The sequence below is a fragment of the Kosakonia sp. MH5 genome, assembly GCF_009935945.1.
In the GTDB taxonomy this organism is placed as follows: domain Bacteria; phylum Pseudomonadota; class Gammaproteobacteria; order Enterobacterales; family Enterobacteriaceae; genus Kosakonia; species Kosakonia radicincitans.
The window spans coordinates 426,942-484,612 of sequence record NZ_QODH01000003.1; the positions used below are offsets into that span (position 1 = coordinate 426,942).

Consider the following 57,671-nt stretch of genomic DNA (forward strand, 5'->3'; position numbering starts at 1 on the left):
GATAAAAGTAATTCCGGTGACAGGTCACTTCCGGTGGGGTTAAGCGGGTGACTTCCGCGCCGGTATCCGGATCGCGGCTGATTGCATAATTGAGTTTTACCCGCATGCCTTTCGCCATTATTTCGCTCCTTTTTCGGGTCTGCTGGGAAAGCGTGCGTCCCAATGATGACCACTGATTCTCATAAGTTTAAAAACAGGGTGTTAAATTATCAAAACATTGTTTCAGTATGTGTGATTGCTGACGCACTTTATAAGAAAATTCCAGCTATTACGCAGTATGTGGAGAGAAGAAGAAGCCGGGTAAAGGCGAACTTTGATTTTAAACAGGAAAAGTGCTGATCGGCTGCCGGAATTCAAAGATGAGCTTAACTTATTGTTTGATATTATTAATTTCAAGCTCAGGATGTAAAGAAACCCCTCCGCTGGCGCTGTCAACGCCAAACAATCGTGATCGCACTTACAGATTTCATAATAATCAGCAGAAAAATTGAAACGTTGTTTTATTCATAATTGAAAACATGTTTTAGCCGGGATAAGATGCGTCTAAAGAAGAAACGGAACGACGTTTCCAGTTCCGTTTTGCGCCGTTTCGATCAAATTTACGTCGGAGGTTATTGTGGAAGTCAGACAAAGCATCCACAGTGCGCACGCCAAAACGCTGGATACCCAGGGCCTGCGCAATGAGTTTTTAGTTGAAAAAGTGTTCGTTGATGACGAATACACCATGGTCTACAGCCACATCGACCGCATCATTGTCGGCGGCATTAAGCCGGTACAGAAAAACGTTTCTGTCGGCGGCGAAGTGGGTAAGCAACTTGGCGTGACCTATTTCCTCGAACGCCGTGAGCTGGGGGTCATCAACATTGGCGGTCCGGGTACCATTACCGTTGACGGCCAGTGCTATGAAATTGGTCACCGCGATGCGTTATACGTTGGCAAAGGCGCGAAAGAAGTGGTTTTCGCCAGCGTCGATAGCGCAAAACCGGCCAGGTTCTACTACAACTGCGCGCCGGCGCACATGACCTTCCCAACGAAAAAAGTGACCCCTGCGGATGTCGCGCCGGTCACCCTTGGCGATCCGCTCACCAGTAACCGCCGCACCATCAATAAATATTTCGTGCCGGATGTGCTGGAAACCTGCCAGTTAAGCATGGGGCTGACCGAGCTTGCGCCGGGCAACTTGTGGAACACCATGCCGTGCCATACCCATGAACGCCGCATGGAAGTCTATTTCTACTTCAACATGGAAGAGGATGCCTGCGTTTTCCACATGATGGGAGAACCGCAGCAAACGCGTCATATCGTGATGCACAACGAGCAAGCCGTCATTTCTCCAAGCTGGTCCATTCACTCGGGTGTCGGTACGCGTGCGTACACCTTCATCTGGGGAATGGTGGGTGAGAACCAGGTCTTTGATGACATGGATCACGTCGCTGTAAAAGATCTGCGCTAATTGCGGGCAGCATAAAACCATGCCTGTCCGGTACAGGCGCTGATAGATTAAGGAACTAACATGATTCTGAATGCATTTTCTCTTCAAGGTAAGGTTGCGGTGGTGAGCGGTTGCGATACCGGTCTCGGTCAGGGGATGGCGCTGGGTCTGGCGGAAGCAGGCTGCGACATCGTTGGCATCAACATCGTTGAACCAACAGAAACCATCGAGCGCGTGACCGCGCTGGGCCGTCGTTTTCTCAGCCTGACCGCCGATCTGCGTAAGATCGACGGCATTCCGGCACTGCTGGAACGTGCGGTCGCAGAGTTCGGTAAGATCGATATTCTGGTAAATAACGCCGGTTTGATCCGCCGTGAAGACGCGATCAACTTCAGCGAGCGGGACTGGGATGACGTCATGAACCTGAACATCAAGAGCGTATTCTTTATGTCTCAGGCGGCGGCGAAACACTTTATCGCTCAGGGTAACGGCGGCAAGATCATCAACATCGCTTCCATGCTCTCCTTCCAGGGCGGCATCCGCGTTCCGTCTTACACCGCGTCAAAAAGCGGCGTAATGGGCATCACCCGTCTGCTGGCTAACGAATGGGCGAAGCACAATATCAACGTCAATGCGATTGCGCCGGGCTACATGGCGACCAACAACACCCAGCAACTGCGCGCCGACGAACAGCGCAGCGCCGAGATCCTCGATCGTATCCCGGCTGCGCGTTGGGGTCTGCCGAGCGATCTGAAAGGGCCGGTGGTGTTCCTCGCGTCGAAAGCATCTGACTATATCAACGGTTACACCGTGGCCGTTGATGGCGGCTGGCTGGCACGCTAACTCGCCTGCCGGCGCCTGACAAAGCCTGCCTGCGGGCAGGCTTTTTTATATCTGCATAATGTTTGTCCATATGTGTTTAATTGAAAAATCCATATCTATTTCTCGTGAAATCACACTCTTCTTTATAAATTTTATAAAAATTAGATATTTAAAATTAGTTTAGTGCTTAAACTATATTTTCAAAATTGTAAACTCCATCACAAAACACTATGCCATAGCGAATTAATCCATATCTTCGCGAGTTCCTCACTGACGCTCCCTGCGGTTGCTGACTTACTTTCATAGAACACCTTACTTTGTGCAGGCAGGGAAAAAATGACTTCTATCAGTAATGACTCTGTAACACTTCCGCGCGCATTGCGTGACACCCGGCGGATGAACCTGTTTGTTTCTGTTTCGGCAGCGGTCGCCGGGCTGTTGTTTGGCCTTGATATCGGCGTGATCGCCGGTGCGCTGCCGTTTATTACCGATCATTTTGTGTTGAGCAGCCGCCTGCAGGAGTGGGTGGTAAGCAGCATGATGCTTGGCGCAGCGCTGGGCGCACTGTTTAACGGCTGGCTCTCGTTCCGCCTGGGGCGTAAATACAGCCTGATGGCCGGTGCGGTGCTGTTTGTTGCCGGTTCACTCGGTTCGGCGTTTGCCGGTAGCGTGGAAATGCTGCTCCTTTCTCGCGTGCTGTTGGGCATTGCGGTGGGGATTGCTTCATACACTGCACCGCTCTATCTCTCAGAAATGGCCAGCGAAAACGTACGCGGCAAGATGATCAGCATGTACCAGTTGATGGTAACGCTGGGGATTGTGCTGGCATTCCTCTCCGATACGGCGTTCAGCTACAGCGGTAACTGGCGGGCGATGCTCGGCGTGCTGGCGTTGCCGGCGGTGCTTTTGATTATTCTGGTGATTTTCCTCCCCAACAGCCCGCGCTGGCTGGCGCAAAAAGGGCGTCATATCGAAGCGGAAGAGGTGCTGCGGATGCTGCGCGATACCTCGGAAAAAGCCCGCGAGGAGCTGAACGAGATCCGCGAAAGCCTGAAACTGAAACAGGGCGGTTTTCAGTTGTTTAAAACCAACCGCAATGTGCGCCGCGCGGTGTTCCTTGGCATGTTGTTGCAGGCGATGCAGCAGTTTACCGGGATGAACATCATCATGTATTACGCGCCGCGCATCTTTAAAATGGCCGGTTTTACGACCACTGAGGAGCAGATGATCGCCACGCTGGTGGTCGGGCTGACCTTTATGTTCGCCACCTTTATCGCGGTATTTACGGTGGATAAAGCAGGGCGTAAACCGGCGCTGAAAATTGGTTTCAGCGTGATGGCGATTGGCACGCTGATCCTCGGTTACTGTCTGATGCAGTTTGATAACGGCACGGCGTCCAGCGGTTTGTCCTGGCTGTCGGTCGGCATGACCATGATGTGCATCGCCGGATATGCGATGAGCGCCGCGCCGGTCGTGTGGATCCTCTGCTCGGAGATCCAGCCGCTGAAATGCCGTGACTTTGGTATCACCTGTTCAACCACCACTAACTGGGTGTCGAACATGATTATTGGCGCGAGTTTCCTGACGTTGCTGGATGCGATTGGCGCGGCCGGGACGTTCTGGCTCTATACGGCGCTGAATCTGGTGTTTGTCGGCGTCACGTTCTGGCTGGTACCGGAAACCAAAAACGTCACGCTGGAGCATATCGAGCGTCGTCTGATGTCCGGCGAGAAGCTGCGGGATATTGGGGTTTAACGGTTTGACGTATGTGGAATTGTTCCGTTCACCACATGTTTAGCAGACGCGTAAACTCTGTGGCTCGTGAACGGGAGAAGGGATGCTGCCGCGCACCCCTTCTCAATCCCCGCGGGGGACACAACCCCGGCTGTGAGCCTGGTGTAACCAAAAATTGTCTCATCGCTGAAGGTGTTGCAGCGCGTAGGCCCGGTAAGCGCAGCGCCACCGGGCAATAACCATTACACCCGCGCCAGATAGAGCGCTGGCATTCCTTCGGCATCCGAGGTGTACAGCACCCATTGATTATCCGGCGTAAACGACGGATGCGGATGCGTCACCTGGCGGTCGCCGTCCAGCACTTTCCAGCTACTGTTATGCTGGCAAATCGCAGTCTGCTCGCCGCTGTTGATATTGAAAATCCAGATAAACGGATCGTTAAGATGAATAGCGCCGGTATGGTGCGGCGCGCCGTCGCCCACCACTAAACTGCCATCTTCGTTACTCATCAAATGCGAGCAGGGTGGGATCGCCATTAACTGACGGTTTTCCAGCGTCTGCGGATCGGCGCTGAACAGGTAGCGCCGCGGATCGTTCTCCTGATGTGCCACGTAATAGAGCGCGGAGCCGTCCGGTACCCAGAATTCATGGGTAAAGCTCTCTCCCGGCTGGTGCTGGCGGACTTTGCGCAGGTTGCTGCCATCTTCATTAATCAACCACATACGCGCATCAATCACATCACGCGGCCCTTCATGACAAAATGCCACGGTGGAATCATCAAACGGACGGTAAATCGGGTGCCCCAGCCAGCGTTTTTCCTGCAACAACGTGTCGCGTTCGCCGCTGTGTAAATCGATGCGGATCAACCGGCATTCCGGCTGCGTAAAGTAGAAGTCGCTGAATTTTTGCCAGTCGGTCAGCGGTTGCCAGTCGCTTTTCTTGATTTCGATACCCACCAGTTTTGTGCAGGCGGAATTCGCCACCCAGGTGCCGTAAGCCACCCAGTCGTCATCGACCTGATAAACGATATGCTCTTCCAGTGTGTGCAGATCAACACGCCGTAATTCGCGGGTGTTTTTCACATACCACAGTGAACGATCGTCCGCCGATAAAAAGCCGCCGAAAGTATTATCCCCGGCGCCTTCGGTTAACTGTGTTGCTTCGTGACGGGCGAGATCCAGTAAATAGTAATTCCAGTGGCCTTCAAATGCGCCGCCGAAAAGGAGTTTCCCGCCGTCGCGGGTAAAGCATTTTTGGTAGAAGTAATTACGGTGACAAATAATGTGCGGCGGCGTCAGACGAATAACCTCGTGCCCCGTTTTTTCATCGTGCTGGTGACGGAAGGTGAGTTGAACAATTTTCCCCTTTGCCATCTGCGGCTCCTTAGATAAAAAAATACCCTGCCGCGGGCAGGCAGGGTATGTCGTGACGGAAAAACGTTAGCGCATCGCGCGTTTCAGGATTCGTTCAGCCTGGCGCTGGAAATCAGCGGCCGTTTCTTCCACGGATTTCTGACCATAATCGATGTACTGAATCGCCGTGCCGAACTGGGCAACAATCTGTGGATCGTCAAAGTACGGCGACACAGAGAGTTTGGTCGGCAGAGACTGCGCCAGGCGCAGACCCGCCACCGAGGGATCGTTCTCTTTGATCGCACCGTTGGCGGTCAGCGTTTGCACTGCGGCTTTGCTCAGCGGCACGCCACGCTCCAGACCCAGCGTTTCCACACCCTCTTTGCTGTTGAGCAGGAAGTTAATCACTTCTGCCGCTTCTTTCGGATGTTTGGTGGATTTACCAATCGACAGCATCTGCGCCGGTTTGAAGAACAGACCCGCGTCCGTTGCACCCGGCAACATCGGGTAATCACCCAGCACCAGTTTGGCTGGCGGCTTCAGGTTGTCGGAGTATTTGGTGATGGTGGAGTTCCACATATAAGTACCGGCCCATTCACCTTCGATCCACGGCTTCATCTCATACATGTTGCTCTTACCGAACGACGCATAATATTTGGCATCCGGCATCACATGGCTATCGACCAGTTTTTTATACATCTGGAAGAATTCCACCCACTGCTCACTGCTGTAGCTGAATTTCTTCGCTTTTTCGTCAACGGCCGGAATGTTGTACTTCTGCACCATGTAAGAGTTCAGCAGCGCCAGCGTATCCTGATGCTCCAGCACCACCGGGTAATACTGTTTGCCGAGCTTGCTTTCGAAAGTTTTGCCTGCGGCTAACAGCTCATCCCAGGTTTTCGGGAAGGCGACACCCGCTTTTTTCCACTGCTCATCGTTAAAGTAGAAGACGCGCGCGGTAACGGAGATCGGAATGCCGTTCAGCTTGCCGTCAACGGTGGTGGATTGCAGCTCTTTGGCGTCGAACTGGCTCAAATCGATGATGTCTTTCACCTGGTTCAGGTCGTAGAAGCCTTCGCCATTTTTCGAGAAAATCGGCAGCCAGTTCCAGTTGGTTTGCATTACATCCGGTTCGGTACCGCCTGCGATTTGTGTGGTCAGACGGGAGAGGTGGCCGTCCCAGCCGGTATATTCGGATTTAACGTTAATGTTCGGATGCTGTTTGTGAAACTCTTCCAGCGCTTTTAATGTGACCTGATGACGACCGTTGCCCCCCCACCAGGACATACGCAGGTCAACATTATCAGCAGCAGTTGCGGGTACAGCGCACATGCCCAGAGTTGCGGAGATAACGGCGCCTATAAGCACTTTTTTCATTTTTATACTCCAGAGTTTGTTTAAACTTTATTCTTCAGGCTGCTGCGTTGTTGACTGCGCCTGCGCACCCCGGTCACTTACTGATATAAGCTCCCGGGGATGCACCGGCTTGCCGCCTCGACGCATCCCGAAGGATTTCGTTTTTTTATAGGGAAATGTTCTGTTCTGTTTTTGCGTCAAAAATATGACACTTATTCATATCAAACTTAAAATACACCTTACGATGAAGTCCCTTTGCAATCATTGGCTTAGCTTCATCGGAAGGAATTCGTGCCGTTAACTCGTAGTCAGCGACTTTCAGGTAAATAAAGAACTCGTGCCCCATGTTTTCGACACGCACCAGATCGCCGCTGCCGCAGTCTTCATCGAACGGCTCATCGGCAACGGAGACAAATTCCGGACGTACGCCGAAGAACACCTCTTTGTCGGCATAGCCCACCACTTTCTCCTGCTGACGCGCATTCAGCGCCAGCGTTTCGTGGCCGAGGGTGATATGCAGTTGCTCACCCTTTTTCACAATTTTCGCCGGTTTGATGTTCATTTCCGGCGCGCCGATAAAGCCCGCCACGAACATGTTTTTCGGGTAGTGATAGAGGTTGTCCGGGGTATCGACCTGCATGATATGACCGAGCTTCATCACGCAGATGCGATCGCCCATGGTCATCGCTTCGGTCTGATCGTGGGTGACATACACAGTGGTTGCCGGTTTACCGGATTTCTTCAACTGCTTGTGCAGGTCGGAAATACGGATGCGCATGGAAGCACGCAGTTTGGCATCGAGGTTCGACAGCGGTTCGTCGAACAGGAACACATCCGGCTTTTTCACAATCGCGCGGCCGACCGCTACACGCTGCGCCTGGCCGCCGGAAAGCTGACGCGGCAGCCGGTCCATCAGCTCTTCCAGTTCGAGGATTTTCGCCGCTTCATCCACCTGTTTGGTGATCTCATCTTTCGGCAGCTTGCTCAGCTTCAGGCCGAAGGCGAGGTTTTCCCGCACGGTCATATGCGGGTAGAGCGCGTAGTTCTGGAACACCATGGCAATACCGCGCGCCTTCGGTGCGAGGTTATTGACGATCTTCTCGCCGATGCGCACTTCGCCGCCGCTGATGGTTTCAAGGCCTGCCAGCATACGCAGGGTGGTGGATTTGGCGCAGCCGCTTGGTCCGACAATGACCATAAATTCACCGTCGGCAATTTTCAGGTCGATACCATGTACCGCTTTGAAGCCGTTGGAGTAGACCTTTTCCAGTTTGTTGAAAATCACTTCAGCCATGATACTTCCCTCTTAACCTTTAATTCCGCTGCTGGTTACGCCCTGTACGAAGTAGCGTTGTGCCAGGAAGAAGACAATGATGGACGGCAGAATGGAGATACTCGCCATTGCCAGAATTTCGTTCCACGGCGCACCTTCGGTCACGTCGATGGACATTTTCAGCGCCAGTGCGATCGGGTATTTATCCACGCTGTAGACGTAAATCAGCGGCCCGATAAAGTCGTTCATTGACCACATGAACTGGAACAGCGCGACAGAGATAATGGCCGGTTTCAGGATCGGCACCACCACGTACCACAGTACCTGCCAGGAGTTACACCCGTCGATCTGCGCCGCTTCTTCCATGTCGCGCGGCACGCCGCGTAAGAACTGAATCAACATAAAGACGAAGAAACCTTGTGTGGCGAAAGCCAGTGGCAGATAGAGCGGCATATAGCTGTTGAGCATGCCCATTTCACGGAACATCAGGTACTGCGGGATCAGCAGCACGGTGCTTGGCAGCAGCATGGTGGCGATCAGCGTACCGAACCAGAAGTTCTTCCACGGGATTTCAAAGCGGGCGAAACCGTAAGCCACCACCGTTGAAGAGATAATCGTCAGGATCACTTTCGGGATCACATACTTGAAGGTGTTCAGCATGTAATGGCCGAAGGTGTACTCCGTCCCGGTTTTCCAGCCGTTGATAAAACCGTCCCACGTTGCGTGCGTCGGCCACAGCCCCAGCGTGGTGAAGATTTCATGGTTCGGTTTGAACGACGCAGAGAACATCCACGCCAGCGGGTAAAGCATTAACAGGCCGACAAAGAGCAGGATCGTATAGCGGATCCAGGCGCTGATTTTCTCGCGGCGCAGGGTGCGCGCCACTTCACGTTCGGCTTCCTTCATGCCCGGCGTGAGATGTTGGATATCAGCCATTTTTGCCTCCCTTATCGGCAGAGTAGAACACCCAATATTTCGAGGATTTAAAGGCGATGGAGGCAAAGACCGCCACGACCAGGAACAGAACCCAGGCCAGCGCCGCACCGTAGCCCATATCGAAATATTTGAAGGCGGTATCGTAGATGTAGAGCGAGAACAGATAGGTGTAATAGGTCGGGCCGCCGCCGGTGATGACATACGGGCCGGTAAACTCCTGAAACGCCTGCGTGGTCTGCATAATAAAGTTGAAGAAAATCACCGGTGTAATCAGCGGTACGGTCACTTTCATGAACATCTGCCATTTGCTGGCACCGTCGATCATTGCCGCTTCGTACTGGGATTGCGGGACGTTTTGCAGTGCGGCAAGGAAGATCACCATTGCAGAGCCAAATTGCCACACGCGCAGCAGCGTCACCGACATCAGCGCCAGCGACGGTTCGCCCAGCCAGTTCACCGGATCCAGGCCGAACACGCCGATAAAGCTGTTCAGCAGGCCATCAATGGCGAACAGCGCGCGCCACAGTACGGCAATGGCGACAGAGCTGCCGAGAATGGACGGAATGTAGTAAGCCGTACGGAAAAAGCCGATGCCGCGAAGTTTAAAATTCAGCACAAAGGCAATACCCAGCGCAAAGGCCAGTTTCAGCGGGATGGTCAAAAAGACATAAGCAAAAGTCACGCCCATCGATTTCCAGAAGAGGGTATCTTCCGTAAACATGTAGCGATAGTTTTCGATGCCGTTAAATACCGGCGGGCTCATCAAATCGTACTCAGTAAAACTGAGAAAGAATGATGAAATGAATGGGAAGGCCGTAAAGACTATCAACCCAATAATGTAGGGCGATATCCAGGCCAATCCCAGTAGTCTGTTTTCATTCATACATACCTACCTGGCGAACAATGTGTAATACGGATTCGGAGAGTTACTTTCTCCCGCCGCCGTAGCCGCGGGGATAAAAACAGCGTCTGTATGTGCGCTCGCTCACAATATGTGCCGTAGCCAGCGCAATGTAGGTCTAACTACCAGAAATTATTAGTAAAACCCCTGGTTTTAATAACGTCTGAACATGCATTCTTGATTTGTAAAACATCGTTTTAAAATATTTTATTGGGTTTTAAATTCGCGTCATTCGATTAATTCGCGAAATGTGATCAAAGTCGAAACGATGTTTCAATAAAGTGAGGTGGTAGCGTTTTTCGCCCGAAAAACACGGGGTTTACAGAATCATCCAGGGGAAATAAACACCTAATGTTGCCGCGGATTAAGTATCGCAGAATGAAACCATTCAAAATGAAAACGATGATCTGGCGAATTATTTTACTGTCTGTGGGAAATAAAAAACGCCCCCAATAATGGGGGCGTTAATTAGGGTGCTTACTATCATTATTTTAAGAAATCTTCGCGCACCGGGGTGAAGGTATCAAGCAGGGTTCCCACCTTCAGGCAGACGCAGCCGTGCATAATGTGCGGTTGCTTATAAAGAGTATCGCCTGCGGTGACGATATGTTTCTCATCACCGATGGTAAATTCGAACTCACCGGATAAGACATACGTGAGCTGTTCGTGAGGATGGTTGTGCATCGGGCCGATGGCACCTTGTTCGAACATGACTTCGACCGCCATCATTTTGCCGCCATGGGCGAGGATACGACGCGTTACGCCGTTGCCCAGATCGTCAAGCTGAGTGTCTTTATGGAAGATAAACATCGGGCTGTCCTGTAGTGAAGAAAAGAGTTAGTGAAACGTTGTTTCAAAATAATTTATCTCAGCGTTCCGCAAAAATAAACGCGAGACCAGAGAAGTTGAAAGTCGATCACAACTTTGATTGACTGATTGCAAAACCTGACGGAGAAACGCTATGAAAACGATAGGGCTGCTGGGTGGGATGAGCTGGGAATCGACCATCCCTTACTATCGCCTGATTAACGAGGGTGTGAAGGCCCGGATGGGAGGTCTGCACTCCGCCAGTTTGTTGCTGCACAGCCTGGATTTTCACGAAATCGAAGCCTGCCAGGCAACGGCACAGTGGCATAAAGCGGGTGAGATCCTCGCGCAGGCCGCTGCGGGTCTGGAGCAGGCTGGCGCGCAAGCCATTGTGCTTTGTACCAACACCATGCACAAAGTGGCCGGGCAAATTGAAGAGCGTTGCCATATTCCGTTCCTGCATATTGCCGACGCCACCGGGCGCGCCATTGAAAGCGCGGGCATGCGCAACGTCGCGCTGCTGGGCACGCGTTACACCATGGAGCAGGATTTTTATCGCGGGCGGCTGGAAAAACAGTTTGGTATCGAAACCTGCGTACCCGGCCCGGAAGATCGCGAACGCGTGAATGAAATCATCTTTGAAGAGCTGTGCCTTGGCACATTCAGCGATGAGTCGCGTTACTATTTTATCAATCTGATCAAACAAATGGCGAGTGAAGGCGCCGAAGGGGTGATTTTCGGCTGTACCGAGATTGGCCTGCTGATACCGGAAAAGAGCAGCCCGATTAAGGTGTTTGACACCGCCGCGCTGCACGCGGCCGATGCAGTGAATTTTATGCTCTCTTAGGACTCGCCCAGCATGGCGGCCAGCGGCTGGGCGATCAGCGGCATGGCTGCCTGTAAATGGCGCGCGAAAGCATCCACCAGCGCCGACGCCGGACGATGCAGTGGGCGGATCAGACTGACGGTAAAGGGGACGTCGATACTAAAACGGCGCACGGCGATACCGCTGGCGGCGTAATCCAGCGCTGTCAGCGGGTTAACCACAGAAAGCCCAACGCCCGCGCGCACCATTGCACAAACCGAGGCGGCGCTGTGGGTTTCCAGCACCATTCGCCGTTTCACCTGATGTTCCGTAAACAGCGCATCCAGCAGTTGCCGGTAGCTATCGGTACGCGACAGGCTGATGTAATTCTCCCCCTGAAAATCGGCTGGCGTCAGCACCGTTTTGCTGGCCAGCGGGTGATCCTGCGGCATCACGCACACTTCATTACAGGTCAGCAACGGCGTACGTTCGGTGCCCGCCGGGGTGCTCAGCGTTTCGGTCAGGCCTAAATCATGGCGCTGTGCCGACAGCCACTCCTCCAGCAACGGCGACTCCTGCGGCACAATGTTCAGGCTGACATCCGGATAGCGGGCGAGAAAAGGTTGTAACAGCAGCGGTAAAAAAGATTGCGAGAAGACGGGCAAACAGGCGACGGAGAGTTCCCCCTGGCGAAACTCGCGCAGGCTTTCGGCGACGCTGACAATTCGGTCCAGCCCGTACCATGAGCGCTGCACCTCTTCAAACAGCCGCAGCCCTTGTACCGTAGGATGCAAACGCCCGCGCGAACGTTCAAACAGCTTCAGCCCCAGCACCTTTTCACAGCGCGCCAGCTCGCGGCTGACCGTCGGCTGCGAGGTATGCAGCAAGGCTGCGGCTTCAGTCAGATTGCCGGTGGTCATCACCGCGTGAAAAATTTCGATATGGCGCAAGTTAACAGCTGGCATCGCGGGATCTCGTTGCTGTGGGTTATCCATATCATTTTTGCATAGAGTCGCGATAAAACGATATTTTTTATTCCCTTCGCGCTGTGGCGTAATCAGTAAAAATTGCTGACGGAGTTCACCATGCCACGCTCACTACACCAGACCGATACCGACCTGAATGCCGAAAACCTGCTGCGGCTGCCTGCTGAATTTGGCTGCCCGGTATGGGTTTATGATGCGCAAATTATTCGCGCGCAAATCGCCAAACTCAGCGCGTTTGATGTGGTGCGTTTCGCGCAAAAGGCGTGCTCAAATATTCATATTCTGCGCCTGATGCGCGAGCAGGGCGTGAAAGTTGATTCGGTGTCGCTGGGCGAGATCGAGCGTGCGTTAGCAGCGGGTTACGATCCGCAAACGCATCCGGACGATATTGTTTTCACTGCCGATGTGATTGATGACGCCACGCTGGCGCGCGTCAGCGAGCTGGGCATTGCGGTGAACGCCGGTTCCGTCGATATGCTGGAACAGCTCGGCGCTGTGTCGCCGGGCCATCGCGTCTGGCTGCGCGTCAATCCGGGTTTTGGCCACGGCCACAGCCAGAAAACCAATACCGGCGGTGAAAATAGCAAACACGGTATCTGGTACAGCGATCTCAATGCGGCTCTGGCGGTGATGCAGCGCTATCAGCTAAAACTGGCGGGCATTCACATGCACATCGGTTCCGGCGTTGATTACGGCCATCTTGAGCAGGTGTGCGGCGCAATGGTGCGCCAGGTGGTGGATTTCGGCCAGGATCTGCCGGCTATCTCCGCCGGTGGCGGGCTTTCCATTCCCTACCATGAAGGGGAAGATCAGGTTGATACGGCTCACTATTTTGGTTTGTGGAATGCCGCTCGCGAGCAAATCGCCAAACATCTCGGCCATGCGGTGAAACTGGAGATCGAACCGGGACGCTTCCTGGTGGCGGAATCCGGCGTACTGGTATCGCAGGTGCGCAGCGTGAAGAATATGGGTAGCCGCCACTTTGTGCTGATTGACGCCGGTTTTAACGATCTGATGCGCCCGGCGATGTACGGCAGCTATCATCACATTACCGCGCTGGCTGGCGATGGCCGCGATCTGCATCAGGCTGAACTTATCGACACCGTGGTTGCGGGGCCGCTGTGTGAATCCGGCGATGTCTTTACCCAACAAGAGGGCGGGAAAGTGGAAACCCGCGCGCTGCCTGCGGTAAAAGCGGGGGATTATCTGGTGCTGCATGATACCGGCGCGTACGGCGCATCGATGTCGTCAAACTACAACAGCCGCCCGCTGCTGCCGGAAGTGCTGTTTGATCATGGCGTTGCGCGCCTGATCCGCCGCCGTCAGACCATCGACGAGCTGCTGGCGCTGGAGCAGTTCTAATCCTGATACGGTCCCGCCGCCACCGAATCGCGTAATACCAGCGTGCCGGTAAACGGGGGGATCGGTTCAATCTCGTCGGCATTCGCCAGTTTGATTGCCTGATCGATAGCCGTGGCGATCATGGTATCGATCGGCAGATAGACCGTTGACAGCCCAGGCTCCAGCCAGCGAGCGCTGGGCGCATCATCAAAACCAAACAGCGAAATATCCTGCGGAATGCGCAAACTGGCCTGGTAGAGCGCCTTCGATGCGCCGAGCGCCATATCATCGTTACAGGCGAACAAGGCACTGAAATGCGCCCCTTCCTGCAACATCTCACGGCACAACTCATAGCCGCGCGTCATGGTGGCGTCGCCGTATTTTACTCTTCCCGCATCCCAGCTAATTCCGTGTTTTTCCAGCGCCTTGCGATACCCCATTAGTCGCGCTTTGCCGGTGGGGGTATGAATCGGCACGGTGATGCAGGCGATCTCGCGGTGGCCAAGGCCCGCCAGATAATCCACCACCTGGAAGGCAGCGTCCTGCTGCTCGAAGAAGACACATTTGTCATGCGCCTGGGATAATTCGCGGTTGATCACGATCAGCGGCATCGGCGTTTCATCGATCAAACGCAGGATGCTGTTTTCACTCATAAAACGGGTATAGAGAATAATGGCGTCGCAGCGACGGTCCGCCAGCATCTGCACCGCCAGCGTTTCCCGCTCCGGCGTGTCGTGACCGTCGGTGACAATCAGTTGCTTACCGTGAAATTCCGTCCGGCGGGAAGCCTGCTGTAGCAGGCGGCCAAAATAGAAACCGTCAAAGCTGGAAACCACCAGGCCAATGCTATTACTGGTACGATTCGCCAGCGATTGCGCCAGAAAATTGGGGCGGTACCCCAGCTCTTCCATCGCTTTAAAAACCTGAGCGCGGGTGCTCTCTTTGACTTGCCCCGTTTTGTTGAGCACCCGGGAAACCGTCGCTTTCGACACGCCTGCGCGCAGTGAAACATCCAGCATTGTGACCATGACAAGCTCTCCGCATTAATGAGAGGCAGTTTAACACACTCATTTCGCGGGTTAAGGCGTAGCGGGTGGGTTTGGCTTAAGTACGGAAATATTCCTGAAAAAGCTAAGGTGGCATGCCAATGTGAGTAATCGCTTCGTTTTGGAATACCAGTAGAGGGCTTGCGAGCCGGGTCACAGAACTTTTCTAACGCTGTGGCTATTTTTGGTATGCCAAATGGAATCCGGCTGTATACCTGTACCGATAAAAAAAGCCCCCCTTAACTGAGGTGTGACCCTATGGCCCTACAAGAAAAGCTCATTGATTCTCTGGGTAGTTTCGCCACCAAGTTCAACAGCTATCGCTATATCATGGCGATCAAATCTTCGTTTATTACGCTGATGCCGGTCATTATTGTCGGCGCGTTCTCGGTATTAATTTCCAACATGGTACTGGACCCGAAAAACGGTCTCGCCAGCTTCCAGGCGCTGTCGTTTCTCGCTGCGCTCAAACCGATTACCAGCGCCATTAACTATGCCACGCTGAACTTCCTCAACATTGGCGCGGTGTTTTTAATTGGTATTGAACTGGGGCGTATTAACGGCATCAAGTCGCTGTTTCCCGGTCTGCTGGCGGTGATCTGCTTTATCTGCGTGACGCCCACTACTGTCGAGATGATGGTGGATGGCCAGATGCACGTGGTGAAAGATGTGCTGCTGCGCCAGTTCTCCGATACCCGCAGCCTGTTCCTCGGCATGTTTATCGCTATTTTGTCGGTGGAAGTCTACTGCTGGCTGGAAAACCGCGAGAGCCTGAAGATCAAAATGCCGGATACCGTACCGCCGAACGTTTCTGCCTCGTTCTCGGCGCTGATCCCGGCGATCATTACCACCACGCTGATCGCCACTTTCGGCTTCGTCTTCCATCAGGTGACCGGCATGTATCTGTATGACGCCGTGTATCAGGTGGTGCAGCAACCGCTGGAGCGCGTGGTACAAAGCCTGCCCGGCATTCTGCTGCTGATGTTTGTCGCGCAATTGTTCTGGGTGATCGGTATTCACGGCAACCAAATGATCAAACCGATCCGTGAACCGCTGCTGCTGGGGGCGATCACCGTCAATATGAGCGCCTTTGAGCAAGGGAAAGAGGTGCCGAACATCATCACCATGCCGTTCTGGGATGTGTACATGAGCATCGGCGGTTCCGGCCTGACCATCGGCCTGCTGATTGCGGTAATGATCGCCACGAAACGCAAAGAGATGAAAGAGATCGCCAAGCTGTCGATAGGTCCTGGGATCTTCAATATTAACGAGCCGGTGATCTTCGGTATGCCGATCATGCTGAACCCGATCCTCGCCATTCCGTTCATTATCACCCCGCTGGTGACCGGCTCGATCGGCTACTTCGCGACGGTAACCGGTTTTGCCGGGAAAGCCGTGGTGATGGTGCCCTGGACGACGCCGCCGTTGATCAATGCCTGGCTCTCTACCGCAGGCTCAATGGGGGCGGTGGTTACCCAGTTAATCTGCATTGTTACCGCCGTCGTTATCTATCTGCCGTTTGTGAAGATCGCCTCCCGCCGCGCGGAACAGGCGCAATTACAGGCGCAAGCCGCCAACAATGCCTGAGGATGTTATGAGTACAAAAACCATTGCCATTCCGCCGTCGTTTATTCTGGGCGCGGCGGCATCGGCCTGGCAAACCGAAGGCTGGGAAGGGAAAAAGGCGGGCCAGGATTCGTGGCCTGATCTCTGGTACAAAAACGATCGCCACGTCTGGCATGAGGGTTATGGCCCGGCGGTGGCCACGAATTTCTACCAGCGTTTTCGCGAAGATGTGCAACTGATGAAGCAGGCGGGGTTAACCCACTACCGCACCTCGATCAACTGGTCGCGCTTTCTTACCGATTACGAGCAGGGCGTGGTGGATGAGACTTACGCCAGCTATTACGACCAGCTTTTTGATGAGATGCAGCGCCATGGCATAACGCCGATGATCTGTCTGGAGCACTACGAGCTGCCCGGTTATCTGCTGGAAACCTACGGCGGCTGGGCCTCAAAGAGAGTGGTCGAACTCTATCTGCTGTACGTTGAGAAAGTGTTTGCGCGCTTCCACCATAAAGTGACACGCTGGTTTACCTTTAATGAGCCGATTGTGGTGCAAACCCGCGCCTATCTTGATGCGCTGCGCTGGCCGTATGAGCAGAACACCAGCACCTGGATGCAGTGGAACCACCACAAAAACCTGGCGACGGCAAAAGTGGTGAAGCTGTTTCGCGAGAAGGGGTACGCCGGAACTGTCGGTTGCATTCTCAACCCGGAAGTGACTTACCCACGTTCCAGCGCTCCGCACGATGTACTGGCGGCACAGCGTTACGATCTGTTCTATAACCGCGTGTTCCTCGATCCGCTGGTGAAAGGCCACTATCCGCAGGAGCTGGTGGATCTGCTGGAAAAACAGAACGTTAAATGGGATTACAGCGCAGAGGAACTGGCGATCATTCGCGACAACACCGTCGATGAACTGGGCATCAATCTTTACTATCCGCACCGTGTGAAAGCGCCATCGCGCGCCTGGCACCCGGAGACACCGTTCCACCCGGCGTATTACTATGAGCCGTTTGAGCTGCCGGGCAGAAAGATGAACAAATCGCGCGGCTGGGAGATCCTGCCGGAGATCATCTATGACATGGCGATGCGCATTAAAAACGAGTACGGCAACATTCCGTGGTTTGTTGCGGAAAGCGGCATGGGCGTGGAGAACGAAGGGCAGTTCCGCAATGCCGAAGGAACCATCGAGGATGATTACCGCATTGAGTTCATCGCCGCGCATCTGTATCAGACGCTGCGGGCGCGGGAAGAAGGCGCGAACTGCCACGGCTATATGCTGTGGGCGTTTACCGACAACGTTTCGCCGATGAACGCCTTTAAAAACCGCTATGGGCTGGTGGAGATCGATCTGCAGCACAACCGCGATCGGCGGGCGAAAAAGTCGCTGCACTGGTTCCGCGCGCTGAGCGATGAGCGCCGGTTGACCCTTACCCTCGATGATGAAGTAAGATAGCGCGCAATAACTAATAAGTGCAGGTGATATTGTGGAGAAGGCCGTCGTTCCGCCGGAAAAAAAACAGTACCAGGAGATTGGCGAGGATTTACGCGAGCAAATCATCCAGGGGCACTATCCCGTTGGCTCCCGCCTGCCGCCGGAGCGCAATATCGCCGAAAAATATGGCGTCAGCCGCACCATTGTGCGCGAAGCGCTGCTGATGCTGGAATTGCAGGGCACGGTTGATATTCGCCAGGGGTCGGGCGTCTATGTGATGCGTATTCCGCAGGCCCATGAAAACGAGGAAGAGCGCTTTCTCAGTAGCGATGTTGGCCCGTTCGAGATCCTGCAAGCGCGTCAGTTGCTGGAGAGCAATATTGCTGCCTTTGCGGCGACTATGGCGACGCGGGCGGATGTTGACAACCTGCGGCGTATTCTCGAACAAGAGCAGCGCGCCATCGCCCTGAATGACACCACCCAGGACAACAGCAAGATGTTTCATCTGGTGCTGGCCGGGGCTTCGCAAAACCAGATGCTGCTGGCAACGGTAGAGAGCATCTGGCACCAGATGGACAGTAGCCCGCTGTGGCAACAGTTTAATGTGCATATCGCCAGCCGTCCGTATCGCCTGAAATGGCTGGGCGACCGGCAAACGCTGCTGGCAGCGGTGCGTCGCCGCGATGTGATGGGCGCATGGCAGGCGATGTGGCAGCATCTGGAAAATGTCAAAAAAAGCCTGCTGGAGCTATCTGATGAAGATGCGCCGGATTTCGACGGCTATCTGTTTGAATCCGTCCCCATCTTCCAGGGAAAATTGATGTGAAAATCCTTCCTCTCTACGAAGCGCCGCGCTTTGCGCCGCAGGTTATCGAGTGGCTGTGGCATGAGTTTGGCGATTCCCTGCCGCGCGATTTCTTTGCCAGCATTATTGATCACAGCCAGACGCCGGGCGCGTTACCGTTGACGTTTGTGCTGGTTGACGGCGATGAACTGCTGGCGACTGTCGGGCTGTGGCGTTGCGATTTGATCAGCCGTCAGGATCTTTTCCCCTGGCTGGCCGCGTTGTATGTAAAAGAAAGCGCGCGCGGGCAGGGGCTGGCCGGGCAGCTACAGCATCATGTGATGGCGCAGGCAAAAGCAATGGGATTTAGCCAGTTACATCTCTATTCCGCCTGCCGCGATTTTTATGAGCGCTACGGCTGGGAGTATATTGGCGACGGGCTGGATTACCCGAACACGCATGTGCATTTGTATCGCATTGCGCTGTGAGTTTTTCGGCTAAACGCAGAAGAATATGCAGGCCGGATAAGCATTAACGCCTTCCGGCAAGCAATCAGGCTCAGGGCAACCCGCGTTAACTCTCCTGCGGGGCAATCACTGAATGGCGGCGCACCAGCGTCGGGTTAAACAGATGCGTTATCTCCGGCAGTGGACGGTTTTCCGCCAGCGCCAGCGCCAGCTCGGCGGCCTGTGTCGCCATGGTGACAATCGGGTAACGGACGGTGGTCAGCCGGGGACGCACATAGCGCGACACCAGCACATCATCGAAACCAATCAGTGAAATCTCGCCCGGCACATCAATGCCATTATCATTCAGTACGCCCATTGCGCCCGCCGCCATCGAATCGTTGTAACAGGCAACGGCGGTAAAGTTTCTGCCGCGACCTAGCAGTTCAGTCATCGCCTGTTCGCCGCCGCTTTCATCCGGCTCGGCGAAGGTCACCAGTCGGTCATTGCAGGGCAGGCCATTCTCTTTCAGCGCATCGTAATAACCCTGCAAACGATCTTCCGCGTCGGAAATGGCGTGGTTGGAGCAAAGGTAGCCAATGCGCGTATGGCCTTGCTGGATCAGGTGGCGGGTTGCCAGCCACGCGCCGTAGCGGTCGTCGAGCGCCACGCAGCGCTGTTCAAAACCCGGCAGAATACGGTTGATCAGTACCATGCCAGGAATTTGCTTCATCAGCGAAGCCAGCTCTTCATCGGGGATAGTTTTGGCGTGTACCACCAGCGCGCCGCAGCGATGGCGGATCAACTGCTCGATGGCTTTGCGCTCTTTCTCTTCGTTGTGGTAGCCGTTGCCAATCAGCAGAAAATTACCGGTGGCGGAAGCGACTTGCTCAACGGCTTTCACCATCGCGCCGAAAAAAGGATCTGAAACATCGCCGACCACCAGACCGACGGTTTCCGTCGATTGCTGCGCCAGCGCGCGGGCGTTGGCGTTCGGATGATAATTCAGCGCATCCATTGCACTTTGCACCGCCAGCCGTGAAGATTCGCTCGCTTTTGGCGAGTCGTTAATCACACGGGAAACCGTAGCAACGGAGACGCCTGCCAGCCGTGCTACATCTTTAATGGTCGCCATGGCGTACCTTCCTTAGGGGTAAGCGTTTACACACTGTGTAGTGTTACGGAAAAGGAATGGCTAATCAAGGCAGTTACCTGCTGGTAGTGTGCAAACGTGAAGTGACGCGTTGGAAAGCCGTGGAACCGTTACACAAAAAAGTTTTGCCGATTAATACAGGTAAAACCTTTAGTTACACTTTGCGCAAAGCTGTTTCGATTGTCTGCTGGTGGCGCGTTCTCCCCCATGACAGAGTGGTTATCCCAGAGGTATTGATAGGTGAGCGCAGCCCCCGGGTTGCATACTCGAATTACACCAACCTGCGCAGATGCGCAGGTTTTTTTTTGCCCGCGTTGTTACAAGCAAAGCGAATCGACACACCTCGTTTCACTTCGGCTCATTCCCTTGCTTTTTCCCGCTGGCGGTACGCCCGCGCCAACGCCACAATCAAGATCCCAGAGGTATTGATTGGTGATTTATTCGGTACGCTCTTCGTACTCATTTCTTGCACCAACCTGCGCGGACGCGCAGGTTTTTTTTTGCCCTGAATTTCTCCTCCAGCACTTCTCGTGTAATCTGCCACAATTTGCAAACTTACTTATTTCTCTGGCAAAAGGAGTTGAGATGCTACTGGGCTTTTTTCGCGAACTGTTTCGCGTTTTGTTCCGGGTGCAGTTGACCGGCAGCACTGAAGCACTACACGGCGAACGTGTGTTGATTACCCCTAACCATGTCTCCTTTATTGATGGCATTCTGCTGGCGCTGTTCCTGCCTGTACGCCCGGTTTTTGCGGTTTATTCCTCGATCAGCAGCCAGTGGTATATGCGCTGGATCCGCTCTATCGTTGACTTTGTCCCTCTCGACCCCACCAAACCGATGTCGATTAAATATCTGGTGCGCCTGATCGAGCAGGGCCGCCCGGTGGTGATTTTCCCTGAAGGGCGCATTTCGCTCTCGGGTTCGCTGATGAAAATCTATGACGGCGCGGGTTTTGTCGCCGCCAAATCGGGCGCAACGGTAATACCGCTGCGTATTGATGGCGCCGAGCTGACTTATTTCAGCCGCCTGAAAGGGCTGGTTAAACAGCGTCTGTTTCCGCGCATTACGCTGCATATTCTGCCGCCGACATCTTTACCGATGCCGGAAGCACCGCGCGCGCGCGATCGCCGCAAAATCGCCGGTGAGATGTTGCACCAAATCATGATGGAAGCGCGCATGGCCGTGCGCCCGCGCGAAACGCTGTTTGAAGCATTTCTCGCCGCGCAGTACCGTTTCGGTGCCAACAAGCCCTGCGTCGAAGACATTAACTTTACTCCCGACAGCTACCGCAAGCTGCTGACCAAGACGCTGTTCGTTGCGCGCATCCTGGAAAAATACAGTGAGCAGGGGGAGAAAATTGGCCTGATGCTGCCCAATGCAGGCATCAGCGCGGCGGTCATTTTTGGGGCGATTGCCCGTGGCCGAATTCCGGCGATGATGAACTACACTGCCGGGGTGAAAGGGCTTGGCAGCGCCATCACGGCAGCGCAAATCAAAACCATCTTCACCTCGCGAACCTTTATAGATAAAGGCAAGCTCTGGCATCTGCCGGAGCAGCTTACCCAGGTGCGCTGGGTCTATCTGGAAGATCTGAAGGGCGATGTTACGCTGCAAGATAAGGTTTGGATTTTCCGCCATTTGCTGACGCCGCTAAAAGCGCAAGTGGCGCAGAAACCGGAGGATCCAGCGCTGGTGCTCTTTACCTCCGGTTCTGAAGGCAACCCGAAAGGCGTGGTGCATAGCCACAAGAGCATTCTGGCTAACGTTGAGCAGATCAAAACCATCGCTGACTTTACCGCCAACGACCGCTTTATGTCGGCGCTACCGCTGTTCCACTCGTTTGGCCTGACGGTAGGGTTGTTTACGCCGCTGCTGACCGGGGCGGAAGTGTTTCTCTATCCCAGCCCGCTGCACTATCGCGTGGTGCCGGAACTGGTCTATGACCGCAACTGTACCGTGCTGTTTGGCACCTCGACCTTCCTCGGCAACTATGCGCGTTTCGCCAATCCTTACGACTTTTTCCGCCTGCGTTATGTCGTGGCTGGAGCCGAAAAGCTCCAGGAGAGCACGCGCCAGTTGTGGCAGGACAAATTCGGCCTGCGCATTCTGGAAGGTTATGGCGTGACCGAATGTGCGCCGGTGGTTTCGATTAACGTGCCGATGGCGGCGAAACCGGGCACGGTTGGCCGTATTCTGCCGGGAATGGATGCGCGTCTGATGGCGGTACCAGGCATTGAAGAGGGCGGACGCCTGCAACTCAAAGGGCCGAACGTGATGACCGGCTATCTGCGGGTAGAAAAACCCGGTGTGCTGGAAGCGCCGTCGGCGGAGAATATTCATGGCGAGCAGGAAGCTGGCTGGTACGACACTGGCGATATTGTGCGTTTTGATGAGCAAGGATTTGTGCAGATTCAGGGGCGCGCGAAGCGTTTTGCCAAAATTGCCGGTGAGATGATCTCGCTGGAGACGGTGGAACAGCTGGCGCTGGCGGTGTCGCCGGAGAAAATGCATGCCACGGTGATTAAAAGTGATGCCAGCAAAGGTGAAGCGCTGGTGATGTTTACGAACGATGAATCGCTGACGCGCGATAAACTTCTGCAGTATGCGCGTGCGCAGGGTGTCCCTGAACTGGCGGTACCGCGTGACATTCGTTATCTCAAGCAACTGCCGGTGCTGGGCAGCGGCAAGCCAGATTTTGTCACGCTCAAAACGATGGTTGACGAGGCGGAAACCCAACATGCTTAAACCTGAGATCAACGCCTCGCTGTGGTCGCGTGGAATGATGGCGGTGATCGCCGCCCAGTTCCTTTCGGCATTTGGCGACAATGCGCTGCTGTTTGCCACGCTGGCGCTGCTTAAGGCTGAGTTTTACCCGGACTGGAGCCAGCCGATCCTGCAAATGGTGTTTGTGGGCGCTTACATCCTGTTTGCCCCATTTGTCGGTCAGGTGGCGGATAGTTTCGCCAAAGGCCGGGTAATGATGATGGCGAACGGCTTAAAGCTGCTGGGCGCTGCGAGCATTTGCTTTGGCGTGAATCCCTTTGTCGGCTATCTGCTGGTGGGCATTGGCGCGGCGGCTTACTCTCCGGCGAAGTACGGCATCCTCGGCGAGATCACTTCCGGGGATAAGCTGGTTAAAGCCAATGGGCTGATGGAGTCATCAACCATTGCCGCCATTCTGCTCGGTTCGGTGGCGGGTGGCGTGCTGGCCGACTGGCATGTGCTTGCTGCGCTGGGGGTTTGTACTCTGGTTTATGCGGGCGCGGTCGTCGCAAATTTGCTGATCCCAAAGCTGCCCGCTGCGCGGCCGGGGCAGTCCTGGCGTTTTACGCCGATGACGTACAGCTTCTTTAGCGCCTGCAAAAGTTTGTGGCGCAACGGTGAAACCCGCTTTTCGCTGGTTGGCACCAGCCTGTTCTGGGGGGCGGGTGTGACGCTGCGCTTCCTGCTGGTGCTGTGGGTGCCGGTAGCGCTGGGTATTACTGACAACGCCACGCCGACCTATCTGAACGCGATGGTGGCGGTCGGGATTGTGGTCGGTGCCGGGCTGGCGGCGAAGCTGGTCACGCTGGAAACTGTCGCGCGCTGTATGCCTGCAGGGGTTTTGATTGGCGTCGCGGTGGTGCTGTTTTCGTTACAACATGCTTTGCTGCCTGCTTATGGCGTTCTGATGCTGATCGGCATGCTGGGCGGCTTTTTTGTCGTGCCACTGAATGCGTTGCTACAGGCGATTGGTAAAGCGTCGGTCGGGGCGGGCAATGCGATTGCCGTGCAGAATCTCGGCGAAAACATGGCAATGCTGGTAATGCTGGGGCTGTACTCGCTGGCGGTAAAAGCTGGCGCTCCGGTAGTGGGAACGGGCGTCGGCTTTGGCGTGATCTTTGCGCTGGCGATAGCGGCGCTGTGGTTCTGGCAGCGCCGCCGGTAAGTTTACGGCGCCGGGTAGGTATATATCTGGTGCACCGCTTCAATCTCCGCCAGCACATCCTGGCTCAGATCCAGATGCAGGCTTTCCACATTGGTTTTCAACTGTTCCATCGTCGTCGCGCCCAGCAGGGTGCTGGCGACGAAGGGCTGGCGACGGACAAACGCCAGCGCCATCTGCGCCGGATCGAGATTGTGTCGCTTCGCAATATCCACATAAGCCGCCACCGCTTTTTGCGCCTGCTCACCGCTGTAACGCGTAAAGCGGCTGAACAGCGTGTTGCGCGCGCCTGCGGGTTTCGCCCCGCTGAGGTATTTCCCGGTCAGCGTGCCGAAGGCGAGGCAGGAGTAGGCCAGCAGTTCTACACCTTCATACTGGCTCACTTCCGCAAGGCCCACTTCAAAGCTGCGGTTTAGCAGACTGTACGGGTTCTGGATGGTGACAATGCGCGGCAGTTCATGCTTTTCCGCCAGATGCAGATAGCGCATCACGCCAAAGGCGGTTTCGTTCGAGACGCCGATATAACGAATTTTGCCCGCGCGCTGAAACTCAGTCAGCGCTTCCAGCGTTTCCAGCAGCGTTATGACCGGCGCGCTCTCTACCCAGCTATAACCCAGCTTGCCGAAGCAGTTAGTGGCGCGCTGCGGCCAGTGAACCTGGTAGAGATCGAGATAATCGGTTTGCAGACGTTTTAAACTTTCATCCAGCGCGCTGCGGATGTTTTTACGATCGAGCGCCTGATCCGGACGGATCCCGCTGTCATTGTTGCGGCTTGGGCCGCTGACTTTAGAGGCGATAACCAGCTTTTCGCGGTTGCCGCGTTTTGCCAGCCAGTTGCCGACATAGGTTTCGGTTAAACCCTGCGTTTCCGGGCGTGGCGGAACAGGGTACATCTCTGCGACATCAATCAGGTTGATTCCCTGGCTGACGGCGTAATCGAGCTGTGCATGGGCGTCGGCTTCGCTGTTTTGTTCACCAAACGTCATTGTGCCCAGCCCCAGGGTGCTGATTTCCAGCGAACTGTGGGGGATACGGTGATACTGCATAGCCGGCTTCCTTAAAAATACAACGTCAGTAGTCCTGACAAAGGACTATAAACATGGCAGAGGGGAAGCAAAAGGGAAAGGGAAAATTCACAAAAAGGTCAGCAGGTCACTGACCTTTAAAGATATTTCTTAGCGTTCGATAATCTGGGAGACATCATCACGGTTAATCTGCATTTTGTTGCCTTGCTGATCGCGATAGCTGACCAGCCCGGTATCATCATCAATTTCCGGCTTACCATCCGTCAGGATCATTCTGCCGTCTTTTGTTGCCATTACGTAATCGCTACTGCATCCGGAAACCGCAAAAGCTAAACCTACTGCGGAAATAATCACCGCCCATTTTTTCATCACTCAGACCCTCTCATTGCATGCGTCACACACAGTCTAGTAATAACCCGCTGTTTCGCGATGGAAAAGGGAGATTTTCTGAAAATAGCGGTTAGAGCGGGTAAGGAAGTGAAAAGCGCTTCCCCGACCGGGGAAGCGCTTTGCTTACAGTGGATTTTTTTTGTTGCGCAACAGGTTAAGCCACTCGACAGCGATAGAGAAGAACATCGCGAAGTAGATATAACCTTTCGGCACATGAATCGAAACGCTTTCGAGGATCAGCGTAAAGCCGACCAGAATCAAAAACGACAGCGCCAGCATTTTGACCGACGGATGGCGATCGACAAATTCGCCAATCGGACGCGCGGCAAACATCATCACGCCAACAGCGATCACGACGGCGGCCATCATGATGAACAGATGATCGGAGAGACCCACTGCGGTAATCACCGAATCGAGACTGAAAATGATATCCAGCAGCATGATCTGCACGATAGCGCCGAGGAAAGAGTGAACGTTAGTTTTCAGCCCTTCTTCTTCACCTTCGATCGACTCGTGGATCTCTTTGCTCGCTTTCCAGATCAGGAACAATCCGCCGAGAAAAAGGATCATGTCACGCGCCGAAACGCTGTGATCAAAAAGGGTGAATAACGGATGCGTCAGTCTTGTTACCCAGGCAATAGAAGCCAGCAGCAGCAGTCGCATCAGCATTGCCGCTGCCAGCCCAAGCCGACGGGCGTGATTACGTTGCGCGGTAGGTAACTTTGCAACAACCAGAGAGAGGAAAATAATATTATCGATCCCTAACACGATCTCCAGCAGCGTCAGCGTACCGAGCGCAAGCCAGGCGTTAGGGTCGGTGATCCATGCAAATAACATCAATAAAAGTCCTGCAAAAAAAGAAGCGCTAATTATAAGCGTCGGTGAGGCTGTGGCAAAAAATTAATAGCCGGATAGAAAAAAGTGGCGAGCCAGCAGCGAGCGGGTGAAGTTCTTTTTCAGGTAGAAACCGCGAGGTAGCGTGAGAATAGGCTCCCCATGTTCGCCAATCGCTTCCGTTAACGCTTTGCTGTTGGCGGCCTTGGGACGTAATTGCAGGACTTCGCCGTGACGGGCGGTAATACGCGTGACCTGGCCCAACACAATCAGATCCATCAACTCTTCCCAGTCCTGGCGCAACTGCTGCTCTTCTTCCTCATTGGGGCTCCAGAGCAACGGCGATCCGACACGGCGATCGGCTACCGGGATCTCGCGTGAACCCTCTATCGGGATCCATAACACGCGTTTCAGCTTGTGCCGGACATGGCTGGTTTCCCACACCACGCCGCTATTCCCGGTGAGTGGTGCGACGCAAACAAAGGTGGTTTCCAGCGGGCGGCCCTGGTTATCCACCGGAATGGTTTTTAACTCGACGCCCAGCGCGGCGAAGTCCTGTTCGGGTTTGCTTCCGGCGCTGGCGCCCAGCCATAGCTCAAGCAACACACCGATCCAGCCTTTATCCCGTTTCAGATCGCGCGGCACCGGCAGTCCCACCAATGCCGCCAGTTCGCCAAGCGAATAGCCTGCCAGGCGCTGTGCCTGAGCGAGTAACTGAGCCTCGGATTCTGGTGGCGAAGTGAAGGGAGACAACGCGAACATGTCACTAACCTTTTGATTAAAAAACAGGCAGTAGTTTTCCACTGTAGTCTGGTAGTTTACCGTTTTCAGTGGAATATAGGCAACGCAATGATTTAAAAGATAATTTATTTGTGTTTGTAATGTGTTGCGCAACAGCCTGCCAGGTTTTCCAAATCTGGTCACTGACAATGAACAGGATCTTACACCATGTTATCCACAGAAAAATGGGATAACTGATGAAAACCCTCACTACTGTTTCCATTTACAGCCTTGACGTGCGATGAAAATCGAGTTTCTGCACAAAATATGCCTAACTTATTGGCATAATCTGTGGATAAAAACGGCTCTGTTCGATCTTTCATCAGCGCCAGGATCCTAAGAGTGATGATCGTCACGTAATGCTGCAAAAAACCGGTGATAAGTCACTTAACTAAATGAATCACCGAGTTTTATTTTTTTACCCGATAAATGGGTTATTCAGACTGTTCTGGGTTTTCCCTGGGTAATTCCATACTTTTTCACAACTCTATCCACAGAAAAGGTGAATAAAACCCGTCTGAGGCAGGGGGTGATGTTTATAACTCTTATGCAAACTGTGAGTTATTCAATCGTTATCCGTTCGTATCCCTGTCATAGAGTGGTTTACCGTTTTCCGGGAGTGTGAAACAATCTCGTCATTCAGGTTTATTTTGAGGTAGTCCGGTGATTGATGACGATGGCTACCGCCCAAATGTGGGAATCGTAATCTGCAATCGACAGGGCCAGGTGATGTGGGCCAGACGCTTCGGGCAGCACTCATGGCAATTTCCCCAGGGGGGAATCAACCCAGGCGAGACCCCGGAGCAGGCGATGTACCGGGAACTGTTCGAGGAAGTGGGCTTAAGTCGTAAAGATGTTCGTATCCTTGCTTCTACCCGTAACTGGTTGCGTTACAAGTTACCGAAACGTTTGGTGCGTTGGGACACAAAGCCGGTTTGTATCGGCCAGAAACAAAAATGGTTTCTTTTGCAGTTGATTGGTAATGATGCAGAAATCAATATGCAAACCAGTAGCACTCCTGAGTTTGATGGCTGGCGTTGGGTAAGCTACTGGTATCCTGTTCGTCAGGTAGTCTCGTTTAAACGCGACGTCTACCGACGGGTGATGAAAGAGTTTGCAAGTGCGGTGTTATCGCTTCAGGAAACGCCTCCTAAGCCACAAAACGCACCTGCCTGGCGACGTAAACGAGGTTAAGCCACCCACATTATGCTCACCCGACTGCGAGAAATAGTTGAGAAAGTTGCCAGCGCGCCGCGTCTTAACGAAGCGCTGGAGATACTGGTTACCGACGTGTGTCTGGCGATGGAAACCGAAGTATGCTCGGTCTATCTTGCAGATCACGACAGGCGCTGTTTTTATCTGATGGCGACGCGCGGCTTAAAAAAGCCGCGTGGCCGCACTGTCACGCTCGCATTCGATCAGGGGATCGTGGGCCTGGTTGGCCGACTGGCGGAGCCTATCAACCTTGCCGATGCGCAGAAACATCCCAGCTTTAAATATATTCCTGCGGTAAAAGAGGAGCGTTTTCGCGCGTTTCTCGGCGTACCAATTATCCAGCGTCGTCAGTTGCTTGGCGTACTGGTTGTGCAGCAGCGTGAGCTGCGCCAGTACAATGAAAGCGAAGAGTCCTTTCTGGTCACACTGGCTACCCAGGTCGCCGGGATCCTTTCCCAGTCACAATTAAATGCCTTGTTTGGTCAGTATCGGCAGACTCGTATTCGCGCGCTGCCTGCTTCGCCGGGGGTTGCCATTGCCGAAGGTTGGATGGATCAAACCCTGCCGTTGATGGAGCAGGTTTATCCGGCATCGACGCTGGATACCTCGCTTGAGCGTGAAAGGCTGACCAGCGCGCTGGAAGAGGCTGCCAACGAATTCCGCCGTTACAGCAAGCGTTTTTCCGCCGGTGCGCAAAAAGAGACGGCGGCGATTTTCGATCTCTATTCCCACCTGCTCTCCGATGCGCGTTTGCGCCGTGAGCTGTTCGAAGAAGTGGACAGAGGCGTGGTGGCCGAATGGGCGGTGAAAACGGTGATTGAAAGTTTCGCCGAACAGTTTGCCGCGCTCAGCGATGGTTATCTGAAAGAACGGGCCGGCGATCTCCGGACCCTCGGCCAGCGTCTGCTGTTCCACCTTGATGACAATATTCAGGGGCCGAATACCTGGCCGGAGCGCTTTGTGCTGGTCGCCGATGAGCTTTCGGCGACAACGCTGGCAGAGTTGCCGCACGATCGGCTGGTGGGCGTAGTGGTGCGCGACGGTGCCGCCAACTCTCATGCCGCGATCATGGTGCGCGCGCTTGGCATTCCGACGGTGATGGGGGCGGATATCCAGCCTTCTGCGCTGCATCGCCGTACGCTGATTGTCGATGGTTACCGCGGCGAATTGCTGGTGGATCCGGAACCGGTTCTGCTACAGGAATACCAGCGTCTCATCACTGAGGAAAATGAGCTCAGCCGTCTCGCCGAAGATGATGTCAATCTGGCGGCGCAGCTTAAAAGCGGCGAGCGGGTGAAAGTAATGCTGAATGCTGGCTTAAGCCCGGAGCATGAAGAGAAACTCGGCAGCCGCATCGACGGTATCGGGCTGTACCGCACTGAAATTCCCTTTATGCTGCAAAGCGGCTTTCCGTCGGAAGAGGAGCAGGTGGCGCAATATCAGGGCATGCTGCAAATGTTCAACGACAAGCCGGTAACGCTGCGTACGCTGGATATTGGCGCCGATAAACAACTGCCCTATATGCCCATCAGCGAGGAAAATCCCTGTCTTGGCTGGCGAGGCATTCGTATTACGCTCGATCAGCCGGAAATTTTCCTCGTGCAGGTGCGCGCCATGCTGCGCGCTAATGCGGCGACCGGCAACCTCAGTATTCTGCTGCCGATGATCACCAGCATTGACGAGGTGGATGAGGCAAAACGGCTCATTGAACGCGCCGGACGTGAAGTCGAAGAGATGATCGGCTACGCCATTCCACGCCCGCGTATTGGCGTGATGCTGGAAGTGCCCTCAATGGTGTTTATGTTGTCGCATCTGGCAAGCCGCGTTGATTTTATCTCCATCGGCACTAACGATCTGACACAGTATATTCTGGCGGTGGATCGCAACAATACCCGCGTAGCGACAATGTATGACAGTCTGCATCCGGCCGTGCTGCGTGCGCTGTCGATGGTGGCTACTGAGGCGGAACGGTTAGGCATCGACCTTTGCCTGTGCGGTGAAATGGCCGGGGATCCGATGTGTGTCGCCGTGCTGATAGGCCTTGGTTATCGCCATTTGTCGATGAATGGGCGTTCGGTCGCGCGCATCAAATATTTGCTGCGGCGTATTGATGCTGAAGAGGCGCAGGTGCTGGCAAATCGCACGCTTGAGGCGCAATTAACTGCCGAAGTTCGCCATCAGATTGCCGCTTTTATGGAGCGGCGCGGGTTGGGCGGCCTGATCCGCGGCGGGATTTAAGCGTCTGCTTGTTCAGAGGTAAAATAAGCGCGTGGCTGTTTGACTATACATATCTTTTACAACTTCGGCGCAACTCATGCATCCCCCTTATGCTATGATTCGCCCCTTTGGAGCGGCCGCCGGTTGCGACCGCATATGTAAACCGCTGTCCACTTTCGGCGGAAGAACAACAAGTTGTGGTGACAGATGAACAGTGGCTATCTGCGTTTTCCCGATTTTGATCCGGTGATTTTTTCCATTGGACCCGTCTCCCTGCACTGGTACGGGTTGATGTACCTCGTAGGGTTCGTTTTTGCAATGTGGCTGGCTACGCGTCGGGCGAACCGTCCGGGCAGCGGCTGGACGAAAAACGAAGTGGAAAATCTGCTCTATGCAGGTTTCCTGGGGGTATTTCTGGGGGGCCGCCTCGGCTACGTGTTGTTCTACAATTTCCCTCTATTCCTTGCCGATCCGCTCTATCTGTTCCGCGTGTGGGATGGCGGTATGTCCTTCCACGGCGGCCTGATTGGCGTTATCGTCGTGATGGTGATTTTCGCGCGTCGTACTAAACGCAGCTTCTTCCAGGTCTCTGATTTTATTGCGCCGCTGATCCCATTTGGTCTGGGTGCCGGACGTCTGGGCAACTTTATCAATGGTGAATTATGGGGCCGCGTTGATCCCTCATTCCCTTTTACTATGTTGTTCCCCGGCTCGCGTGCGGAAGATGTCGCGTTGCTGCCAGCGCATCCGGAATGGCAGTCGATTTTTGATACATACGGCGTGCTGCCACGTCATATGTCACAGCTCTATGAGCTGGCGCTGGAAGGCGTTGTCCTGTTTATCATCCTTAACCTGTTTATCCGTAAACCACGCCCGACCGGCGCGGTCTCCGGCTTGTTCCTGATTGGCTACGGTGCGTTCCGTATCATTGTTGAATTTTTCCGCCAGCCCGATGCGCAGTTTACCGGCGAATGGGTGCAGTACATCAGCATGGGGCAGATCCTCTCCATTCCAATGATTGTCGCAGGCGCTATTATGATGATCTGGGCGTACCGCCATCGTTCGCCGCAACACGTTTCCTGAGGAACCATGAAACAGTATTTAGAATTGATGCAAAAGGTGCTGACCGAAGGCACCCCGAAAAATGACCGCACCGGGACAGGCACGCTGTCTATTTTTGGCCATCAGATGCGTTTTAATCTGCAGGACGGTTTCCCGCTGGTGACCACCAAGCGCTGCCATTTGCGTTCAATTATCCATGAACTGCTGTGGTTCCTGCAGGGCGATACCAATATCGCTTATCTGCGCGAAAACAACGTCACCATCTGGGATGAATGGGCCAACGAGCGGGGCGATCTCGGACCGGTATACGGTAAACAGTGGCGCGCATGGCCAACACCGGATGGCCGCCATATCGATCAGATTTCAACGGTTATCAACCAGTTGAAAAACGATCCGGACTCTCGCCGTATTATCGTTTCTGCCTGGAACGTCGGCGAACTGGACAAAATGGCGCTGGCGCCTTGCCATGCGTTCTTCCAGTTCTATGTAGCGGACGGCAAGCTCTCCTGCCAGCTCTATCAGCGTTCCTGCGATGTGTTCCTTGGGCTGCCGTTCAATATCGCCAGCTATGCATTGCTGGTACATATGATGGCGCAGCAGTGCGATTTGGAGCCGGGTGATTTTGTCTGGACGGGGGGCGATACGCACCTCTACAGCAACCACCTTGAGCAGACGCATCTGCAACTCAGCCGCGAACCCCGCGCGCTGCCGAAACTGGTGATCAAACGTAAGCCAGAGTCGCTGTTTGATTACCGCTTCGAAGATTTCGATATTGAAGGTTACGATCCGCACCCGGCAATTAAAGCGCCGGTCGCTGTCTGACCAGGCTGAACATGACACAACCGGTGCAGTAATGCGCCGGTTTTTTTCATCAAAAAACGGTTTTTCGGCGTTGCTCGCAGCCGCTGTGCAAGCCACTGCAAATGCATTTTTTTCTCTCGTAACACCTCGTAATTTTCCCTTTTCTGCCTCGCTCTGAACATCCACCGCTTGCACACTGCCGCCATGAAAAACGAAGCAGGTTTTACCCTTATTGAAACGCTTATTGCCGTTGCGCTGATCGCGATCCTGAGCGGTATGGGGCTCTCGGGCTGGCAGCACTGGCAGGCGCAGCAGCGGTTATGGCAGACCGCGCTACAAGTTCGCCACTTTCTGGAACGGTTACGCGAGGAGGCGAACTGGCATAATCAGGCGCAACGGGTTTATTCGGCACGGGGGAGCGAAGGCTGGTGCCTGCTCAATACGCCCTCTGCGGGATGCGCCACGCCAGGCCCGCTCGCCGTTATGCCCGCCTGGCCTGAGGTGACGCTCCTGGATGTGACGCCGTCGCTCGGCTTCTTTGGTTTGCGCAACACCGCATGGCCCGGGCATATTCGCGTTCGCAGCAGTGCCGGAGAGTGGCGGATCGTGGTTTCAGCCTGGGGGCGCATCAGAATGTGTCAGAACGCGAAGGACGATCAATGTTGAACAGTCAACGGGGTTTTTCATTGCTGGAAACCGTACTGGCAATGGCTATTGGCAGCATATTACTGCTGGCTTCTGCCCGCTTTTTACCGGCACTGCAAGCCGCCGTTTTGCAACAGACTCGTATCCAGACGCTGGAGGACGATCTCTGGCAACGACTCTGGGCGGTAGCAAAACAGTTACAGCGGGCGGGCTACTGCAACGGCAGTTGCACTGGCCAGCCGCTGGTTATCAGCAGTAGCGGAGAGTGCGTGATAATGCAGTGGGATGCCAACAGCAACGGACGCTGGGAATCTTCTGCGAGCAGCGAACCGGAGCAAACGGGGTTTCGTCTGCAAAATGGTGCGCTGGAGACATTGCGTGGCGCAACGTCCTGTACCGGACGGGGCTGGGAAAAAACGACCGATCCTGCCCAGATGTCTGTCTCGCGTTTTAACGTGACCAGGCGCGAGACGACAGGATATGCCCCACAGCTTAGTGTCGCGCTCACCGCCTCTCTTCCCGGTGATGCAGGAACGACGGCGAACGCTGTGCTGGACGTCATCGGATATAACTTATGAATCGTCAACGGGGAATGTCATCGCTGGCACTGGTATTGCTGCTACTGGTGCTCGGAAGCCTGATGCTGAATGGCCTGAATCAGCAACTTTCCAGCCATTTGTGGCGCGTAAATCGTGAGATTCACGGATTACGCAATATTGCTGAAATCCACTCGGCGATGGCGTGGGCGCAACATCAGGTATGGCCATCGCAACCCTTGTTACAGTGTCGGCAACCTTCTGGCGCGGGTTTGCGCAGTTGTCTGCGCATTTTCAGCGATGGTTCCGCGTTGCTGATCGTTGCGAACGAAGAGGATGTACTGTGGCATCTGGGGGCAGTAAGCGGTGGTAATATCCGCTTTTTGCCGCATGGCTGGAGTGATTTTTGTCCGCTAAACGAGGTGGCGCTATGTCTGCTTCCCTGAACAAGCAACGGGGTTTCAGCCTGACGGAGGTATTGCTGGCGATGCTGCTGATGGTGATGGTGGTTACCGCACTGGGCGGTTATCATCGGGCACTGGCATCAGGGTTCTGGTCTGCCAGCCAGTGGCGGCAGTTGTGGCGATATGCATGGCAACAGGCGCAACCCGACGCACCGCCTTTGCCGCCTGGCTGGCAGGTAAACCGGGGGCAGACAACGGCAGAGGGATGTGTCAGCATCAACGTCACCGTCACCTCACCAGTGGGCAGGCAGGGGCAGATGACGCGATTATTTTGTCCGAACAGTCAGTAGTCAGGAGCGCTTATGTTAAGGGTTTACCACTCCAATCGCCTGGATGTGCTGGAAGCATTGATGGAGTTTATCGTTGAGCGAGACAGACTCGACGATCCCTTTGAACCGGAAGTGGTTCTGGTGCAAAGCACCGGCATGGCGCAATGGCTTCAGATGACGCTGGCGCAAAAGTTTGGCATCGCCGCCAATATCACCTTTCCGCTCCCGGCTAGTTTCATCTGGGACATGTTTGTCAGCGTGCTCGATGACATTCCCAAAGAGAGCGCTTTTAGCAAGCAGAGCATGGGCTGGAAGCTCATGTCGCTGTTGCCGGACATGCTGGAGCGCGAAGAGTTCGCCATGTTGCGTCACTACCTGAATGACGATGACGACAAGCGCAAACTGTTTCAGCTTTCGTCGCGGGTAGCGGATCTTTACGACCAGTACCTTGTCTACCGTCCGGAATGGCTGACACGCTGGGAAGCGGGCGAAACCGTTGATGGGTTGGGCGAGGCGCAACAGTGGCAGGCTCCGCTCTGGCGTGCTCTGGTGGAACATACCGCTGCGCTTGGTCAGCCTCACTGGCACCGCGCCAACCTCTATCAACGTTTTATCAACACACTCGAATCGGCACAGACGCCGCCCGCAGGTCTGCCGTCCCGCGTCTTCATCTGCGGTATTTCTGCTCTGCCGCCAGTCTATTTACAGGCTCTGCAGGCGCTGGGTAAGCACATTGATGTTCATCTGCTGTTTACCAATCCCTGTCGTTACTACTGGGGAGATATCAAAGATCCCGCATTTCTGGCAAGGCTGGTTACCCGCCAGCGCCGCCATCACCGGGAAGATCGTCTGTTTCCGCTGTTTCGCGATACGCAAAACGCAGGTGGTCTGTTTAATGACGACGGTGAACAGGATGTAGGAAACCCGTTGTTGGCCTCGTGGGGAAAGCTGGGGCGCGATAACATTTTTCTGCTGGCAGGCATGGATCGTTACGAGGAACTGGATGCTTTTGTTGATATCACGCCCGGTTCCCTGCTGCAAAACCTGAAGTACGACATCCTTGAGTTGCAAAACAGCGCCGTGGCTGGCGTGACTGCGGAAGAGTTTGCCCACAGCGACAAAAAGCGAACGCTATCACTCGACGATCGCAGCGTGACGGTACATGTCTGCCATAGCCCGCAGCGTGAAGTGGAGATCCTGCACGATCGTTTACTGGCGATGCTGGAAGCCGATCCGGAACTGACGCCGCGCGATATTGTGGTGATGGTGGCGGATATCGACAGTTATAGCCCCTACATCCAGGCCGTTTTCGGCAGTGCCAGCGGCGAGCGCTATCTTCCCTATGCTATTTCCGACCGCCGCGCCCGGCAGGCGCATCCGGCGCTGCAGGCTTTTATTAGCCTGCTATCGCTGCCGGACAGCCGCTTTGTTTCTGAAGATGTGCTGGCGCTGCTGGATGTTCCGGTGCTGGCTGCGCGTTTTAACATCGATGAAGAGGGGCTGCGTTACCTGCGGTTGTGGGTTAATGAGTCCGGTATTCGCTGGGGGATGGATGATGACAACGTGCGCGAGCTTGAGTTGCCGCCGACCGGGCAGCACACCTGGCAGTTTGGCCTCACGCGTATGCTCATCGGTTATGCTATGGAGAGCCGCCACGGCGAATGGCAATCCGTTCTGCCTTACGATGAATCAAGTGGGCTGATTGCTGAACTGGTGGGGCATCTGGCAACGCTGCTGATGCAATTGAATATCTGGCGTCGTGGGCTTTCTGAAGCGCGTCCGCTGGAGGAGTGGCTTCCGGTTTGCCGTGATATGCTCAACGACTTTTTCCTGCCCGATCAGGATACCGAAGCGGCGCTGGCGCTGATCGAGCAGGAGTGGCAGGCGATCATCGCTCAGGGTGTTGGCGCGAAGTATGGCGAAGCGATCCCGCTTTCTTTACTCCGCGATGAGCTGGCCCAGCGCCTGGATCAGGAGCGTATCAGCCAGCGCTTTCTCGCCGGTCCGGTCAATATCTGTACCCTGATGCCGATGCGTTCCATTCCCTTTAAAGTTGTTTGTCTGTTAGGCATGAATGACGGCGTTTACCCGCGCACGCTCCCGCCGCTGGGGTTTGATTTGATGAGCCAGAAGCCGCAGCGCGGCGATCGCAGCCGCCGCGACGACGACCGTTATCTCTTCCTGGAAGCGCTAATTTCGGCGCAGCAGCAGCTCTACATCAGCTATATCGGCCGTTCTATCCAGGATAACAAAGAGCGTTTCCCTTCCGTGTTGGTGCAGGAACTGGTCGATTACATTGGCCAAAGCCACTGCCTGGTGGGGGATGAAGCGCTGAACTGCGATGACAGCGAGCGTCGGGTGAAAGCGCATATCACGCATTTACATACCCGTATGCCGTTCGATCCGGCGAACTTTACTGCTGACGAGTGGCAGAGTTATGCCCGTGAATGGCTGCCTGCGGCGAGTTCGCAGGGTGAAGCGCATTCACCGTTTATCCAGACGCTGGAAAGTCAGCCGCTGGAAACGCTCTCCTTCGATCAGCTTCAGCGCTTCTGGGCGCATCCGGTAAGGGCTTTTTTCCAGATGCGTTTACGGGTCAACTTCCGTCCGGAAGAGAGTGAGATCCCTGATGCCGAGCCGTTTATCCTCGATGGTTTAGACCGGTACCAGTTGAATCTTGAACTGCTCAACACATTAGTGGAGCAGCAGGACGAAGATAAATTATTCCGCCGTTATCGCGCTGCGGGCCTGCTGCCTTATGGCGCTTTTGGCGAAATTATCTGGGAAACACAGTGCCAGGAGATGCAGGAACTTGCCGGTCGCGTCATCGAGCATCGTCAACCTGCCGTAAGCCAGGAGATCGATCTTCACTGTGCAGGCGTTCATTTGACGGGCTGGTTGTCACGTGTGCAGCCGGATGGCCTGCTACGCTGGCGACCCTCTTTATTGAGCGTTTCTCAGGGGCTGCAACTTTGGCTTGAGCATCTTGTCTACTGTGCCAGCGGTGGTACCGGCGAAAGCCGATTGTTTGTGCGTAAAGAAGGTGAGTGGCGATTCCCGCCGCTGAAACCAGAGCAGGCGATGGACTCTCTGGCACTGATGATCGACGGCTACCGGGAAGGGATGACGAAACCGCTGCTACTGGTGCCGGAAAGCGGCGGCGCGTGGATAAAAGCCTGTTATGACGCTGCAAATGATGCCATGTTAATGGACGAGGAAACGCTACAGAAAGCGCAAAGCAAATTTCTGCAAGCCTGGGAGGGCAATATGATGGTTCGCGGTGAAGGTGAAGATATATGGTATCAGCGGTTGTGGCGTACCCTTGAGCCAGAGTGTTACGCTGAAATCACCGAACAGGCGCGCCGTTTCCTGTTACCGCTTTATCGACATAATCAGTCCGACTGATTGTATAAAAATTGCGCAAGCCGTAAGCATCCATTATTATGCGCGACGGTCACGGACTGATATAACAAGAGTGCTGGCAAAGCCAGCGCGAGTATATCTGGCAGTTCCACAGTTACTGGAGCCGCCAGAAACGTTAATGATGAGGTTCGTGAATGCCCCGCAGCACCTGGTTAAAAGTTTTCGTCCTGTTTTTTGCCCTCTGGGCGCCATTCAGTCAGGCCGACAATGGTTGGCAACCGGTTCAGGAAACGATCCACAAGAGCGATAAAGATACCCGCCAGTATCAGGCGATTCGTCTGGATAATGGCATGGTTGTGCTGTTGGTATCCGATCCGCAGGCGGTGAAATCTCTCTCCGCGCTGGTCGTACCGATCGGTTCGCTGGAGGATCCTGATTCCCATCCTGGCCTTGCGCATTACCTGGAACACATGACCCTGATGGGTTCCAAAAAATACCCGCAACCGGACAGCCTTGCCGAATACCTCAAGTTGCATGGTGGCAGCCATAACGCCAGTACTGCGCCTTACCGCACCGCTTACTACCTGGAAGTGGAAAATAACGCGCTGGACGGCGCCGTTGATCGTCTGGCGGATGCGATTGCCGCCCCGATGCTGGATAAAAAATATGGCGAGCGCGAACGCAACGCGGTCAACGCCGAGCTGACCATGGCGCGTACCCGTGACGGGATGCGGATGGCGCAGGTCAGCGCTGAGACCATTAACCCGGCGCATCCGGGAGCGCGCTTCTCCGGCGGCAACCTCGAAACGCTGAGCGACAAACCGGGCAGCCCGGTACACCAGGCGCTGCTGGCGTTTCGCGATAAATTCTACTCTGCGAACCTGATGAAAGCGGTCATCTACAGCAACCGTCCGCTGAACGAACTGGCGACGCTTGCGGTACAGACCTATGGCCGTGTGCCGAATAAAAACATCACGAAGCCGGAAATCACCGTTCCCGTCGTCACCGACGCGCAGAAAGGTGTCATCATTCACTATGTTCCGGCTGTGCCGCGCAAAGTGCTGCGTGTTGAGTTCCGTATCGATAACAACACCGCTGCGTTTCGCAGTAAAACGGACGAGTTGATCACCTATCTGATTGGCAATCGCAGTCCGGGCACGCTCTCTGACTGGCTACAAAGCCAGGGGCTGGTTGAAGGGATCCGTGGCGACTCCGATCCAGTGGTCAACGGCAACAGCGGCGTGCTGGCGATTTCCGCTACTCTGACAGATAAAGGCCAGGCGAATCGCGATCAGGTGGTGGCGGCGATTTTCAGCTACCTGCAACTGCTGCGTGAAAAAGGCATCGATAAGCGTTATTTCGACGAGCTTTCCCATATTCTTGACCTTGATTTTCGCTACCCCTCCATTACCCGCGATATGGATTATGTTGAGTGGCTGGCGGATACCATGATCCGCGTACCGGTTGCGCATACGCTGGATTCGGTAAATATCGCCGACCAGTTTGATGCCAAAGCGGTGCAGACGCGTCTTAACGAAATGACGCCGCAAAATGCCCGCATCTGGTATATCAGCCCGGATGAGCCGCACAATAAAACTGCCTATTTTGTCGATGCGCCTTATCAGGTTGATAAAATTTCCCCGGAAACCTTTGCCGACTGGCAGAAGCGGGAGAGCGGCATTACGCTGAAATTCCCCGAGCTGAACCCCTATATTCCGGACGATTTCACGCTGATCAAACCGCAGAAGCAGTACGAGCATCCCGAGCTGATTGTCGATGAGCCGACGCTACGCGTGGTGTATATGCCGAGCCGCTATTTTGCCAGCGAACCGAAGGCGGATGTCAGCGTGGTGCTGCGTAATCCACAGGCGATGGATACTGCGAAGAGCCAGGTGATGTTTGCGCTGAATGACTATCTGGCGGGGCTTGCGCTCGATCAACTGAGCAACCAGGCGGCTGTCGGGGGCATCACCTTCTCTACGAATGCCAACAATGGCTTGATGCTTAACGCCAATGGTTACACACAGCGCCTGCCACAGCTTTTCCAGGCGCTGTTGAGCGGATATTTCAGCTATACACCGACGGAAGAACAGCTTGCGCAGGCCAAATCCTGGTACGCGCAAATGATGGATTCGGCAGAGAAGGGTAAAGCCTTCGATCAGGCGATTATGCCAGTGCAGATGCTGTCGCAGGTCCCGTACTTCCTGCGTGAAGATCGTCGTGCACTGTTGCCATCAATCTCTCTGCAGGACATTTTGCACTATCGCGATGCACTGAAGAGCAATGCGCGTCCGGAATTTCTCGTGGTTGGTAACCTTGGCGAGCAGCAGGCGAAAGACCTTGCTCATGCGGTACAAAAACAGCTGGGTGCCAATGGCACAGTGTGGTGCCGTAACCAGGACGTCGTGGTTGATAAACAGCAGAATGTGAGCTTTGAAAAGGCGGGCAACAGCACGGATTCCGCGCTGGCCGCGGTGTTCGTACCACCGGATTTTGATGAGTACAGCAGCTCGGCCTACAGTGCGATGCTGGGGCAAATTGTACAGCCGTGGTTCTATAACCAGTTACGTACTGAGGAACAGCTTGGATACGCCGTGTTTGCTTTCCCGATGAGCGTTGGCCGTCAGTGGGGCATGGGTTTCCTGCTACAGAGCAATGATAAGCAACCGGCGTATCTCTGGGAGCGCTATAAGGCCTTCTTCCCGACAGCGGAAGCGAAGCTGCGGGCGATGAAACCGGAAGAGTTTGCCCAAATTCAGCAGGGGGTGATTGCGCAAATAGTGCAAGCGCCGCAAACGTTAGGTGAAGAGGCTTCCAAACTCAGCAAAGATTTCGATCGCGGCAATATGCGCTTCGATTCACGTGATAAAGTAGTCGCTCAGATAAAACTGCTGACGCCGCAGAAACTTGCCGACTTCTTCCATCAGGCGGTGGTAGAGCCGCAAGGCATGGCGATATTGTCGCAGATCTCCGGTAGCCAGAGCGGGAAAGCGGAATATGCTCAACCGCAAGGCTGGAAGGTCTGGGACAGCGTCAGCGCCCTGCAGCAATCCTTACCGAAGATGACCGAGAAAGATGAGTGAAACCACTGCTGAGACCCTTGATCCCCTGCGCTTGCCGCTTACCGGCGAGCGCCTGATTGAAGCCTCGGCGGGCACCGGCAAGACATTCACCATCGCCGCACTCTATTTGCGGCTGCTATTAGGGCTGGGCGGCAATGCCGCCTTCCCTCGACCACTCAGCGTTGAAGAGCTGCTGGTGGTGACTTTCACCGAGGCCGCGACCGAAGAGCTGCGTGGCCGTATCCGCAGTAATATCCATGAGTTACGTATTGCCTGCCTGCGGGAAAGCAGCAGCAACCCCTTATATGCCCGTTTGCTGGAGGAGATCGCCGATAAGCAGCAGGCGGCGTACTGGCTGATGCTGGCCGAGCGGCAAATGGATGAAGCGGCAGTCTTTACCATTCATGGCTTCTGCCAGCGCATGCTCAGCCTGAACGCGTTCGAATCCGGCATGCTGTTTGAACAGCAACTGGTGGAAGATGAATCCCTATTGCGCTATCAGGCCTGCGCGGATTTCTGGCGGCGTCACTGCTACCCGCTGCCGCGCGAGATTGCCCAGGCGATTCATGCCTCGTGGAAAGGGCCGCAGGAACTGCTGAAGGCGATCGATCGCTACCTGCAGGGCGAAGCGCCGCAAATCAAATCCCCACCGCCGGCAGATGAAACGCTGGTTTCCCGCCATCAGAGCATTATCGCCCGGATTGAAGCTATCAAGCAGCAGTGGAACGCCGCGGTGGCCGAAGTGGAACCGGTGATTGAAGCGTCCGGCATCGACCGGCGAAAATTCAACCGCGGCAACCAGGCAAAGTATATTGAGCGAGTGTCCGCCTGGGCGCAGGAGGAGACGCGCAGTTACCTGCTGCCGGAGGCACTGGAGAAGTTTGCCCAGTCTTTCCTTGCTGAACGCACCAAAGCGGATGGCGTGGTGCCGGAACATCCGCTTTTTGTCGCAATCGAGGAACTACTGGCTCAGCCGTTAACGCTTGACGATCTGGTGCTGACCAGCGCAATGCGTGAAATCCGCGAGGCGGTGGCGAAAGAGAAGCGTCGTCGCGGCGAACTGGGCTTTGACGATATGCTCAGCCGTCTGGATAGCGCATTGCGCAGCCCGAACGGCGAGGCGCTGGCCGCTGCGATCCGCGAACGCTTCCCGGTGGCGATGATCGATGAATTTCAGGATACCGATCCGCAGCAATACCGTATTTTCAGCCGTATCTGGCATGAGCAGCCAGAGTGCGGTCTGTTGTTGATTGGCGACCCGAAGCAGGCCATCTATGCGTTTCGCGGCGCCGATATTTTTACCTATATGAAAGCGCGCGATGAAGTGAGCGCTCGCTATACCCTTGATACCAACTGGCGCTCGTCGCCGGGAATGATTGCCAGCGTTAACCGCCTGTTTATGCAGATGGAAGACGCCTTTATGTTTCGCCAGATCCCATTCCTGCCGGTTAAATCCGCCGCTAAAAATGCGGGCCTGCGCTTTACCTTTCGTGGGGAAATGCAGCCAGCCATGAAAATGTGGCTGATGGACGGCGAAGGCGTCGGCGTCGGCGATTACCAGGGGTTTATGGCGCAGCTCTGCGCCTCGCAGATCCGCGACTGGCTGAGTGCTGGCCAGCAGGGCGAGGCGCTGCTGTACGAAGGTGAGGGCGAGCATGAGAAAGTGCGTCCGGTCAGAGCCTCGGATATCACCGTGCTGGTGCGTAGCCGCCACGAAGCGTCGCTTATTCGTGATGCCCTGATGCTGCTGGATATCCCCTCCGTCTATCTTTCTAACCGCGACAGCGTGTTCGACACGCCGGAAGCGCAGGAGCTGTTGTGGCTGTTGCATGCCGTGCTGGCGCCGGAGCGAGAGAGTACGTTGCGTAGCGCATTAGCCACCTCCATGCTGGGGTTGACCGCACAGGATATTGAAGCGCTGAATCTCGATGAACAGGCGTGGGATGAGAAAGTTGAGGAGTTCTCTCACTACCGCGAACTGTGGCAAAAACGCGGTGTGATGGCGATGCTGCGCACGTTGATGAGTGCGCGCAATGTGGCAGAGAATTTACTGGCTACGCCTGGCGGTGAGCGGCGGTTAACCGATATTCTGCATATCAGCGAGCTGTTGCAGGAAGCTGGAACGCAGCTTGAAAGTGAGCATGCACTTACCCGCTGGCTGGCGCAGCGCATCGCCGAACCGAATGCCAATGTCTCCAGCGAGCAGTTGCGTCTGGAGAGCGACAAACATCTGGTGCAGATTGTCACCATCCACAAATCCAAAGGCCTTGAGTACCCGCTGGTCTGGCTGCCGTTTATTGCGAATTTCCGCGTTCAGGATCAGGGTTTCTATCATGACCGCGAATCGTTTGCGGCGATGCTCGATTTAAGCCACGGCGACGAGAGTGTCGAACTGGCGGAAACCGAGCGCCTGGCGGAAGATTTGCGCCTGCTCTATGTGGCATTAACGCGCTCGGTCTGGCACTGCAGCCTGGGGATTGCGCCGCTGATTCGTCGTCGCGGTGGCAAAACGGGCGAAACTGATTTCCATCAGAGCGCGCTTGGGCGGCTGATTCAGAAAGGTGAAGCGCTCGATGCTGCCGGTTTGCAGCGTGCATTACAGGCGCTGTGCAATGACGATATCGCCCTTTGCACGCCGCCAGCCGCTGATAGCGACCGCTGGCAGCTGCCGCAAACGGCGTTGCCTGCTCTGAGCGCACGGGAAGTGACGCGTAAAATTGCCGACGACTGGCGCGTGACCAGCTATTCCGGCTTGCAGCAGCGTGCTCACGGCATCGCCCAGGATCTACTGCCGCGTCTGGATATCGATGCAGCCGGTGAGCGTGAGGTTGTTGCTGAACCGATGCTAACGCCACACCAGTTCCCGCGTGGCGCAGCGCCGGGAACCTTTTTACATAGCCTGTTTGAAGATCTGGATTTTACCCAGCCAATCTCCCCGCAATGGATGGCAGAAAGAGTGCTGGCAGGGGGTTACGAAGAGCACTGGGAGCCGGTACTGAGGCGCTGGCTGGAGAGCGTGCTGCATGCACCGCTGGCCGGAACGGGCATTTCGCTGAGCCAGCTTACGGCGAAGGAGAAACAGGTGGAGATGGAGTTCTACTTGCCTGTGACGAAGACGATGAGCGCTCAGGCACTGGATGCGCTAATTCGGCGCTACGATCCGCTGTCGGCAGGGTGCCCGCCGCTCGATTTCCGCGATGTGCGCGGCATGCTGAAAGGCTTTATCGATCTCGTTTTTCGCCACGACGGGCGCTACTACCTGCTGGATTACAAATCCAACTGGCTGGGCGAAAGCGCGGAGGCCTATACGCAGGAGGCGATGGCGACGGCAATGCAGTCGCACCGCTACGACTTGCAGTATCAATTATATAGCCTGGCGCTGCATCGTTACTTGCGCCACCGCATCGCGGATTACCGCTATGAACAGCATTTCGGCGGCGTAATCTACCTCTTTTTACGTGGCGTTGAGGCGCAAAACCCGCAGCAGGGTATCTTCACCACGCGTCCTGACGCGGCACTGATCGAACAGATGGATGCGTTATTTGCCGGAGAGACGCAGGAGGCGACGCCATGAGTATGACAACAAAATTACGTGAAGCGGCAGAGCTGAAGCTGCTGCGCCCGCTGGATGTGCAGTTCGCTCTGACGGTGGCAACAGAAGATGAACCGGCGGTGATGCTGGCTGCGGCGCTGCTCAGCCACGACGCCGGTGAAGGTCACGTCTGTTTGCCACTTTCGCGCCTGACGCCAGAAGCCTATGCCAGTGCGGGAACGATCTTTAGCCCGCTGTTTGAGCAGGCCGGAAACCCTGAAGACTGGCGGCAAACGCTGCTGGCATCGCATGCCGTCAGCGAAGGCGAAACGCCAGCGCCGCTGGTGCTGAGGGGGGATCGCCTCTACCTGAACCGCATGTGGCAAAACGAACGACAGGTGGCAGCATTTTTTGCCGAACGGCAGAGCCAACCCGAGGTGGATGAAGCCCGGCTGACGCAGGTACTGGAGACATTTTTTCCGACCACGGGCGAAATAAACTGGCAGAAAGTGGCGGCAGCCGTGGCGCTCACCCGGCGTATTTCGGTGATTTCCGGCGGACCGGGAACCGGCAAAACCACTACCGTAGCAAAACTGCTTGCGGCACTGGTACAGATGGTGGACGGCGGCAAATGCCGCATTTGTCTGGCCGCGCCGACCGGCAAAGCTGCCGCGCGGTTGACCGAGTCGCTGGGCAATGCGCTGCGTCAGCTGGATCTGACGGAACAACAGAAAGCGATGCTGCCGGACGAAGCCAGCACGCTGCACCGTCTGCTTGGCGCGCAGCCGGGCAGCCAGCGCCTGCGGCATCATGCCGATAACCCGCTGCATCTTGATGTGCTGGTGGTCGATGAAGCCTCAATGATTGATTTGCCGATGATGTCGCGTCTGATCGATGCGCTGCCGCCGCAGGCCCGGGTGATCTTTCTTGGCGATCGCGATCAGTTAGCTTCGGTGGAGGCCGGGGCGGTGCTGGGCGATATCTGTGCGTGGGTGAACGCTGGTTATACCCCGGAGCGCGCGGCACAGCTCTCACGTTTAACCGGCTCAACGGTTCCCGCCGGGGAAGGGCACTGCGCCAGCACGCTGCGCGACAGCCTGTGTTTGCTGCAAAAAAGCTATCGTTTTGGCAGTGATTCCGGGATTGGCCAACTGGCGGCGGCGGTCAACCGGGGTGATAAAAATGCCACCAGAGCAGTGTTTAGTCAGGGCTTTGGCGATATCGAGCGTAAACCGCTGCAGAGCGCAGAAGAGTATCAGGCGATGATCGACGACGCGCTCGCCGGCTATGGCCATTATCTGTCGCGGGTGCATGACAACGCCGCGCCGGAGGAGATTATCGCGGCGTTTAGCGAGTACCAGTTGCTGTGCGCATTACGCGAGGGGCCGTTTGGGGTGAGCGGGCTGAATGAGCGTCTGGAGCTGGCTCTGCTGCGTAAACGGCAGATCTCACGCCCGGCGCATTCGCGCTGGTATCACGGCCGTCCGATCATGATCTCTCGTAATGATTCGGCGCTGGGTTTATTTAACGGCGATATTGGTATCGCGCTGGAGCAGGGGCAGGGGATCCGCGTCTGGTTTCCGCTGCCGGACGGCAGCATCAAATCCGTGCAGCCCAGTCGCCTGCCGGAGCATGAAACGGCGTGGGCCATGACCGTGCATAAATCGCAGGGTTCGGAGTTCGATCATACGGCGCTGATCCTGCCGGGGCAGTTTGTACCGGTAGTCACGCGTGAGCTGGTTTATACCGCCATCACCCGTGCACGCAGGCGGCTGTCACTCTATGCCGACGAGCGTATTCTGGCGCAGGCCATTGCCACCCGCACCGAGCGGCGCAGCGGGCTGGATGCGTTTTTCAGCGAAGCAGAGTAACGCCCCCGCAGCGCGCGGGGGCAAGCTTTCAGGTAAGGTCGGCCATCAGCACTTTGGAACGGCGCTGATAGTTGTACATCTGCTTTTTGGTTTCCGGCAGCGAATCAATATCCACCGGGGTAAAGCCGCGCTCTTGGAACCAGTGAATGCTACGCGTGGTCAGCACAAACAGTTTGCTCAGGCCAATCTGTCTCGCTTGCGCGGCAATACGCTCCAGCAGGACTTCACCGCGCGATGAGCTGCGATAGTCCGGGTGTACCGCCACGCAGGCCATCTCGCCGATTTTCTCTTCCGGGAAGGGATAAAGCGCCGCACAGGCAATGGTCAGATTATCGCGTTCGATAATGGTGAATTTGTCGATCTCCATCTCCAGTTGCTCGCGGGAGCGGCGCACCAGAATGCCCTGTTGTTCAAGCGGGCGGATAAGTTCGAGAATGCCGCCAATATCGTTGATGGTGGCACGGCGGATCTGCTCGGCGCTCTCCATCACAATCTGCGTACCAATACCGTCGCGGGAGAACAGCTCCTGCAACAGCGCGCCGTCTTCCTGATAGCTGATCAAGTGGCTGCGACGCACGCCGCTGCGACAGGCTTTGACCGCGCCACGCAGGAAACGCACCGTACCGGAGTGGTAATCTCCTTTTGCTTCCAGCGCCTCGACGCGCGCCTGCGCTTCGTTCGGGAACAGTTCGGAAACAATATCGCCCTCGTCGTTCATTACCCCTTGCGACGAGCAAAAACCGATCATTTTTTCGGCTTTCAACTTGATGGCAAGTTGTGTGGCGATCTCTTCGGAGGTGAGGTTAAAGCTTTCTCCAGTGACAGACACCGCGACCGGCCCCATCAGCACAATCGCACCGCTGTCGAGCTGGCGATGGATCGCTTCTTCATCAATACGGCGAATACGTCCGCTGTGGCAATAATCCACGCCGTCATCGACGCCCAGCGGCTGGGAAATAATAAAGTTGCCGCTGACCACGTTAATATGCGCGCCCTGCAATGGCGTATTGTTGAGGCTCATCGACAGCCGCGCCGTGATGTCGAGCTGCAACAGGCCTGCCGCCTGCTTAACCAGTTCAAGGGTTTTTGCATCGGTCACGCGGGTGTGTTTGTGGTAAATCGGTTCATGATGATGTTCGGCAAGGTTGGCGTCGATTTGCGGACGCGCGCCGTACACCACCACCAGCCGGATGCCGAGGCTGTGTAACAGGCCGATATCATTGACAATACTGGAAAAATTCTCGTGTTCAATGGCTTCGCCGCCGAGCATAATGACAAATGTCTTTCCCCGATGGGCGTTAATATAGGGAACAGAATGGCGGAATCCTTGTACCAGTTCGGTTCTGCGCTCTCTTACCACGGCCTGCCCTCAATGCATGATTATTCGTAAATTCTGTATTTTTATTCTTTTCTGCCGTCCGGCGCAAGTGCAAATTTTGTCGTCATTCAATAAAGTTGCCCCGGCGAAGCCATTGGGCAGACATATGTTTACCCTTTAATGGATGACAGTTTATGCATCATTCGTTAAAGTTTTCGGTCAATTCTGACGAATAGCATTATTTAGCGAAAAATTGCTCGGGAGAGGCATGTCGGGAAGTCAATCATCGGTGAGCCGCCGCAGGTTATTAAAAGGGGCGGGGGCCATGTGGTTATTAAGCGTAAGCCAAATGGGCCTGGCAGCGGTAAGCCACGTAGTGGCGGTTCGCGTCTGGCCAGCGTCTACCTATACGCGCGTGACGGTGGAATCTAACCAGGTCATTAAATACAAGCAGTTCACGTTGAGTAACCCTGACCGGCTGGTGGTGGATCTCGAAGGTGTACACCTTAACTCCGTGCTTAAAGGCATGGGGACGCAGATTCGTGGCGACGATCCCTTTATCAAGTCTGCGCGCGTTGGTCAGTTTGATCCGCAAACCGTGCGCATGGTGTTTGAGCTGAAACAGGATGTTGCGCCGCAACTGTTCGCGCTGGCGCCGGTAGCTGGCTTCAAAGAGCGGCTGGTGATGGATCTCTATCCGGTGAATGCGAAAGATGTGCAGGATCCGCTGCTGGCGCTGCTGGAAGAGTACAACAAAGGCGATCTTGAACAGCAGGTACCGAAGCAGGATAGCGGCCCACAGCCGGGGAAAGCGGGGCGCGATCGGCCAATCGTTATTATGCTGGATCCTGGTCACGGCGGCGAAGATCCGGGGGCGATGGGGAAATACCGTACCCGCGAGAAAGACGTGGTGCTGCAAATCGCCCGCCGTCTGTACGCGCTGATCGAGAAAGAAGGCAATATGAAAGCCTATATGACGCGTAACGAGGATGTTTTCATCCCGTTGAAAGTGCGCGTTGCCAAAGCGCAAAAACAGCGTGCGGATCTGTTTGTGTCGATTCACGCCGATGCTTTCACCAGCCGTCAGCCGAGCGGTTCTTCAGTATTTGCCCTTTCGACCAAAGGGGCGACCAGCACGGCGGCGAAGTATCTGGCGGAGACGCAGAACGCTTCTGACCTTATTGGTGGCGTCAGTAAAAGCGGCGACCGTTATCTCGATCACACCATGTTCGATATGGTGCAGTCGCTGACCATCAATGACAGCCTGAAGTTCGGTAAAGCCGTACTCAACAAGCTTGGCAACGTTAACAATCTGCATAAAAATCAGGTTGAACAGGCCGGTTTTGCGGTGCTGAAAGCGCCGGATATTCCGTCGATTCTGGTCGAGACCGCGTTTATCAGTAATGTGGAAGAGGAACGTAAGCTGAAGACGGCCAAATTCCAGCAGGAAGTGGCGGAGTCGATTCTGGCGGGGATTAAAGCTTATTTCTCGGATGGCGCGACGCTGGCGAGAAGGGGATAATAGAGTGGCGCTGAAAGGCGCCATTTTTTACGGACCGCAGAAACAAAAAAACACCCGTTAAGGTGTTTATTGTGATTGGTTGCGGGGGCCGGATTTGAACCGACGACCTTCGGGTTATGAGCCCGACGAGCTACCAGGCTGCTCCACCCCGCGTCCGTCTGTTTACACTTCCATCATGTAAACTTTTTTCTTCACATTTTAATTGGTTGCGGGGGCCGGATTTGAACCGACGACCTTCGGGTTATGAGCCCGACGAGCTACCAGGCTGCTCCACCCCGCGTCCGTGGATGCGCACTATACTCTGCAAACTTAGCGATGCAACCTTTTTTTTGACTAATTCGACGAATTGCCGGGATTATGTGTAAAAACAATACAATTAGCTTATTTTTTATGCGAAATTGGCGATGGGTTGTGCTGACGCATTTCTTTAGTGAATAGGGTTTGTTATCTTCACCCCGCTGCAGGTTAATCAGAAGACGAGATATAATGAAAGGACGTTGGGCTAAGTTCGTACTCACAGGCGCCATGGTCGCAATCCTTGCCGCCTGTTCCTCCAAACCGACCGATCGCGGTCAACAGTATAAAGACGGAAAGTTTTCCCAGCCTTTTTCCCTGGTCAATCAACCTGACGCCGTCGGTGCGCCAATCAACGCCGGAGACTTCTCCGAGCAGGTTAATCAAATTCGTTCCGCTTCTCCGCGCCTCTATAGCAGCCAGAGCGGCCTTTACAATGCGATTCAGTCATGGCTGATGTCGGGCGGCGATACGCGCACCCTGCGCCAGTACGGTCTTGACGCGTGGCAGATGGAAGGAACGGATAATTACGGAAACGTGCAATTTACCGGGTACTACACGCCGGTAGTGCAGGCGCGCCACACGCGCCAGGGTGAGTTCCAGTACCCGATTTATCGCATGCCGCCCAAACGCGGCCGCTTGCCAACGCGCGCGGAAATCTATGCCGGCGCGCTCAGCGACAACTATGTGCTGGCGTACAGCAACTCGCTGATGGACAACTTTATTATGGATGTGCAGGGCAGCGGCTATATTGATTTTGGCGATGGCAGCCCGCTTAACTTCTTCAGTTACGCCGGAAAAAATGGCCATGCTTACCGCAGTATCGGCAAAGTGCTGATCGAGCGCGGCGAAGTGAAGAAAGAAGATATGTCGATGCAGGCCATCCGCGAATGGGGTGAAAAACACAGTGAAGCGGAAGTGCGCGCGCTGCTGGAAGAGAATGCGTCGTTTGTCTTCTTTAAACCGCAATCCTGGGCGCCGGTGAAAGGTGCCAGCGCAGTGCCACTGATTGGACGCGCTTCTGTTGCTTCCGATCGCAGCATTATTCCGCCGGGCACCACGCTGCTGGCGGAAGTACCGCAACTGGACAATAAAGGCAAATTCAACGGTCAGTATGAGCTGCGCCTGATGGTGGCGCTGGATGTTGGCGGCGCTATCAAAGGCCAGCACTTCGATATCTATCAGGGCATTGGCCCGGATGCCGGTCACCGCGCAGGCTGGTATAACCATTATGGCCGGGTCTGGGTGCTGAAAAACGCTCCGGGCGCGGGCACCAGCGGCGGCGTGTTCAGCGGCTGAGTGTGATACACTCTGCAACCCTCTTTCGCCTGCGGAAGAGGGTTTTCTGTTTTCTTTGAGGTCTGTTTTATGTCAGCAGTAATCAGCGATGCCTGGCGTCAGCGTTTTGGCGGCACGGCGCGTTTATATGGCGAGAAAGCGTTGCAGTGGTTTGCCGATGCGCATATCTGCGTGGTCGGTATCGGCGGCGTGGGTTCCTGGGCGGCTGAAGCGCTGGCGCGAACGGGCATCGGCGCGATCACGCTGATTGATATGGACGACGTGTGCGTGACCAACACCAACCGGCAGATCCACGCCCTGCGCGATAACGTTGGCCTGGCAAAAGCTGAGGTGATGGCGGATCGCATTCGCCAGATCAACCCGGAGTGCCGGGTGACGGTGGTGGATGACTTTGTGACTGCCGACAACGTTGCGCAACTGATGAGCCAGGGCTACAGCTATGTGATCGATGCGATCGACAGCGTACGCCCGAAAGCCGCACTCATTGCATATTGCCGTCGCAATAAGATCCCGCTGGTGACCACGGGCGGTGCCGGTGGGCAGATCGATCCAACGCAGATCCAGGTCAGCGATCTGGCGAAAACCATTCAGGATCCGCTGGCGGCAAAATTGCGCGAGCGATTGAAAAGTGATTTTGGCGTGGTGAAGAACAGCAAAGGGAAGCTCGGCGTCGACTGCGTATTCTCTACCGAAGCGCTGGTTTACCCGCAGGCGGACGGTTCAGTCTGTGCGATGAAAAGTACGGCGGAAGGGCCGAAACGTATGGATTGCGCAGCCGGTTTTGGTGCTGCAACGATGGTAACCGCAACCTTTGGTTTTATCGCGGTTTCCCATGCGCTGAAAAAACTGATGGCGAAAGCAGAGCGTCAGGTCAGCGCCTGACGGGCCGCATCCTGCACGGCGGCGGCCAGCTCCGCCAGCCCCTGGCTACGCGACGCGCTCAACTGGGCGCGTAACCCCAGTTCATCGAACAGCGACATCGGATCGTGCTGAATGAGATCCTCCGGGCGCTTGCCTTCTACTGCCGTCAACAGCACGGCCAGCAATCCGCGAACAATTCGCCCTTCGCTCTCGCCGAAGAAATGCATCGTTCCCTCCGCGCTCAGCGTTGAACCGAGCCAGACGCGATTTTCGCAGCCGGGAATTTCCCGCGCCTGCGCCTTCAGCGCTTCCGATGCTGCAGGCAGTTGCTTACCAAGCATAATCAACTGACGGTATTTATCTTCCCATTGGTTCAGTGCGCCAAACGTCTGGCGCAGAGTCTCTTCGGTAACGGTTGTGCCGAACGGGTGTCCGGCGAAAGTCGGGCTTGTCATTAATCCACCAATATTTCCAGGGCGCGGTCCACAGCCTGTACCAGCGCATCTACATCCTGTTGTGTATTATAGGGTGCAAATGAGGCGCGCAGGGTGCCGCTGACGCCAAGCGCGGCCAGCAGCGGCTGGGCGCAGTGCTGACCGGCGCGCAGCGCAATACCGTAACCTGCAAGCAGTGTCACCATATCGCCGTGATGTACGCCGTCAAAATCGAAGGCCAGCAGGCTTGAGTCCTGGCAGCGAAAGGAGCGGAAACCCGGACGTTTAGCCAGTTGATCTTCTGCCAGCGTCGCCAGCCCGCGGCTGTAGCTCTCCGCCTGGGCGGTATCCAGCGTTTTCAGCCACTCCAGCGCCGCGCTGAGGCCAATCACGCCCGCCACGTTTGGCGTACCAGCCTCCAGCTTGTACGGCACAGGCTGAGTGGTGAAGCCGTCAAATGTCACTTCGCTGATCATCTTGCCGCCGCCCAGCCACGGCGTCATCTCATCCAGCAATTCCGCTTTCCCATACAGCGCGCCGATGCCGTTAGGACCGTAGAGTTTATGGCCGGAAAATGCATAGAAATCGATATCCAGCCGCTGCACGTTGGCCGGGAAATGCACGACGCCCTGCGCACCATCGACCATCACCACCATGCCTGCCGCATGCGCCAGCGTAATCGCCTGCGCCAGATCCGGGCAACCGCCGGTGACATTGGACATCTGCCCCAGCGCCAGGATGCGGCTACGCGAGGTGATAAGCGACGATAGTTGGTTGATATCCGGCAGGTGATCGGCGCCGAGCGGCAGTTTCACCACCCGCGCGCCGGTTTGTTGCGCCACCATCAGCCACGGCACCAGGTTGGCATGATGTTCCGCCTCGCTGACAATGATTTCATCGCCCGCTTGCAGGCGCGGGCGTGCATAGCATTGGGCGACCATGTTGATGGCTTCGGTGGTACCGCGCGTCCAGACGATATTTTTGCCGGAGGGCGCATTGAGCAGCGCGGCGACCTGGTCACGCGCGGCTTCGTAGCGTGCGGTTAACTGCTGCGCCTGGGCAAACTGGCTGCGGTGCACATTACCTGCGCTGAGGCTGTAAAACTGTTGTGTGGCATCAATTACCGCCTGCGGTTTCAGGGCGGTGGCGGCGCTATCCAGATAGACACCCGCGTCGGCCAGCGCCGGGAACTGCGCGCGAAATTGCGATGGGTTAAATGCGTTCATGCGATTCCTCGTATCAATAGCGCGATCGTCGCGCAATTTTTCTGTCGGAGCAAGAACGTTGCACTCCATCGGAATTGTCTGTTTGTCCTGGCAGGGAGATGTAAGCAGGTTATGCTAAATAGTGTTAGGTAAATGTTTAAGACTCTTCCACTAAGAGTATTTCACAGCATTAATTGCCAGAAGGAGAAGAAGATGAAGAAGACTGCCGCAATTATTTCTGCATGTATGTTTACTTTTGCCCTGAGCGCCTGTTCCGGTCCGAATTACGCGTTACATACCAATGATGGACGCACGATCGTCTCGGAAGGGAAACCGAAAACTGACGATCAGACCGGCCTGATTTCGTATAAAGACGCTAACGGCAACGAACAGCAGATCAACCGTAGCGACGTGAAAGAGATGGTCGCGCTGGATAAGTAAGCGCTGAATGTGAGGTAAAAAAAAAGCACCGCAATCTTGCGGTGCTACATTAATCACTATGGACAGACAGGGTAAATGTACAGGAAGTGAAAAAGGGGTAGCGTCGCTACCGTGGTCTGAATCGCAGACCAATTGCAAACACAACAACACAACATCACAACCGTAAGCCAAAAGCCCTTCAGAACACGCATTCCGAAAAAAGCTCTTCGTTCCGGCTCAGGAAGTGCCGCCACTATAGGTATTTGCTGGTAGAAGCTCAACGGACAATTTATAATGGCTCAGATAAAAAAAACTAATAGGTTAATCACTGTTTCCTGTTTGTTAAATTGCCTTTACATCTAAGCCTGAAAACCATGTCCAAGCGATTACCACCACTGAATGCATTACGCGTTTTTGATGCTGCCGCACGCCATTTAAGTTTCACGCGCGCAGCTGATGAGCTTTTTGTGACGCAGGCCGCAGTAAGCCACCAAATCAAGTCTCTTGAGGATTTCCTCGGGCTCAAACTCTTTCGCCGACGCAACCGTTCACTGCTGCTGACCGAAGAGGGGCAGAGCTATTTTCAGGATATTAAAGAAATATTTTCCCAACTGACGGAAGCCACACGTAAGTTGCAGGCGCGCAGTGCAAAAGGCGCGCTAACCGTCAGTTTGCTCCCCAGTTTTGCCATCCAGTGGATGGTGCCAAGGCTCTCCGACTTTAACTCAACTTATCCGGGAATTGACGTTCGTATCCAGGCCGTTGACCGTCAGGAAGATAAACTGGCGGACGATGTCGACGTGGCGATTTTTTACGGGCGCGGTAACTGGCCGGGAATGCGCGTCGAAAAATTGTACGCCGAATATTTGCTGCCGGTCTGTTCGCCGCTGTTGCTGACGGGCGATAAAGCGCTGAAAACGCCGGAAGATTTAGCGCACCACACTTTATTGCACGACGCATCGCGTCGCGACTGGCAAACTTATACGCGGCAATTAGGTCTTAACCTCAACGTTCAGCAGGGACCCATCTTCAGCCACAGCTCTATGGTGCTTCAGGCGGCCATCCACGGACAGGGGATCGCACTGGCCAACAATGTAATGGCACAGTCCGAAATCGAGGCAGGTCGCCTGGTCTGCCCGTTTAATGATGTTCTGGTCAGTAAGAATGCGTTTTATCTGGTTTGTCATGACAGTCAGGCAGAACTGGGTAAAATAGCCGCCTTTCGTCAGTGGATCCTGGCCAAAGCGGCAAGCGAACAGGAAAAATTCCGTTTCCGTTATGAACATTAATGCGCGCGCGTGGCGCGTATGACTTTTTAGGGTACTCACATGACCAGCCGTTTTATGTTGATTTTCGCCGCGGTGAGCGGTTTTGTATTTGTCGCGCTCGGCGCATTCGGCGCGCATGTTTTACGTAAAACTTTGGGTGTGCCGGAGATGAGCTGGATCCAGACCGGCCTCGAATATCAGGCATTCCACACGCTGGCCGTGCTGGGCCTGGCGGTGGCGATGCAGCGTCGCATCAGCATCTGGTTTTACTGGAGTAGTGTTTTTCTTGCGCTGGGCACCGTGCTGTTTAGCGGCAGCCTCTATTGCCTGGCACTTTCGCATTTACGCTTGTGGGCGTTTGTTACGCCAGTCGGTGGGGTTTGTTTCTTAATCGGCTGGGCATTGATGTTGATTGGCGCAATTCGTCTGAAACGTAGGGGCGTTGTTCATGAATAAAGTGGTATTGCTGTGCCGCCCGGGTTTTGAGAAAGAGTGCGCAGCCGAAATTACCGATAAAGCTGGCCGCCTTGAGGTGTTCGGTTTTGCCCGGGTGAAAGAGAATTCGGGCTATGTCGTGTTCGAGTGCTATCAGGAAAACGACGCGGACAAAGTGGCGCGCGAGCTGCCGTTCAGTTCGCTGATTTTCGCCCGTCAGATGTTTGTCGTGGGCGAACTGTTGCGCGATCTGCCGCCAGAAGATCGTATTACGCCGATCGTCGGTATGTTGCAGGGCGTGGTGGAGAAAGCCGGGGATTTGCGCGTCGAGGTGGCCGATACCAACGAAAGCAAAGAACTGATGAAGTTCTGCCGCAAGTTCACCGTGCCGCTGCGCGGTGCGCTGCGTGAAGCAGGCGTGCTGGCGCGCAATGATTCGCCGAAACGTCCGGTGGTGCATATCTTCTTTATTGCTCCTGGCTGCTGTTATACCGGTTATTCGTATTCGTATAACAATTCTCCGTTCTATATGGGCATCCCGCGCCTGAAGTTCCCGTCGGATGCGCCGAGCCGTTCAACCCTCAAACTGGAAGAGGCGTTCCACGTCTTTATTCCGGCGGACGAATGGGATGAGCGCCTGGCCAACGGCATGTACGCGGTAGATCTCGGTGCCTGCCCGGGCGGCTGGACCTATCAACTGGTGAAACGCAATATGTGGGTGTCTTCTGTGGATAACGGCCCGATGGCGCAAAGCCTGATGGATACCGGGCAGGTCACCTGGCTGCGGGAAGATGGTTTCCGTTACCGGCCGAACCGCAATAACATCTCATGGATGGTGTGCGATATGGTGGAAAAACCGGCGAAAGTCGCCGCGCTGATGGCGCAGTGGCTGGTGCAGGGCTGGTGCCGCGAAACTATTTTCAACCTGAAGCTGCCGATGAAAAAGCGCTATGAAGAGGTGTCAAATAACCTCGCCTTTATCCAGCAGCAGCTGGATGAACATAATATCGCTGCGCAAATTCAGGCGCGCCAGCTGTACCACGATCGCGAAGAAGTCACGGTACATGTGCGTCGTATGTGGGCGGCCGTCGGCGGTCGTCGCGACGAGCGTTAAAACCAGCTGAGCCGGGCAATGTCCGGCTCAGGCGAGTTCGCTGTCAGAGACAATATGCGTCACATCATCCAGGTGCCCAATCCGCGCCTCTCCCGAACGGTTGAATTTACTCTTATCGATCAGCAGTAACGACTGCGCCGCGCGTTTCAGCAGAATGGATTTGAACCCGGCATTGTAGGTGTTTGAATCCCAGAGCGTGCCGCTGCTGTCGATCCCTTCGCAGGAAAAAATAAACAGGTCGATATCGAGCGATTTGAGCTGGGAGATGAGCGACGGATTGACGTAGCAGCCATATTTGCGCTCCAGCGTGCCGCCGGAACTGATCAGTTGCAGATGTTCACGCTTGGCCAGCTCCTGGCAAATTGGGTGGCTGTTGGTAAAGACATGGAGATTGCAGTCCGGCAACTGGCGAGCGAGATACCAGCAGGTGGAGCTGGCGTCCAGCGCGATCACCATGCCTTCTTCTATCCAGCCAAGCGCTTTGCGGGCGATATCCGCCTTGTGGGCATAATGGCTTTTCAGGCGGATATGAAAGGGATCGCCGCTGTCCTGATTTTCCTGGTGGAGCGTCCTGGCGCGCCCGTGATTGCGCAGCACTTTTCCCTGCGCCTGCAATTCACTGAGATCGCGGCGAATCGTCTCTTTGCTGACGTTGAGCTGCACTGACAATGCTTCGGTTGTCAGGCTCTGGTGATGCCTCAACAGATCGATGATGGTTTGTTGGCGTGCCGCTTTCATTTGCTCTTCTTCCGTCATCCGATGAAGGCCTGCATCATGCGGGCGCTACGGGCAAAAAGATTACGGCGTTACCCCTTTCTTTAAAAGAATATTCCGTTACTTCGCGAGCTCTCCTGTGATACCGATCGCAAAGGTTTTTTGCGAAAGAAACGGGTGAGATGTTGCCACAGAAGAAAAGGCGCCCTGATTTCAGGACGCCTGAGCGCTTACGGGTTACTGGCTTTGGCCAGCTCTTTGGTTAACGGCAACATAATCCGCATCACGTCGCGGCTACGGTGCGCAATACGGCCGGGCAGGGCTTGATCGAGGAACTGCTGGTTATCGATGCGCGCGTTGTGGTAGCTGATGCCATCAGGGAAACTTTTTGATTTCGCCCGCTGTTGCATGCCGTCTTTCTTGCCGAGCGACCAGTTGGTGGCTTCCACCGACAGAACCGGGATCCCCGCTTTATCAAACACCTCGGCATCGTTGCAGCAACTGGTGCCTTTCGGGTAATCAGGGTTAAGGCCGGGATTTATCATCGCGCTGATACCGTGGGCGCGGGCGATAGCCAGCGCACGATCCCGCGTCAGTTTACGGACCGATGCTGGCGTATTT

Annotated in this window: 50 protein-coding genes and 2 tRNA genes (2 of these 52 cut by a window edge); 31 read left to right on the forward strand and 21 right to left on the reverse strand. The window is 55.1% G+C overall.

Annotation, left to right across the window (positions count from 1 at the left end; all coding sequences use genetic code 11):
- On the reverse strand, nt 1–118 hold the beginning of the coding sequence (locus DK872_RS11820) for an oligogalacturonate lyase family protein (RefSeq protein ID WP_007370327.1). 1,058 nt of this gene lie to the left of the window's left edge; 118 of the gene's 1,176 nt are visible here — the first part of the coding sequence; it begins with the start codon at nt 116–118; its stop codon lies off the left edge, out of view.
- Between the two features lie 498 nt (nt 119–616).
- Here DK872_RS11820 and kduI point away from each other — a divergent pair, with 498 nt between their 5' ends.
- The 3 genes from kduI (at nt 617) to DK872_RS11835 (ending at nt 4,009) form a co-directional block, all read left to right on the forward strand.
- Nucleotides 617–1,453 carry a 5-dehydro-4-deoxy-D-glucuronate isomerase gene (gene kduI, locus DK872_RS11825; RefSeq protein WP_090397864.1) on the forward strand — a complete coding sequence of 279 codons (837 nt, stop codon included), beginning with the start codon at nt 617–619 and terminating at the stop codon, nt 1,451–1,453.
- A 60-nt stretch (nt 1,454–1,513) separates the two neighbouring features.
- A complete protein-coding gene (gene kduD / locus DK872_RS11830; RefSeq protein WP_161518384.1) occupies nt 1,514–2,275 on the forward strand; it encodes a 2-dehydro-3-deoxy-D-gluconate 5-dehydrogenase KduD in 762 nt (253 codons plus the stop codon).
- Nucleotides 2,276–2,590: 315 nt separating this feature from the next.
- Nucleotides 2,591–4,009, forward strand: a complete 1,419-nt coding sequence (locus tag DK872_RS11835; RefSeq protein ID WP_007370331.1) for a sugar porter family MFS transporter — start codon at nt 2,591–2,593, stop codon at nt 4,007–4,009.
- Between the two features lie 221 nt (nt 4,010–4,230).
- Here the strand turns inward: DK872_RS11835 and DK872_RS11840 are convergent, their stop codons facing one another.
- The 6 genes from DK872_RS11840 to DK872_RS11865 form a co-directional block, all read right to left on the reverse strand.
- The gene (locus DK872_RS11840) at nt 4,231–5,361 is read right to left on the reverse strand and encodes an oligogalacturonate lyase family protein (RefSeq protein WP_161518385.1); all 1,131 of its coding nucleotides are present in this window, start codon (nt 5,359–5,361) and stop codon (nt 4,231–4,233) included.
- A gap of 66 nt (nt 5,362–5,427) precedes the next feature.
- Entirely contained in the window at nt 5,428–6,717 is a 1,290-nt protein-coding gene (locus DK872_RS11845; protein ID WP_079517399.1) for an ABC transporter substrate-binding protein, read from the reverse strand.
- Nucleotides 6,718–6,862: 145 nt separating this feature from the next.
- The gene (locus DK872_RS11850; RefSeq protein ID WP_007370334.1) at nt 6,863–7,990 is read right to left on the reverse strand and encodes an ABC transporter ATP-binding protein; all 1,128 of its coding nucleotides are present in this window, start codon (nt 7,988–7,990) and stop codon (nt 6,863–6,865) included.
- A gap of 12 nt (nt 7,991–8,002) precedes the next feature.
- The gene (locus tag DK872_RS11855) at nt 8,003–8,905 is read right to left on the reverse strand and encodes a carbohydrate ABC transporter permease (protein ID WP_007370335.1); all 903 of its coding nucleotides are present in this window, start codon (nt 8,903–8,905) and stop codon (nt 8,003–8,005) included.
- The gene (locus tag DK872_RS11860) at nt 8,898–9,788 is read right to left on the reverse strand and encodes a carbohydrate ABC transporter permease (RefSeq protein ID WP_007370336.1); all 891 of its coding nucleotides are present in this window, start codon (nt 9,786–9,788) and stop codon (nt 8,898–8,900) included. Before DK872_RS11860 ends, DK872_RS11855 begins: the two co-directional genes overlap by 8 nt.
- Before the next feature lie 504 nt (nt 9,789–10,292).
- A complete protein-coding gene (locus DK872_RS11865) occupies nt 10,293–10,616 on the reverse strand; it encodes a cupin domain-containing protein (RefSeq protein WP_161518386.1) in 324 nt (107 codons plus the stop codon).
- Between the two features lie 151 nt (nt 10,617–10,767).
- Between DK872_RS11865 and DK872_RS11870 the strand changes: the two genes are divergently transcribed.
- A complete protein-coding gene (locus DK872_RS11870) occupies nt 10,768–11,460 on the forward strand; it encodes an aspartate/glutamate racemase (RefSeq protein WP_007370338.1) in 693 nt (230 codons plus the stop codon).
- Here the strand turns inward: DK872_RS11870 and DK872_RS11875 are convergent.
- Nucleotides 11,457–12,383 carry a LysR family transcriptional regulator gene (locus DK872_RS11875; RefSeq protein WP_090397917.1) on the reverse strand — a complete coding sequence of 309 codons (927 nt, stop codon included), beginning with the start codon at nt 12,381–12,383 and terminating at the stop codon, nt 11,457–11,459. The two genes, DK872_RS11870 and DK872_RS11875, sit on opposite strands and share 4 nt — an antisense overlap.
- Before the next feature lie 120 nt (nt 12,384–12,503).
- On the opposite strand from DK872_RS11875, the gene lysA reads away from it, so the two are divergent.
- Nucleotides 12,504–13,766, forward strand: coding sequence for a diaminopimelate decarboxylase (gene lysA / locus DK872_RS11880; RefSeq protein ID WP_007370341.1), 1,263 nt, complete (start codon nt 12,504–12,506; stop codon nt 13,764–13,766).
- Here lysA and DK872_RS11885 read toward each other — a convergent pair.
- A complete protein-coding gene (locus DK872_RS11885) occupies nt 13,763–14,773 on the reverse strand; it encodes a LacI family DNA-binding transcriptional regulator (protein WP_071921365.1) in 1,011 nt (336 codons plus the stop codon). The two genes, lysA and DK872_RS11885, sit on opposite strands and share 4 nt — an antisense overlap.
- A 276-nt stretch (nt 14,774–15,049) precedes the next feature.
- Here DK872_RS11885 and DK872_RS11890 point away from each other — a divergent pair, with 276 nt between their 5' ends.
- From DK872_RS11890 to DK872_RS11905, 4 genes are read left to right on the forward strand one after another with little or no spacing between them, the layout of a single operon-like run.
- Nucleotides 15,050–16,378 (forward strand): PTS sugar transporter subunit IIC, encoded by a 1,329-nt coding sequence (locus DK872_RS11890; protein WP_007370343.1) that lies wholly within the window; start codon nt 15,050–15,052, stop codon nt 16,376–16,378.
- A 7-nt stretch (nt 16,379–16,385) separates the two neighbouring features.
- Nucleotides 16,386–17,813 carry a glycoside hydrolase family 1 protein gene (locus tag DK872_RS11895; RefSeq protein ID WP_035887783.1) on the forward strand — a complete coding sequence of 476 codons (1,428 nt, stop codon included), beginning with the start codon at nt 16,386–16,388 and terminating at the stop codon, nt 17,811–17,813.
- Between the two features lie 31 nt (nt 17,814–17,844).
- Nucleotides 17,845–18,618: a GntR family transcriptional regulator gene (locus tag DK872_RS11900; RefSeq protein ID WP_007370345.1), complete on the forward strand. Its 774-nt coding sequence runs from the start codon at nt 17,845–17,847 to the stop codon at nt 18,616–18,618.
- Nucleotides 18,615–19,064 carry a GNAT family N-acetyltransferase gene (locus DK872_RS11905; protein WP_007370346.1) on the forward strand — a complete coding sequence of 150 codons (450 nt, stop codon included), beginning with the start codon at nt 18,615–18,617 and terminating at the stop codon, nt 19,062–19,064. Before DK872_RS11900 ends, DK872_RS11905 begins: the two co-directional genes overlap by 4 nt.
- A gap of 85 nt (nt 19,065–19,149) precedes the next feature.
- Here the strand turns inward: DK872_RS11905 and galR are convergent, their stop codons facing one another.
- On the reverse strand, nt 19,150–20,157 hold the full coding sequence (gene galR, locus DK872_RS11910; protein WP_043956737.1) for an HTH-type transcriptional regulator GalR: 1,008 nt from the start codon (nt 20,155–20,157) through the stop codon (nt 19,150–19,152).
- Nucleotides 20,158–20,213: 56 nt separating this feature from the next.
- On the opposite strand from galR, the gene DK872_RS11915 reads away from it, so the two are divergent.
- The 3 genes from DK872_RS11915 to lplT all read left to right on the forward strand — a co-directional run bounded on the left by DK872_RS11915 (nt 20,214) and on the right by lplT (nt 24,103).
- Complete coding sequence (locus DK872_RS11915; protein ID WP_035887630.1) at nt 20,214–20,684, forward strand: hypothetical protein; 471 nt, start codon at nt 20,214–20,216, stop codon at nt 20,682–20,684.
- Nucleotides 20,685–20,760: 76 nt separating this feature from the next.
- A complete protein-coding gene (gene aas / locus DK872_RS11920) occupies nt 20,761–22,920 on the forward strand; it encodes a bifunctional acyl-ACP--phospholipid O-acyltransferase/long-chain-fatty-acid--ACP ligase (protein ID WP_035887632.1) in 2,160 nt (719 codons plus the stop codon).
- Nucleotides 22,913–24,103, forward strand: a complete 1,191-nt coding sequence (gene lplT, locus DK872_RS11925; protein ID WP_035887635.1) for a lysophospholipid transporter LplT — start codon at nt 22,913–22,915, stop codon at nt 24,101–24,103. Before aas ends, lplT begins: the two co-directional genes overlap by 8 nt.
- A gap of 2 nt (nt 24,104–24,105) precedes the next feature.
- Here the strand turns inward: lplT and DK872_RS11930 are convergent, their stop codons facing one another.
- The 4 genes from DK872_RS11930 to mutH form a co-directional block, all read right to left on the reverse strand.
- Nucleotides 24,106–25,146, reverse strand: coding sequence for an NADP(H)-dependent aldo-keto reductase (locus tag DK872_RS11930; RefSeq protein WP_161518387.1), 1,041 nt, complete (start codon nt 25,144–25,146; stop codon nt 24,106–24,108).
- A gap of 129 nt (nt 25,147–25,275) precedes the next feature.
- Nucleotides 25,276–25,494, reverse strand: coding sequence for a lipoprotein YgdR (ygdR, locus tag DK872_RS11935; RefSeq protein ID WP_007370351.1), 219 nt, complete (start codon nt 25,492–25,494; stop codon nt 25,276–25,278).
- Between the two features lie 144 nt (nt 25,495–25,638).
- Nucleotides 25,639–26,352: a TerC family protein gene (locus DK872_RS11940; RefSeq protein ID WP_007370352.1), complete on the reverse strand. Its 714-nt coding sequence runs from the start codon at nt 26,350–26,352 to the stop codon at nt 25,639–25,641.
- A gap of 63 nt (nt 26,353–26,415) precedes the next feature.
- A complete protein-coding gene (gene mutH, locus DK872_RS11945; RefSeq protein WP_007370353.1) occupies nt 26,416–27,111 on the reverse strand; it encodes a DNA mismatch repair endonuclease MutH in 696 nt (231 codons plus the stop codon).
- 681 nt (nt 27,112–27,792) lie between these two features.
- On the opposite strand from mutH, the gene rppH reads away from it, so the two are divergent.
- The 12 genes from rppH (at nt 27,793) to recD (ending at nt 46,166) form a co-directional block, all read left to right on the forward strand.
- Nucleotides 27,793–28,323, forward strand: coding sequence for an RNA pyrophosphohydrolase (rppH, locus tag DK872_RS11950; protein WP_035887639.1), 531 nt, complete (start codon nt 27,793–27,795; stop codon nt 28,321–28,323).
- 12 nt (nt 28,324–28,335) lie between these two features.
- Entirely contained in the window at nt 28,336–30,582 is a 2,247-nt protein-coding gene (gene ptsP, locus DK872_RS11955) for a phosphoenolpyruvate--protein phosphotransferase (protein WP_007370355.1), read from the forward strand.
- A gap of 186 nt (nt 30,583–30,768) precedes the next feature.
- Nucleotides 30,769–31,644 carry a prolipoprotein diacylglyceryl transferase gene (gene lgt, locus DK872_RS11960; RefSeq protein WP_007370356.1) on the forward strand — a complete coding sequence of 292 codons (876 nt, stop codon included), beginning with the start codon at nt 30,769–30,771 and terminating at the stop codon, nt 31,642–31,644.
- A 6-nt stretch (nt 31,645–31,650) separates the two neighbouring features.
- On the forward strand, nt 31,651–32,445 hold the full coding sequence (gene thyA / locus DK872_RS11965; RefSeq protein WP_007370357.1) for a thymidylate synthase: 795 nt from the start codon (nt 31,651–31,653) through the stop codon (nt 32,443–32,445).
- Nucleotides 32,446–32,628: 183 nt separating this feature from the next.
- Nucleotides 32,629–33,090 (forward strand): prepilin peptidase-dependent protein, encoded by a 462-nt coding sequence (locus DK872_RS11970; RefSeq protein WP_035887642.1) that lies wholly within the window; start codon nt 32,629–32,631, stop codon nt 33,088–33,090.
- Nucleotides 33,084–33,647, forward strand: coding sequence for a prepilin peptidase-dependent protein (locus DK872_RS11975; RefSeq protein WP_035887644.1), 564 nt, complete (start codon nt 33,084–33,086; stop codon nt 33,645–33,647). Before DK872_RS11970 ends, DK872_RS11975 begins: the two co-directional genes overlap by 7 nt.
- Nucleotides 33,644–34,051 carry a DUF2509 family protein gene (locus DK872_RS11980; RefSeq protein WP_161518388.1) on the forward strand — a complete coding sequence of 136 codons (408 nt, stop codon included), beginning with the start codon at nt 33,644–33,646 and terminating at the stop codon, nt 34,049–34,051. The genes DK872_RS11975 and DK872_RS11980 overlap by 4 nt, the downstream gene beginning before the upstream one ends.
- Nucleotides 34,036–34,359 (forward strand): prepilin-type N-terminal cleavage/methylation domain-containing protein, encoded by a 324-nt coding sequence (locus DK872_RS11985; RefSeq protein WP_035887647.1) that lies wholly within the window; start codon nt 34,036–34,038, stop codon nt 34,357–34,359. The genes DK872_RS11980 and DK872_RS11985 overlap by 16 nt, the downstream gene beginning before the upstream one ends.
- A 12-nt stretch (nt 34,360–34,371) precedes the next feature.
- Complete coding sequence (recC, locus tag DK872_RS11990) at nt 34,372–37,743, forward strand: exodeoxyribonuclease V subunit gamma (RefSeq protein WP_071921361.1); 3,372 nt, start codon at nt 34,372–34,374, stop codon at nt 37,741–37,743.
- A 152-nt stretch (nt 37,744–37,895) separates the two neighbouring features.
- Nucleotides 37,896–40,784, forward strand: a complete 2,889-nt coding sequence (gene ptrA / locus DK872_RS11995) for a pitrilysin (protein WP_079517405.1) — start codon at nt 37,896–37,898, stop codon at nt 40,782–40,784.
- Nucleotides 40,777–44,337, forward strand: a complete 3,561-nt coding sequence (gene recB / locus DK872_RS12000) for an exodeoxyribonuclease V subunit beta (RefSeq protein ID WP_161518389.1) — start codon at nt 40,777–40,779, stop codon at nt 44,335–44,337. Before ptrA ends, recB begins: the two co-directional genes overlap by 8 nt.
- Nucleotides 44,334–46,166, forward strand: a complete 1,833-nt coding sequence (gene recD, locus DK872_RS12005; RefSeq protein WP_007370367.1) for an exodeoxyribonuclease V subunit alpha — start codon at nt 44,334–44,336, stop codon at nt 46,164–46,166. The genes recB and recD overlap by 4 nt, the downstream gene beginning before the upstream one ends.
- Nucleotides 46,167–46,194: 28 nt before the next feature.
- Here recD and argA read toward each other — a convergent pair whose 3' ends face one another.
- On the reverse strand, nt 46,195–47,526 hold the full coding sequence (gene argA, locus DK872_RS12010) for an amino-acid N-acetyltransferase (protein WP_007370368.1): 1,332 nt from the start codon (nt 47,524–47,526) through the stop codon (nt 46,195–46,197).
- Between the two features lie 226 nt (nt 47,527–47,752).
- On the opposite strand from argA, the gene amiC reads away from it, so the two are divergent.
- Nucleotides 47,753–49,006 (forward strand): N-acetylmuramoyl-L-alanine amidase AmiC, encoded by a 1,254-nt coding sequence (gene amiC / locus DK872_RS12015; protein ID WP_071921357.1) that lies wholly within the window; start codon nt 47,753–47,755, stop codon nt 49,004–49,006.
- A gap of 76 nt (nt 49,007–49,082) precedes the next feature.
- Here the strand turns inward: amiC and DK872_RS12020 are convergent.
- Nucleotides 49,083–49,159, reverse strand: a tRNA-Met gene (locus tag DK872_RS12020).
- 50 nt (nt 49,160–49,209) lie between these two features.
- Nucleotides 49,210–49,286 (reverse strand) — tRNA-Met (locus DK872_RS12025).
- Nucleotides 49,287–49,492: 206 nt separating this feature from the next.
- Here DK872_RS12025 and mltA point away from each other — a divergent pair.
- Nucleotides 49,493–50,599, forward strand: coding sequence for a murein transglycosylase A (gene mltA / locus DK872_RS12030; RefSeq protein WP_161518390.1), 1,107 nt, complete (start codon nt 49,493–49,495; stop codon nt 50,597–50,599).
- A 69-nt stretch (nt 50,600–50,668) separates the two neighbouring features.
- Complete coding sequence (gene tcdA, locus DK872_RS12035; RefSeq protein ID WP_007370372.1) at nt 50,669–51,481, forward strand: tRNA cyclic N6-threonylcarbamoyladenosine(37) synthase TcdA; 813 nt, start codon at nt 50,669–50,671, stop codon at nt 51,479–51,481.
- Here the strand turns inward: tcdA and csdE are convergent.
- Together csdE and csdA are read right to left on the reverse strand one after the other, a co-directional pair.
- Nucleotides 51,466–51,915: a cysteine desulfurase sulfur acceptor subunit CsdE gene (gene csdE, locus DK872_RS12040; RefSeq protein WP_071921356.1), complete on the reverse strand. Its 450-nt coding sequence runs from the start codon at nt 51,913–51,915 to the stop codon at nt 51,466–51,468. The two genes, tcdA and csdE, sit on opposite strands and share 16 nt — an antisense overlap.
- A complete protein-coding gene (csdA, locus tag DK872_RS12045; protein WP_071921355.1) occupies nt 51,915–53,120 on the reverse strand; it encodes a cysteine desulfurase CsdA in 1,206 nt (401 codons plus the stop codon). The genes csdE and csdA overlap by 1 nt, the downstream gene beginning before the upstream one ends.
- 192 nt (nt 53,121–53,312) lie before the next feature.
- Between csdA and DK872_RS12050 the strand changes: the two genes are divergently transcribed.
- The 4 genes from DK872_RS12050 to rlmM all read left to right on the forward strand — a co-directional run bounded on the left by DK872_RS12050 (nt 53,313) and on the right by rlmM (nt 56,336).
- Entirely contained in the window at nt 53,313–53,540 is a 228-nt protein-coding gene (locus tag DK872_RS12050; protein WP_007370375.1) for a YgdI/YgdR family lipoprotein, read from the forward strand.
- A 353-nt stretch (nt 53,541–53,893) separates the two neighbouring features.
- Entirely contained in the window at nt 53,894–54,808 is a 915-nt protein-coding gene (gene gcvA, locus DK872_RS12055) for a glycine cleavage system transcriptional regulator GcvA (protein WP_007370376.1), read from the forward strand.
- A gap of 39 nt (nt 54,809–54,847) precedes the next feature.
- Complete coding sequence (locus DK872_RS12060) at nt 54,848–55,243, forward strand: DUF423 domain-containing protein (RefSeq protein WP_007370377.1); 396 nt, start codon at nt 54,848–54,850, stop codon at nt 55,241–55,243.
- On the forward strand, nt 55,236–56,336 hold the full coding sequence (gene rlmM, locus DK872_RS12065) for a 23S rRNA (cytidine(2498)-2'-O)-methyltransferase RlmM (protein ID WP_007370378.1): 1,101 nt from the start codon (nt 55,236–55,238) through the stop codon (nt 56,334–56,336). Before DK872_RS12060 ends, rlmM begins: the two co-directional genes overlap by 8 nt.
- A 27-nt stretch (nt 56,337–56,363) precedes the next feature.
- On the opposite strand, the gene fucR is transcribed toward rlmM, so the two are convergent.
- Together fucR and DK872_RS12075 are read right to left on the reverse strand one after the other, a co-directional pair.
- Nucleotides 56,364–57,074 carry an L-fucose operon activator gene (fucR, locus tag DK872_RS12070; protein ID WP_071921884.1) on the reverse strand — a complete coding sequence of 237 codons (711 nt, stop codon included), beginning with the start codon at nt 57,072–57,074 and terminating at the stop codon, nt 56,364–56,366.
- Nucleotides 57,075–57,280: 206 nt separating this feature from the next.
- A protein-coding gene (locus DK872_RS12075) for an aminopeptidase (RefSeq protein WP_007370380.1) crosses the window boundary here: on the reverse strand, nt 57,281–57,671 show its 3' portion. Its footprint extends 653 nt past the window's final position; only the last 391 of its 1,044 coding nucleotides appear in the window; its start codon lies beyond the right edge, outside the window; its stop codon occupies nt 57,281–57,283.

Excerpts from the sequence above, each read along its gene's own strand:
- kduD (WP_161518384.1), top strand. The coding sequence starts at position 1,514 with ATGATTCTGAATGCATTTTCTCTTCAAGGTAAGGTTGCGGTGGTGAGC.
- DK872_RS11835 (WP_007370331.1), top strand. The coding sequence starts at position 2,591 with ATGACTTCTATCAGTAATGACTCTGTAACACTTCCGCGCGCATTGCGT.
- DK872_RS11840 (WP_161518385.1), bottom strand. The coding sequence starts at position 5,361 with ATGGCAAAGGGGAAAATTGTTCAACTCACCTTCCGTCACCAGCACGAT.
- DK872_RS11845 (WP_079517399.1), bottom strand. The coding sequence starts at position 6,717 with ATGAAAAAAGTGCTTATAGGCGCCGTTATCTCCGCAACTCTGGGCATG.
- DK872_RS11850 (WP_007370334.1), bottom strand. The coding sequence starts at position 7,990 with ATGGCTGAAGTGATTTTCAACAAACTGGAAAAGGTCTACTCCAACGGC.
- DK872_RS11855 (WP_007370335.1), bottom strand. The coding sequence starts at position 8,905 with ATGGCTGATATCCAACATCTCACGCCGGGCATGAAGGAAGCCGAACGT.
- DK872_RS11860 (WP_007370336.1), bottom strand. The coding sequence starts at position 9,788 with ATGAATGAAAACAGACTACTGGGATTGGCCTGGATATCGCCCTACATT.
- DK872_RS11865 (WP_161518386.1), bottom strand. The coding sequence starts at position 10,616 with ATGTTTATCTTCCATAAAGACACTCAGCTTGACGATCTGGGCAACGGC.
- DK872_RS11870 (WP_007370338.1), top strand. The coding sequence starts at position 10,768 with ATGAAAACGATAGGGCTGCTGGGTGGGATGAGCTGGGAATCGACCATC.
- DK872_RS11875 (WP_090397917.1), bottom strand. The coding sequence starts at position 12,383 with ATGCCAGCTGTTAACTTGCGCCATATCGAAATTTTTCACGCGGTGATG.
- lysA (WP_007370341.1), top strand. The coding sequence starts at position 12,504 with ATGCCACGCTCACTACACCAGACCGATACCGACCTGAATGCCGAAAAC.
- DK872_RS11885 (WP_071921365.1), bottom strand. The coding sequence starts at position 14,773 with ATGGTCACAATGCTGGATGTTTCACTGCGCGCAGGCGTGTCGAAAGCG.
- DK872_RS11890 (WP_007370343.1), top strand. The coding sequence starts at position 15,050 with ATGGCCCTACAAGAAAAGCTCATTGATTCTCTGGGTAGTTTCGCCACC.
- DK872_RS11895 (WP_035887783.1), top strand. The coding sequence starts at position 16,386 with ATGAGTACAAAAACCATTGCCATTCCGCCGTCGTTTATTCTGGGCGCG.
- galR (WP_043956737.1), bottom strand. The coding sequence starts at position 20,157 with ATGGCGACCATTAAAGATGTAGCACGGCTGGCAGGCGTCTCCGTTGCT.
- DK872_RS11915 (WP_035887630.1), top strand. The coding sequence starts at position 20,214 with ATGGCTAATCAAGGCAGTTACCTGCTGGTAGTGTGCAAACGTGAAGTG.
- aas (WP_035887632.1), top strand. The coding sequence starts at position 20,761 with ATGCTACTGGGCTTTTTTCGCGAACTGTTTCGCGTTTTGTTCCGGGTG.
- lplT (WP_035887635.1), top strand. The coding sequence starts at position 22,913 with ATGCTTAAACCTGAGATCAACGCCTCGCTGTGGTCGCGTGGAATGATG.
- DK872_RS11930 (WP_161518387.1), bottom strand. The coding sequence starts at position 25,146 with ATGCAGTATCACCGTATCCCCCACAGTTCGCTGGAAATCAGCACCCTG.
- ygdR (WP_007370351.1), bottom strand. The coding sequence starts at position 25,494 with ATGAAAAAATGGGCGGTGATTATTTCCGCAGTAGGTTTAGCTTTTGCG.
- DK872_RS11940 (WP_007370352.1), bottom strand. The coding sequence starts at position 26,352 with ATGTTATTTGCATGGATCACCGACCCTAACGCCTGGCTTGCGCTCGGT.
- mutH (WP_007370353.1), bottom strand. The coding sequence starts at position 27,111 with ATGTTCGCGTTGTCTCCCTTCACTTCGCCACCAGAATCCGAGGCTCAG.
- ptsP (WP_007370355.1), top strand. The coding sequence starts at position 28,336 with ATGCTCACCCGACTGCGAGAAATAGTTGAGAAAGTTGCCAGCGCGCCG.
- lgt (WP_007370356.1), top strand. The coding sequence starts at position 30,769 with ATGAACAGTGGCTATCTGCGTTTTCCCGATTTTGATCCGGTGATTTTT.
- thyA (WP_007370357.1), top strand. The coding sequence starts at position 31,651 with ATGAAACAGTATTTAGAATTGATGCAAAAGGTGCTGACCGAAGGCACC.
- DK872_RS11970 (WP_035887642.1), top strand. The coding sequence starts at position 32,629 with ATGAAAAACGAAGCAGGTTTTACCCTTATTGAAACGCTTATTGCCGTT.
- DK872_RS11975 (WP_035887644.1), top strand. The coding sequence starts at position 33,084 with ATGTTGAACAGTCAACGGGGTTTTTCATTGCTGGAAACCGTACTGGCA.
- DK872_RS11980 (WP_161518388.1), top strand. The coding sequence starts at position 33,644 with ATGAATCGTCAACGGGGAATGTCATCGCTGGCACTGGTATTGCTGCTA.
- DK872_RS11985 (WP_035887647.1), top strand. The coding sequence starts at position 34,036 with ATGTCTGCTTCCCTGAACAAGCAACGGGGTTTCAGCCTGACGGAGGTA.
- recC (WP_071921361.1), top strand. The coding sequence starts at position 34,372 with ATGTTAAGGGTTTACCACTCCAATCGCCTGGATGTGCTGGAAGCATTG.
- ptrA (WP_079517405.1), top strand. The coding sequence starts at position 37,896 with ATGCCCCGCAGCACCTGGTTAAAAGTTTTCGTCCTGTTTTTTGCCCTC.
- recB (WP_161518389.1), top strand. The coding sequence starts at position 40,777 with ATGAGTGAAACCACTGCTGAGACCCTTGATCCCCTGCGCTTGCCGCTT.
- recD (WP_007370367.1), top strand. The coding sequence starts at position 44,334 with ATGAGTATGACAACAAAATTACGTGAAGCGGCAGAGCTGAAGCTGCTG.
- amiC (WP_071921357.1), top strand. The coding sequence starts at position 47,753 with ATGTCGGGAAGTCAATCATCGGTGAGCCGCCGCAGGTTATTAAAAGGG.
- mltA (WP_161518390.1), top strand. The coding sequence starts at position 49,493 with ATGAAAGGACGTTGGGCTAAGTTCGTACTCACAGGCGCCATGGTCGCA.
- tcdA (WP_007370372.1), top strand. The coding sequence starts at position 50,669 with ATGTCAGCAGTAATCAGCGATGCCTGGCGTCAGCGTTTTGGCGGCACG.
- csdE (WP_071921356.1), bottom strand. The coding sequence starts at position 51,915 with ATGACAAGCCCGACTTTCGCCGGACACCCGTTCGGCACAACCGTTACC.
- csdA (WP_071921355.1), bottom strand. The coding sequence starts at position 53,120 with ATGAACGCATTTAACCCATCGCAATTTCGCGCGCAGTTCCCGGCGCTG.
- DK872_RS12050 (WP_007370375.1), top strand. The coding sequence starts at position 53,313 with ATGAAGAAGACTGCCGCAATTATTTCTGCATGTATGTTTACTTTTGCC.
- gcvA (WP_007370376.1), top strand. The coding sequence starts at position 53,894 with ATGTCCAAGCGATTACCACCACTGAATGCATTACGCGTTTTTGATGCT.
- DK872_RS12060 (WP_007370377.1), top strand. The coding sequence starts at position 54,848 with ATGACCAGCCGTTTTATGTTGATTTTCGCCGCGGTGAGCGGTTTTGTA.
- rlmM (WP_007370378.1), top strand. The coding sequence starts at position 55,236 with ATGAATAAAGTGGTATTGCTGTGCCGCCCGGGTTTTGAGAAAGAGTGC.
- fucR (WP_071921884.1), bottom strand. The coding sequence starts at position 57,074 with ATGAAAGCGGCACGCCAACAAACCATCATCGATCTGTTGAGGCATCAC.